The 40,402-nt window shown below is 45.3% G+C and carries 31 protein-coding genes and 1 tRNA gene; 5 read left to right on the top strand and 27 right to left on the bottom strand.

Features of this window, described 5'->3' with window-relative positions:
* Positions 1–1,682: B12-binding domain-containing radical SAM protein (locus QZV24_RS06925; RefSeq protein ID WP_294522036.1), on the bottom strand; the 1,682-nt coding region annotated here is incomplete at its 3' end.
* 174 nt (positions 1,683–1,856) lie between these two features.
* On the opposite strand from QZV24_RS06925, the gene QZV24_RS06930 reads away from it, so the two are divergent.
* On the top strand, positions 1,857–2,132 hold the full coding sequence (locus tag QZV24_RS06930) for a hypothetical protein (RefSeq protein ID WP_294522040.1): 276 nt from the start codon (positions 1,857–1,859) through the stop codon (positions 2,130–2,132).
* A gap of 149 nt (positions 2,133–2,281) precedes the next feature.
* On the opposite strand, the gene QZV24_RS06935 is transcribed toward QZV24_RS06930, so the two are convergent.
* Genes QZV24_RS06935 through QZV24_RS06945 form a run of 3 tightly spaced genes read right to left on the bottom strand, consistent with a single transcriptional unit; the run spans position 2,282 to position 6,237 of the window.
* The gene (locus QZV24_RS06935) at positions 2,282–3,706 is read right to left on the bottom strand and encodes an amidophosphoribosyltransferase (RefSeq protein ID WP_294522041.1); all 1,425 of its coding nucleotides are present in this window, start codon (positions 3,704–3,706) and stop codon (positions 2,282–2,284) included.
* A 34-nt stretch (positions 3,707–3,740) separates the two neighbouring features.
* Positions 3,741–4,610, bottom strand: coding sequence for a YegS/Rv2252/BmrU family lipid kinase (locus tag QZV24_RS06940; protein ID WP_294522043.1), 870 nt, complete (start codon positions 4,608–4,610; stop codon positions 3,741–3,743).
* A gap of 16 nt (positions 4,611–4,626) precedes the next feature.
* Positions 4,627–6,237, bottom strand: a complete 1,611-nt coding sequence (locus QZV24_RS06945; protein ID WP_294522046.1) for a polysaccharide biosynthesis protein — start codon at positions 6,235–6,237, stop codon at positions 4,627–4,629.
* Positions 6,238–6,553: 316 nt separating this feature from the next.
* Between QZV24_RS06945 and QZV24_RS06950 the strand changes: the two genes are divergently transcribed.
* Together QZV24_RS06950 and QZV24_RS06955 are read left to right on the top strand one after the other, a co-directional pair.
* Positions 6,554–7,384, top strand: a complete 831-nt coding sequence (locus tag QZV24_RS06950; RefSeq protein ID WP_294522050.1) for a DUF4931 domain-containing protein — start codon at positions 6,554–6,556, stop codon at positions 7,382–7,384.
* Between the two features lie 444 nt (positions 7,385–7,828).
* Complete coding sequence (locus tag QZV24_RS06955; protein WP_294522053.1) at positions 7,829–9,223, top strand: sodium-dependent transporter; 1,395 nt, start codon at positions 7,829–7,831, stop codon at positions 9,221–9,223.
* A gap of 100 nt (positions 9,224–9,323) precedes the next feature.
* On the opposite strand, the gene QZV24_RS06960 is transcribed toward QZV24_RS06955, so the two are convergent.
* The 13 genes from QZV24_RS06960 to QZV24_RS07020 form a co-directional block, all read right to left on the bottom strand.
* Complete coding sequence (locus tag QZV24_RS06960; RefSeq protein WP_294522057.1) at positions 9,324–9,947, bottom strand: hypothetical protein; 624 nt, start codon at positions 9,945–9,947, stop codon at positions 9,324–9,326.
* A gap of 155 nt (positions 9,948–10,102) precedes the next feature.
* Positions 10,103–11,059 (bottom strand): ABC transporter ATP-binding protein, encoded by a 957-nt coding sequence (locus tag QZV24_RS06965; RefSeq protein ID WP_294522060.1) that lies wholly within the window; start codon positions 11,057–11,059, stop codon positions 10,103–10,105.
* On the bottom strand, positions 11,059–12,045 hold the full coding sequence (locus QZV24_RS06970; protein WP_294522063.1) for an ABC transporter ATP-binding protein: 987 nt from the start codon (positions 12,043–12,045) through the stop codon (positions 11,059–11,061). The genes QZV24_RS06965 and QZV24_RS06970 overlap by 1 nt, the downstream gene beginning before the upstream one ends.
* 13 nt (positions 12,046–12,058) lie before the next feature.
* Positions 12,059–12,967, bottom strand: a complete 909-nt coding sequence (locus tag QZV24_RS06975; RefSeq protein ID WP_294522113.1) for an ABC transporter permease — start codon at positions 12,965–12,967, stop codon at positions 12,059–12,061.
* Positions 12,968–12,982: 15 nt separating this feature from the next.
* On the bottom strand, positions 12,983–13,912 hold the full coding sequence (locus QZV24_RS06980) for an ABC transporter permease (protein WP_294522066.1): 930 nt from the start codon (positions 13,910–13,912) through the stop codon (positions 12,983–12,985).
* 15 nt (positions 13,913–13,927) lie between these two features.
* Complete coding sequence (locus QZV24_RS06985; protein ID WP_294522069.1) at positions 13,928–15,226, bottom strand: serine hydrolase; 1,299 nt, start codon at positions 15,224–15,226, stop codon at positions 13,928–13,930.
* Positions 15,227–15,256: 30 nt separating this feature from the next.
* Positions 15,257–15,937 carry a L,D-transpeptidase family protein gene (locus tag QZV24_RS06990; RefSeq protein WP_294522071.1) on the bottom strand — a complete coding sequence of 227 codons (681 nt, stop codon included), beginning with the start codon at positions 15,935–15,937 and terminating at the stop codon, positions 15,257–15,259.
* An 82-nt stretch (positions 15,938–16,019) separates the two neighbouring features.
* Complete coding sequence (locus QZV24_RS06995; protein WP_290657194.1) at positions 16,020–17,261, bottom strand: adenosylhomocysteinase; 1,242 nt, start codon at positions 17,259–17,261, stop codon at positions 16,020–16,022.
* Positions 17,262–17,326: 65 nt separating this feature from the next.
* Positions 17,327–18,100, bottom strand: a complete 774-nt coding sequence (gene surE, locus QZV24_RS07000) for a 5'/3'-nucleotidase SurE (protein WP_294522073.1) — start codon at positions 18,098–18,100, stop codon at positions 17,327–17,329.
* Between the two features lie 70 nt (positions 18,101–18,170).
* Positions 18,171–18,246 (bottom strand) — tRNA-Lys (locus QZV24_RS07005).
* A gap of 79 nt (positions 18,247–18,325) precedes the next feature.
* Entirely contained in the window at positions 18,326–19,120 is a 795-nt protein-coding gene (locus tag QZV24_RS07010; RefSeq protein WP_294522076.1) for a molybdopterin-binding protein, read from the bottom strand.
* A 143-nt stretch (positions 19,121–19,263) separates the two neighbouring features.
* The gene (locus QZV24_RS07015) at positions 19,264–20,010 is read right to left on the bottom strand and encodes an NAD-dependent protein deacylase (protein WP_294522078.1); all 747 of its coding nucleotides are present in this window, start codon (positions 20,008–20,010) and stop codon (positions 19,264–19,266) included.
* A gap of 79 nt (positions 20,011–20,089) precedes the next feature.
* Positions 20,090–21,775, bottom strand: coding sequence for a methyl-accepting chemotaxis protein (locus QZV24_RS07020; RefSeq protein WP_294522080.1), 1,686 nt, complete (start codon positions 21,773–21,775; stop codon positions 20,090–20,092).
* Positions 21,776–22,210: 435 nt separating this feature from the next.
* On the opposite strand from QZV24_RS07020, the gene QZV24_RS07025 reads away from it, so the two are divergent.
* Positions 22,211–22,921, top strand: coding sequence for a FadR/GntR family transcriptional regulator (locus QZV24_RS07025; protein WP_290657203.1), 711 nt, complete (start codon positions 22,211–22,213; stop codon positions 22,919–22,921).
* Between the two features lie 60 nt (positions 22,922–22,981).
* Here QZV24_RS07025 and ilvB read toward each other — a convergent pair whose 3' ends face one another.
* From ilvB to murB, 10 genes are all read right to left on the bottom strand, one after another.
* On the bottom strand, positions 22,982–24,655 hold the full coding sequence (gene ilvB, locus QZV24_RS07030; RefSeq protein ID WP_290657205.1) for a biosynthetic-type acetolactate synthase large subunit: 1,674 nt from the start codon (positions 24,653–24,655) through the stop codon (positions 22,982–22,984).
* A gap of 14 nt (positions 24,656–24,669) precedes the next feature.
* Positions 24,670–25,737 carry a 3-isopropylmalate dehydrogenase gene (gene leuB, locus QZV24_RS07035; RefSeq protein WP_294522085.1) on the bottom strand — a complete coding sequence of 356 codons (1,068 nt, stop codon included), beginning with the start codon at positions 25,735–25,737 and terminating at the stop codon, positions 24,670–24,672.
* A gap of 1 nt (position 25,738) precedes the next feature.
* Positions 25,739–26,239 carry a 3-isopropylmalate dehydratase small subunit gene (locus tag QZV24_RS07040; RefSeq protein WP_290657207.1) on the bottom strand — a complete coding sequence of 167 codons (501 nt, stop codon included), beginning with the start codon at positions 26,237–26,239 and terminating at the stop codon, positions 25,739–25,741.
* Position 26,240: 1 nt separating this feature from the next.
* The gene (leuC, locus tag QZV24_RS07045; protein ID WP_294522091.1) at positions 26,241–27,500 is read right to left on the bottom strand and encodes a 3-isopropylmalate dehydratase large subunit; all 1,260 of its coding nucleotides are present in this window, start codon (positions 27,498–27,500) and stop codon (positions 26,241–26,243) included.
* Between the two features lie 113 nt (positions 27,501–27,613).
* Positions 27,614–28,630, bottom strand: a complete 1,017-nt coding sequence (ilvC, locus tag QZV24_RS07050) for a ketol-acid reductoisomerase (protein WP_027406089.1) — start codon at positions 28,628–28,630, stop codon at positions 27,614–27,616.
* Entirely contained in the window at positions 28,611–29,141 is a 531-nt protein-coding gene (gene ilvN, locus QZV24_RS07055) for an acetolactate synthase small subunit (protein WP_290657211.1), read from the bottom strand. Before ilvN ends, ilvC begins: the two co-directional genes overlap by 20 nt.
* 307 nt (positions 29,142–29,448) lie before the next feature.
* A complete protein-coding gene (locus tag QZV24_RS07060; RefSeq protein ID WP_294522098.1) occupies positions 29,449–34,965 on the bottom strand; it encodes a filamentous hemagglutinin N-terminal domain-containing protein in 5,517 nt (1,838 codons plus the stop codon).
* Positions 34,962–36,662, bottom strand: coding sequence for a ShlB/FhaC/HecB family hemolysin secretion/activation protein (locus tag QZV24_RS07065; RefSeq protein ID WP_294522102.1), 1,701 nt, complete (start codon positions 36,660–36,662; stop codon positions 34,962–34,964). Before QZV24_RS07065 ends, QZV24_RS07060 begins: the two co-directional genes overlap by 4 nt.
* Positions 36,663–36,923: 261 nt before the next feature.
* Positions 36,924–37,388, bottom strand: a complete 465-nt coding sequence (locus QZV24_RS07070; protein ID WP_294522105.1) for a CYTH domain-containing protein — start codon at positions 37,386–37,388, stop codon at positions 36,924–36,926.
* Positions 37,388–38,305, bottom strand: coding sequence for a UDP-N-acetylmuramate dehydrogenase (gene murB / locus QZV24_RS07075; RefSeq protein WP_290657218.1), 918 nt, complete (start codon positions 38,303–38,305; stop codon positions 37,388–37,390). The genes QZV24_RS07070 and murB overlap by 1 nt, the downstream gene beginning before the upstream one ends.
* 263 nt (positions 38,306–38,568) lie before the next feature.
* On the opposite strand from murB, the gene QZV24_RS07080 reads away from it, so the two are divergent.
* Entirely contained in the window at positions 38,569–40,197 is a 1,629-nt protein-coding gene (locus QZV24_RS07080; RefSeq protein WP_294522110.1) for a GDSL-type esterase/lipase family protein, read from the top strand.
* Positions 40,198–40,402: the final 205 nt, after the last annotated feature.

The following is a 40,402-nucleotide window of genomic DNA, read 5'->3' on the forward strand; positions in this document are numbered from 1 at the left end:
TCCCGCCAGTTAGTAAACTTATAACCATCAATTACGGCAGAGGCCCCCTTGCCCGCCGGCAGTTTATCCCGCCAAAAGGCCGCCGTCTGCTCCTGATAGGTTTCCCGATTCCACTTCAAAAACTCCGGCCTATTCTGGCCGCCATCTGCCATCAAGGCATCAAATCGCATCAAATTGTCCATAACCAGGCAGTGATTATTCCTTGTATCTGAATCTATATCAGGATCTGCCACCGTTTCAAAAAAAGCCCACAAGCAACCATAAAGACTCTTGGCGCTAATGGCCCGTTTATGATTCCCCAGCTTTTCCCAAAAATCAGTAAAATGGGAATAAAACGCAAAGGCATTACCGTCAAAGAAGCTTTCTATCATATATTCGATTGATTTCAGGCAGCGTCCCGCATTATGATACAGCTCAAATACCTGCTCAAAGATATGCAGCCACCGAATCTGTCCATAATCCATCACATCGTTGGACAGGACCTCATATGGACCAATATCCATATATTTGTAATTATAGGCCGCCACCAGTTCCATCATGGCAGCGCCCTTCAAAAACTTTAAAAATCCCAGCTGCAGCATATCCGTGTGCAAGGCATATAGGTCGTTAAAGGACCGGCCAAAGGATGCCAGATCCTCTCCCGGCAGTCCGATAATCAAATCTGTATGAATATGCATATTGCCATTTTTCTGCAGGGCCTTAATATTGCGGCAGATATCCCCCCAATGGTTCACTCGGGATATACGCTTTAAAACCGCTGGATTGGTACTCTGAATGCCGATTTCCAGCTGTACCCGCCCTTTGGGCAAAGCCTGTAACAGCCCGATGGTCTCATCATCCAAATAGTCCACTGCCACCTCAAAATGAAAATTGGTACGGCAGCTGGCCGGCAAGTCCTTTATATACTGGATAATGGGCAAAAAATGCTCTTTTCGGGCATTAAAGGTCCTATCAACAAATTTAATCTGCCGTACATTGCATTCAACGAACAAATCCAGCTCCTGCCGGACTTCATCAAATGGTCGGAACCGTACTCCCGCCGTAGCACAGGACAGGCAATAGGCACAGGAAAAGGGACACCCACGGGATGTTTCGTAATAAAGGATTTTTTCCTTTATGTCCGCCAGTTCTTCCTTGATATAAGGAAAAGGCACCCTTAGACAGCGAGGTTCATCTGCATCAACAACTGTAACAGCTTCCCCTTCTGCCACAGAGCCATCAATCTGACGGTAGGCCAATCCCCGTATATCAGGCTCATTCAGCAATATTCTGTCCCCATTGATATCTTGGCGAACAACAATATGTTCCAGCAAGGCTTTTATGGTGTCTTCGGCCTCGCCCCGCACCACAAAGTCCACTGCCGGGTTATCCTGCATAAAGCTTTTGGTTTCGTAGGATACCTCCGGTCCACCGCAGATAATAATACACTGGGGCAATACCTGTCGCACCAGGGGAATTACCTTTTTGACCAGCTCTATATTCCAGATATAACAACTTATTCCCAATATATCCGGCTTATGCTCATATATTTCACTGAGAATATCCGGAATATAATTGTTGATGGTCAACTCCAAAATCTCCGACGGAATCTTTATTTCGGCCGCCGCCTGACGCAGGTAGCGAGTCGCCAGTGAGGTGTGGGAAAACTTGGCATTAAATGCCAGCCAAAGAATGTTTTTCATATTTTTACTCCAAATTTGCTTGTAGAAAATTTTCTACAACTAGGTTATAATAATAAGAGATTTTACGCTATAACCACTCACTGAACCTCATCCACCGCAAGCGGTCCCCCTTCCCCAAAAGGGAAGGCAAGTTCAATGGTTATACAAAAAAACTAAGAAGGAATGTGATTTATAATGATACCAGAAAAGTTTATGCAGATTGGTGCAGCTATTATGCAGGATCCGGTAATGCTCCAGAAGCTCAGTGAAGCCAAGAGCCCTCAGGAAGCTTATGAGATTGTTAAGGGTTTACTCGGTGGCATGACTGAAGAAGAGTTTATGTCCACTGCCGCTACGCTGGCTCCTTTAATCCCACCCGGACTTACTGACGAGCAGCTGGCAGCTATGCCGGCTGGCAACATCATCAAGGCTTTTCAGGGCTGGGTAAAGGATTTATCTCCAGTTAAATAAACAACAAATTGTGTCTATAACAAAAGGGATGTAAAACGCTTTACATCCCTTTTTTAATTGATTGCAACAACGCCCCTAAAGGGACTATGCCTTGCGTTGTCCTTGCAGGACCAGCTTCGCGTCGCGCCCTTTGAAGAGCAGATAAATACTTATTCCTTGCCCGTCCAGCAATATGTACAAATTTTATCCTTGTCGATACCAATGGCTTCCAGCGTCCCCTCCAGAGACTGGTAACCAAGGGAATCAAATTTAAACATTTCACAAATACGCTTCAACATACACTTGCCCCGTTCCGTTCTGGCATCGGCGTATTCATCAATATGCTTTTCTCCTTCACTGCCCTCCAAATCCTGGATAACTCGCCGAGCCAGCAGTTCGTTTTCCGATTTGCTGCTGGAGAAATTGAGATATTTGCAGCCGTACATAATCGGCGGACAGGCACTGCGCATATGCACTTCCTTGGCCCCACTCTTATAGAGGAAATCCACCGTTTCCCGCAGCTGGGTCCCCCGGACAATGGAATCATCCACAAAAAGCAATTTCTTGTCCTTTATCAGCTCCGGTACCGGAATCTGTTTCATCTTGGCCACCTGATTGCGAACTTTCTGATTGGTGGGCATAAAGGACCGGGACCAGGTTGGTGTATATTTGATAAACGGCCTGGCAAACTCCACTCCGCTTTCACTGGCATAGCCAATGGCATGTGGGACACCGGAATCCGGCACTCCGGCCACATAATCCAAATCAGGCAGAGTCCCCCGTTCCTTTTCCTCCCGGGCCATAATTTTGCCATTTTTGCACCGCATCATTTCCACATTTACTCCCTCATAACAGGAAGTAGGATAACCATAGTAGGTCCACAGGAAGGCACAGATTTTCATATCCTCACCCGCTGGAGAAATGGTTCCGATACCATTGGCATTCATCCGAACAATTTCCCGTGGCCCCAGCTCGTAGAACATTTCATAGCCCATCTTCTGGAAGGCAAAGCTTTCAAATGACACGCAATATCCATTGTCGCTCTTGCCGATAATAACCGGCAAACGCCCCATTTTATCCCTGGCAGCTATGATCTCACCTTGGGCTGTAAGGAGCAATATTGTTACCGAACCATCAATAACATCCTGAGCGTGGAGTATCCCCGATACTATATCATCCTTTTCGTTAATAAGCGCCGCCACCATCTCCGTGGAATTCACCTTACCGGCACTGGTAGCCATAAATTGGCGAGACCTATCCGAAAAATAGTTTTCCAAAAGGGCATCGGCATTATTTATAATCCCCACAGTGGTAATGGCATAAATCCCCAAATGGGAGCGCACCATCAATGGCTGCGGATCCGTATCACTGATACAGCCTATACCACTGGTACCGTTAAATTCCTCCAGCTCCTTTTCAAACTTGGTCCGAAAAGGGGTCTTGTCTATGGAATGGATTTGCCGCTGAAAGCCATTGGCCTGGTCATGAATTACCATACCACCGTATCTGGTTCCCAAATGTGAATGATAATCCAACCCGAAGAACAAATCTACCACGCAATCCTTGTTGGATACCACGCCAAAAAATCCACCCATTTAGTTTTCTCCTTCCAAAGCCCAAAAACTTACATCAATAAAAAATCTCAAAGCACTGAGGTACCGTTTCAATCCGCAACGGCAGCTCCGGTCCAATCTCACCGTCTATGTCACTGGTGAGTGGCTCGCTGCACTCCACCTCAAAGGAAGCCGCCTGGCGGTATATAACCTCCTTGCGCTGGGAAATGTCCTTCCCGGCCAGCAATTCGGTAGTCACCACCATCAGGTCTTTCATATTGCACTGCTTCATAATCAGCAAATCCATGACCCCATCCTGAACACTGGCCTGAACCGCCGCATTTTTAAAGCTGGCTACTACACTGGAATTTACCACCAAAAACAGAAAGGCCTTTTCGTGAAACACTTCCTTCTCAGTACGGACCGTAATGTCCAGAGCCCGAAAGCTCGGCAGGGTTTTCAGGCCATGTACATAATAGGCCAGCTTGCCGAAAGCATTTTTCAATCTGGTATCCACCTCGTGGGCAATTGAGGTTACCATACCGGCACTTACCACATTGATAAAATACTTGTCCTGCACCTTGCCCAAATCGATTTTTTTCGTCTTTCCTGCCGCTATACGGTCAAAATATTCCTCTGTATCCAGCTTCAGAAAGGTGGCAAAGTCATTGGAAGTACCTGTGCCGATTATTCCCATTGGGATATTCAGCTGTTCCTTCATAATGAGATTGACAATCTCATGAACCGTGCCATCTCCTCCGGCAGCAATAATGCCATCCGGTGCCGCTATTTTGATGAAATCCAGTAAATTTGCGTTTTCCGGTGTAGTCCGATATGGAATAACCATACAGCCACGACTTTGCAGCTTGAAAATAATTTCATCCAGTCGCTTTTTAAATACCGCTTTGCCGGAAACCGGATTATATACCAAAACGAGTTTCTTCATATGAACTCCCTCAATGTCAATTTATAGGCTTATCCTTGTAGACACCCAGCTTGTGCATTGCCTTGATACCAAACCGGCCAATCATCGGGATGCGGGCCATATCCTCTTCCATCATACCACCGATAACCAGCAGTACAGCCAAATATACAATACAGCCAAATAGGCAAGCACCAAAGGTAGCCAGTATGTTGCTGTCCAAGTAAGCCATGGTATAGTCGTAGAAATACCACACCGCTCCGGCCATTACCACAGCCGCCACCACGGTTTTCAAAAACTGTGGGATTTCCATACGATAGCCAATGTACTTGTAGATAAAGAACATATTGATAATGGCCGCCACACCCATATCAGCTGCAGTAGCCCAAGCAGCTCCCATAATGCCCAGCCATGGCTGGGCTACCAAGGTCCAGTTCAATACTACCTTGGCCACGGCTGCTACAATCATATTTATCATCGGAATGGATGGATACCCCAGGCCTTGCAGTATCGCCGTCGATACCTGATGAAGCCCCAGCAAAACAATACTTACCGACGAAACCATAATGGCCGGTCCGGCGGCTGGCGCATTGTAGATCAATGACGCAATCGGAGTGGCCAAAATCAGCACGATAATAAAGGCCGGGAAGCATACCGCATTGGAAATACGAATACCGGACGCAGTCTGACTGAATACCATCTTTTCATCCTGCAGGGCTCTGGCCTTGGAAATAGCCGGCACAAGACTTACAGCTAAGGATGCTGTCAAAATAGTGGCCAGATTGACCAATGGCACGGCCATACCCGTCAAATAACCGAACAACTCGGTAGCTTCATTAACACTATAACCGGCTACCTCCAACCGCTGCGGTACAATAGCCAGATCCAGGTTTGACACTACCGGCAGCATAATGCTGGCCGCCGATACCGGCAAAGACAGGGCAAAAATGCGTTTGATGATACCCCAATGGGAGGTCTGCTCCGCATCTGGCAGTGGCTGAATATTTCGGCCAAATTCGTTGATGATATCCTTTTCCAGCTTCCAATGGAAATAAACCAGCACAATAAGACCAGTTACCGCACCGGCAAAGGCCCCCAGACTGGCGCCCGCTGCCGCATAATCCAAGCCGTATGGTAAAAACAGGCTGGCAAACATAATCATGGTAACAACCCGGAAAATCTGCTCCACTATCTGAGATACAGCTGTCGGAGTCATTCGCTGCCACCCCTGCAAATAACCGCGGGAGCTGGCCAAAAGCGTAACGAAGAATATAGCTGGTGCCAAGGCCACAACTGACCAATAGGCCCGGGGATCCCGGATAAAGTGGAAATCAATAAGCCATTGGGCTCCTAAATAGGTCAAAACGGAGAAAAAGATACCTGTCACAAACATCAGCGACATAGATACCTTAAATACCCGTTTCGCCCCCCAAATATCCTTCAAGGCCACCCGTTCAGCGGTGATGATGGAAATAGCCACCGGTACACCGGCCGTAGACACACTTAAAGCGAAGAAATATATAGGAAACGCCATCTGGTAAAGGCCAATACCCTCACCGCCCAAGATACGGGACACGAAAATCCAGTTCAAGGAACCAATCACCTTGACTACTACACCGGCCACAGTGAGTATCAGGGTACCCTTCAGCAAGGATTCTCCCTTATCAGATTTGTTATTTTCTTTGGAAACTTCCTGAGTACTAATATTATCACACCCTTTTCAGGCTTATTGAAAAATAGTTGTATCCCCCTTTTTATTGTGCTTTAATAAAGGGGAAACCATTGTAAAATGAGACTTATTCAGTTGGAGCTTCAGACTCAAACTAAATGCGGTCAAATAAATCCCGGGCTTTAGGGTAGCCTTGGCACCCATCAGCGCCGGTAAAATCGTTTATGGCACAGTAAGCCATGCTAAAAAATTATATCACTTACAGTCCTAGACTGCAAGCACACAAGGAGTTCTGTAAATGGATATAAACATCATAGACTTTGATACCACCATTGGCAAAAAAAAGCCCCGGACCATTGCCGGGATACAAAATACTAACGATTGTCCCTTCTGTAATGTGGCTGATTTGGTGGATATCATCGATACCGACGGCAATATCATATTATTGAAGAACAAATACAATGTGATGGATCCATCCACTCAACTGGTGCTGATTGAAACCGATGTGTGCAAATCGGATATTCCTGATTATCCCCGCGAACAAATCCGCCGGGTGATGAATTTCGGCATCAGACATTGGATAGAGATGTTAAACTCAGGTCAGTACCGTTCGGTGATTTTTTTCAAAAACTATGGTCCTCTGTCCGGCGGTACCATCCAGCATCCACATATGCAGCTGGTAGGTTACCCGGATCTGGCCCCTGAGCTGATGTATGACCCTTCCGAGTTTGAGGGCATTACAATATATACAGCCAAAGGCGTTGAACTGAACACCTCCACCTCGCCCCGCATCGGTTTTTCGGAATACAATATTGTGCTTTCGGAGGAGGCCTACTCCTCCACTGATCTAAATGGTAAATGTGCCCTGCTGCCCAAAGAGGACAGTATCAATGTGCTGGCGGATTTGCTGCAGGAAACCATCGCCTTTATGAAAGACTTTTTCCGGCGTCCTAATTTCAGCTACAATATTTTCTTTTATAATGTTGACGGACAGCTGCGGGCCAAAATAATGCCCCGTTTTGCCACTCCCCCCATGTTTGTAGGCTATAATATCCGTCTTCGTCCTACTTCCATTCCGACCTTTGCTGAAAATTTAAAAGCACATCTTATAAAAAAAGGATTTAAATAGATAATACTTAAATAATATTTGCCTTCTCCAGTTGTGGGAAGGTATTTTTTTGCTCTCTCGCCCCTATGTCCCCTCCAAAAAATTTAATGTCCACGATTAGCACTATATATTTTTTAAATACATATACATTTTTGTCCCCACAATTTTAAATATTTATTCATCAAGCGCCAAAAATCTGCATAATTACTGTATTTGTAAATTTGCTTATTGTTTTAAACAACTTTACAAGTTTACACATATTTTTATAAAACATCTCTTTCATTTATTTTTTTAATGTGTTATAATAACGCTCGTATACTTACACTACGCTAACGAGTGTTAAAGTTTCCTTCTTTGAGTTGGGAGGTGAGCACCCGTATAGCTCAGGATTTATTCGACTAGATTCAGTGACCGCTTAAAGCTCCCACTGAATAAGTCCCATTTTACAAAAAAGGAGTTGTGATTATGGAATCACGAAAATCATTTGGTGGATCCTTTGGATTTGTTCTGGCAGCTGCTGGTTCGGCAGTAGGCCTTGGTAATATCTGGAGATTCCCTTATCTGGCTGCCAAGGATGGTGGCGGGTTGTTCCTGCTGGTTTATTTTGTTTTATTGTTGACCTTCGGTTTTGCTTTACTTACCACCGAGATTGCCATCGGCCGTAAGACAAAGCAAGGTCCGTTGACCGCTTATTCCCGCATCTGCAAAAAATGGAGATGGCTGGGGCTCCTGGCTTGCTTAATTCCTGCAATTATTATGCCTTATTACAGTGCTATCGGCGGCTGGGTTATCAAGTATTTCCTGGCATTTACCACCGGAAGCTATGTGGAAGCAGCTCAGGATGGATATTTTGTCGGCTTTATTACCGCCCAGCATGAACCACTGGTGTATATGTTCCTGTTTTTGATGGCGTGCACCGCAATCATTCTTTTGGGTGTTAACAAGGGTATTGAGGCTTCTTCCAAGATTATTATGCCAGCCCTTATCATATTGATTATTGCCATTGCAATTTATTCCCTTACCATTACCCACACCGATGCCAATGGTGTTACCAGAACCGGTATGGATGGTTTGGCTATTTATCTAATTCCGAATTTTGAAGGGCTGACCTTCAGCACCTTTATGTCAGTGCTGGTAGACGCTATGGGCCAGCTGTTCTTCTCTTTGTCAGTAGCTATGGGTATTATGGTAGCCTATGGTTCCTATGTCAGCGACAAAGCTGATGCTGTTTCTTCCGTAAACCGCATCGAGTTCTTTGATACCCTGGTATCCTTCCTGGCTGGTCTGTTAATTATCCCAGCTGTATTCACCTTTATGGGCAACGAGGGTTTGTCCGCCTCCGGCCCGGGCCTGATGTTCATTTCCTTGCCAAAGGTATTTGAAAGCATGGGTACCGCCGGTATTATCGTTGGTATTATGTTCTTCCTGATGGTTCTCTTCGCTGCAGTAACCAGTGCCGTATCCATCATGGAAGCGGTCGTTTCCAGCTTTATGGACTACTTCCATATCACCCGTGTAAAGGCTGCTTTGGCTGAATTTGCCATCGCTTTGGTATTTGGTACTATCGTATGCCTTGGCTACAATGTACTCTACTTTGAACTGCCATTGCCAACCGGCAGCACCGGTCAGGTTCTGGATGTGATGGATTACATTTCCAACAGCATCTTTATGCCAATCATTTCCATCGGCACCTGCATTATGATTGGTTGGGTTGTTGGACCAGATGTTATTATTCAGGAAATGGAAAAGAATGGTGAGAATTTCAGCCGCAAGTACATTTACATTGCAATGATGAAGTTCATTGCTCCTGTATTGCTGATTATCCTCTTCCTGAAGTCCTCCGGAATGATTTCATTCTAAGCAAATATATACTAATGACCAAAAGAGCTGTCTGTAGCAGATGGCTCTTTTTTAATGCAACAAAATACCCTGCCTCTTGTATACAAGGCAGGGTAAACAATTATGCTGCTATATCCAAATGAGCTCCCCGAAGCTTTATAGCATCGGTTCGTTTCAGCCCCTTCTGATATGGATTATCTTCGTTATAATACTTAATCTGAGTATTAGTCACACCACCGGAAATGTACGACCGGCCACATTCCGGACAGATACCCACCTTCAGCTGAACAGTAGCCCTCTCCACATGGCCGTTACCGTTCTTGGCTTTATTATACGCATTGGCCACATGCTCATGCTCGTGGCTCAATACCACCGCCGCCGCATTTTCAGGGGCGATATGCCCTGGTGCTTTAAATGACACCATTTCATCAGACCCATCCTGATATTTGCGGGTTTTACAGGTTTTACACTCGGCCGGAGAAGACTTTCTTCCAGGCTTAATCTGATGGTCTGGCCCCAAGCCCTTGCCATCAGTCAGCTTCCGTCCGTTGACCATTGTGGCATTTTCATCTTCGTTACGGCTTTGATGACCTTGGTTGCCGGCTACCCCATAGCCCTGAGTGCCACTCATTGCATATCCTTGCGCAACACCCTGACCATATCCTTGCGAGCCACCCATTGCCCCTGGGGTACCGGTCATTCCATATCCGTAGCCCGTATTACCGCCTATACCGCCAATACTCACCACCAGCACCTCCTTGCCCGTTTTCGCCTACTTCCTTGTAAGCTATCAAAAATACAAAACCCCTCATAACATTATACCGTTATAAGGGATTTTTTGCAATATTCAAACAATTTGGCATATTATTTTTGCGTTGCCCATCAACTCTTCAATAAAGGCTAAACATACAAATGACAGGCGATAATATGGCCGTTTATCACTTTGGTCTTCGGCTTTTCAGCCCAACACCGGTCACTGGCCGATGGACATCGTCCGGCAAAAGGACACCCCGTCCCCACATTTTGTGACACTTCCCCTTTTATCAAAGCAATATCCGCCCGCACATCCGGATCCGGTACAGGAATAGCCGCCAACAAAGTTTTTGTGTACGGATGCATTGGATTGTTGTACAAATCCTCCGCCTTAGCCAGTTCCATTATGCTGCCCTTATACATCACTGCCACCCGATGGCTGATATATTTTACCATAGCCAAATCGTGGGCAATAAACAGATAGGTAAGCCCCAGCTCTTTTTGCAGCCGACTCATCAAATTTACAACCTGAGCCTGAATAGACACATCCAGTGCAGAAATCGGCTCATCACAAATAATCACATCCGGATTAACTGCCAAGGCCCGGGCAATGCCAATCCGCTGTCGCTGGCCACCGCTAAATTCATGGGGAAACCGGTTGGCCTGTTCCTTGCTTAGCCCCACCATATCCAGCAAGTCATACACCCGCTGTTTTTTCGCCCCGGCCTCCTTATATACCCCATTGATTTCCATCGGTTCAGCAATAATTTCGCCCACGGTCATCCGTGGATTGAGACAGGCATAGGGATCCTGAAAAATCATCTGTATCCGCTTGTCCGGCCCATTGGCCACATCCAGCTCCTTACCGTGCAAAAAAACCTGGCCGGCTGTTGGACGATAAAGCCCCATGATGGTCCGGCCAGCAGTGGTTTTTCCACAGCCGGACTCCCCCACCAGCCCCAGAGTTTCACCGGGAAATATGTCAAAAGACACGCCGTTTAAGGCATAATTATACTCCTTGGCTCTACCCCAAAAATCCTTTTTCACAGCAAAGCGCTTGGCTAGATTTCTTACCGACAGCAAAGGCTGCATTTCCTTATCCATCACACAGCCTCCTTTGATCTATTCTTTGCCAGCAGCCAGCATTCCGCCTTGTGGCTGTCGCTGACTGATTGTTCAACCGGTTTGGTATCAGTACATACCCTCATGGCACAACCACATCTTGAAACAAAGCTGCACCCCGTTATATCGTACAGCAGGTCCGGGGGCTGACCATCAATAACCGGCAACTCCTCATCCAGGCTCATATCCATCCGTGGCAAGGAATTTAACAGTCCCTTGGTATACGGATGCTGCGGATTATGGAAAATTTCGGCCACGGTGCCCTGCTCCACAATGCGCCCGGCGTACATCACATTTACCCGGTCACAAATCCGGGCGATGACCCCCAAATCATGGGACACCAAAACAATGGACATCTTCATATCATGCCGCAGCTCATTCAAAAGCGCCAAAATCTGCGCCTGAATAGTTACATCCAGGGCCGTGGTTGGCTCATCTGCAAACAAGAGTCTAGGATTGCCCATCAAGGCCATGGCAATCATCACCCGCTGGCGCATACCACCGCTGAATTGATGGGGATAATCCTTCATTCGCTCCTTTGGATTGGCAATTCCCACCCGTTCCAACAGAGCCACTGCCTTTTCATAGGCCTCCTGTCCGGTTAATCCCTTTACCCCTTCCGTCATCTGCTGGCCAATGGTCAACACCGGGTTCAATGATGTCATCGGATCCTGAAAAATCATGGATATGGCTGACCCACGGATATTTTCCATGGCTTCCTCCGACAGCGTCGTTATATCGTTGTTCATAAAGGAAATACTTCCACCACTGATAAAGGAATTCTCCTTGGGCAACAACCCCATAACCGCATGGGCAGTGACACTTTTCCCGCAACCGGACTCGCCCACTATGCCCACGATTTCCCCTTCATCAACGCCGAAGGTAACCCCCCGAACGGCTTTTATATCCCCCCGATAGGTATGAAAACCTACGGACAAATCTTTTACTGAAAGTATACTGGTACTCATAAGTCTCCATCTCCTATCGCCGCAGCTTTGGATCCAAAGCATCCCTCAGCCCATCACTGAAAAAATTAAAGGCCAGCATGGTCAAGCTGATGGCCATGGCCGGGAAAAACAGCTGCAGCGGAAACGCTCGTATAGAGTTGATGCCATCCGAACAAAGTACGCCCCAGCTGGCCATAGGCGCCGACACCCCCAGACCGATAAAGCTCAAAAAAGCTTCAGTAAAAATAGCATCCGGAATGGACAAACTCAAGGAAACGATGATTACTCCCATAGAATTAGGAATAAGATGCTTAAAGAGAATCCTTCCTGAACCTGCCCCCATGCTTTTAGCTGCCATAACGAATTCCTGCTCCTTGATTTTCAGCACCTCTCCCCGCACAATACGGGCCATCTGCAACCAGTAGCTGATACCAAGGGCGATAAATATATTCATTAACCCGGGCTTAAATACCACCATAAGAAGGATGACATACAGCAGGGTAGGCACACTATATAGGATATCCACAATATTCATCATTATCCGGTCAGTACGGCCTCCCACAAAACCGGAAATACCACCGTAAATCACTCCGATAAACAGATTTATCAGGCTGGCCACCACACCAATAGACAATGAAATTCTGGCACCATACAGCACCCGGATAAACATGTCCCGACCCAAATTGTCCGTACCAAAAAAATGCTCCATAGAGGGCCCCAGATTGGTCTGGCTAAAATCCTGATCTCCGTAAGAAATACCGGAAAACATCGGAACAAATATGGCCGCCAGCATTAGAAACGCTATAAACAGCATGCCCGCCATCGCAGTTTTATCCTTTTTCAGGCGCAACCAGGCATCCTGCCAATAGCCGGTAGCCGGTCCAGCGGTTTCCGATTGGTCAGCAGTGACAGTCCGGTTTAGTGGTGTAAAATCATATTTCATATCCATAATCCGTCATCACTCCTCCCGCTGCCCCAATTTAATCCGTGGATCAAGAATTGGATAAATTATATCAACCAAAATATTCATAAAAATAATAATGGCACTGTAAAAAATAGTAACACCCAAAATGACCGTATAATCCCGGTTATAGATACTGGTAACAAAGTAGCTCCCCAGCCCCGGAATGGCAAAAATCGTCTCAATGACAAAGCTGCCGGTCAAAATGCTGGCCACCATCGGACCAACATAGGTCACCACCGGAATAAGGGCATTGGGCAGGGCATGTCTGAACAAAATATATGCTGTACTCAGCCCCTTGGCTTTGGCGGTTTTAATATAATCTTGTCCCAAAACATCCAGCATACTGGACCTGGTCAATCGGGTGACAAAGGCCATAGGCATTGCGGCCAGTGCCAATGCCGGCAATATACGACTTTGCCAGCCCTCCCATAAGGCCGCCGGAAACCAACCCAGCTTCATGGCAAAAAAATCCACCATCAGAGCCGCCAGCACGAAGCCCGGCACTGCAATTCCCAGTGTAGTCAACAGATTTACGGTCTTATCCGGCCAATTGTTCCGCCGATACGCCGCCATTACCCCCGCTGGAATTCCCAACATTAGGGCAATTAAAATACTTTCCATGCCCAGCTCAAAAGAAACCGGAAAGCTTTCCCGGATAATATCATTCACTGACCGCCCCACATATTTAAAGGACGGCCCCAAATCACCTTTTATCACATTACTCACATAGTCCCCGTACTGGGTCAGCAACGGGTCATTCAGCTTGTACCGGGCCTCGATGTTGGCCTGAACCGCCGGTGGCAGGCTTTTCTCCTGGGTAAATGGACCACCGGGAATAGCGTGCATCAGAAAAAAGGTCACGGTCATAACAATCCAAAGTACAATTATCGAGTTGAGCACTCGCTTACATAAATAATTCAGCACCCGTTTCCCCACCTTCTATTTGTAATATAACCCTGCACACAGGGCATTCATTATCGTTTCTTCCCAAACAAAATTTCCACTGAAGCGCCCCGCGCTTCGGTTATCCTCTTCTGACATCCCAATACCGTTTATGATGTAGCCGAACCCATTCCGGGTCCCCGGCACAAAAAACAGTCCTGCATACAACCCAAAGGCCTGCCCTGTATGTCCCACAAGGTCAATGCATTTGTCCCGACAGACCCGGCTGCTGCTCTCTCCATCAATCTGGTACAAGCCCAATCCATAGGACAACAGCGTGCCATCACCTGTGTCACCGTTATTGTTGTGATACCACCACTGACGATTTGTTATTTCATTGAAGGATTTTTCCGACAGGAATACTTTATTGTTCAGTTTTCCCTTTCCCATCAGCATTAACAGAGTATTTTCCAATCCCTTCAATGACATTCTCAGCCCACCTTGAGGTGCAAAAAAGGTTGCGTTGCTGCCAATCCGATAATTCTCTATAGTATATTGGGCCGAATCATCCTTAAGCGCATACGGGTTCTGCATGGTTACCGTATCATGTGGCGGCTGCTGATTAGTGTAGCAGTCCATAACCCCGCGCCACGGCATATTATCATTCCAATTACCCTGCTCATCCTGTTTCTGATACAATGTCCCCAACCGGGAAAATTCTTTTGGGGGTAAATTAGCCGGCAAATATCCACCGTCAATCCCCAATGGTTTCAGGACATGCTCTGCCATATATTTATCAAATCGCTGATTGGTCACCGCTTCAATAACAGTGCCCAACAAGCCATAATTTAAGTTGCAATAACAGAAATACTGTCCTACCGGCTCATTGGCCGACGAGAAATGGCCCCCGTCTTCATAAAAACGCCCATCAGGCTGAAAAAATTCCTTTAGGGAGTACTCCGGTGGAATACAGTAAATTATCCCATCCCGCAACCCCGAAGTGTGGTCAGCCAGCATCCGTATGGTTATTTTGTCCCCGGGAAATTTAGGATGAATGAGTTCAAAGCCCAAATATTGACCAGCCTCATCATCCAGCTTCAGCTTGTTTTGCTCCACCAGCTGCATAATGGCATAAACGGTGTACTGTTTGGAGACAGACGCTATACGAAACAGACTGTTATCCGTAAAAGGCCGGTTATTGGACGGATTTTTACTGTCCAAATAAGCATTTCCACCACAAAAGGAAAAAACCTTCTGCCCGTTCTTTATGACAAATGCACCCAGCCCCGGCACCTGCCCGACAGCACTTCCCACCATATTAGCCAATATAGCTTCTGTTTTGCCAAAATCTTCCATAATCCATCCTCTTAATTAGAGTTAATACTTTTATAAAGGATAAATACAAATTTTTACGCTGTTATCCACATGCTGCAAAATAAATTTCATATTTTCCTCGCTGATAGCCACACAGCCCATAGTATATGGATTTGGCCCGGTGCAATGGAGATAAATCTGACTGCCCTTGCCCAGCTTCCGTTCCTTGTTATAGGCCATAAATAGGCCATAGTCAAACTGAGGGCTGCCATCACTCATCGGGTCCCCATCAAATTTCATTATCTCCTTCAGGGGAACATCCCGATCATCAACAAGCCGGTTATAATAAGGTCCTTCCGCACAGTAAATATGTTCATCCAGCTTGATATACTTAGCCTTTGTTCCTGGATTATCCTTGATTCCCACTGCACAGAAGATATCATATTCCCCCGTGGGAGTCTTTAAATCTCCTTCTTTTTCCTTGCCAATGCCATTTTTCCCCACAAACCCGTTACAGGACAGCAGCAAGCTCCAAGAGAGAGGATTTTCCTGCGACTTGACATAAAACTTGACCTTGGCATCACTGCCCCCGATATGCTGCACTAAAATCAGCTGCTTTACCCGGCTGTCAGCCCAATATTTAGCCATCAGATTATCCCAAAACGGACCATTTTGAGCATTGGCTATTTTTAGATTGGTCACCATCAACATCATAATGACGGTAAAACAAACACTACATAACATGATTTTCATAATATACCTCATTATTCATATAATATAGTAAAAAGGGACTATAAAAGTCCCTTTTTTATCTTATTGAATTTTGAACATCTACTTAGCACTGGTGTAAATATGCGTACTGCTCCGGCGTCAGCTCATCAATCTCAATCCCCATAGCTGCCAGCTTGATTTTCGCAATTTTCTGGTCAACTTCCTCCGGCAGCACATAAACCTTGTTTTCCAGCTTATCATGATTTTCAACAATATGCAGGGCCGAGAAGAACTGTACGCCCCAGGAAAGGTCCATTATCTCGGCCGGGTGACCATCACCGCAAGCCAGATTTACCAGCCGACCTTCTCCCAACAGATACAACTTTTTGCCATCAGCAAACTTAAACTCTTCGATGCCATCCTTCACCTGTACCCGGGACTCAGTCATAGCCTCCAGTTCCGGAATATTTATCTCTACATCAAAATGACCGGAATTAGCCATCACAGCACCATTTTTCATGGAGGCAAAGTGACGCTCCCGCAAAATATCCTTATCGCCGGTCAGGGTCAGGAAAATGTCACCTATCTTGGCAGCCTCATCCATCGGCATAACTCTGAAGCCATCAAATACCGCTTCAATAGCCTTGATTGGGTCCACCTCAGTAATGATAACATTGGCACCAAGTCCCTTGGCCCGCATAGCGCCGCCCTTGCCGCACCAGCCATAGCCAGCAATAACTACTGTCTTGCCGGAAATAACCAGATTGGTAGCCCGCATGATGCCTTCCCAGGTAGATTGACCCGTACCATACCGGTTGTCAAACAGATACTTGCAATATGCGTCATTGGCTGCCATCATTGGGAACTCCAGCTTTCCGGCCGCTTCCAGGGCCTTATCCCGAATAACACCGGTAGTGGTTTCCTCAGATCCGCCAATTATCTTTGGCAAGAGCTCCCGCCGATCATTGTGCAGACGATAAATCAAGTCACCACCATCATCCATAATAATGTCCGGCTCACAGTCCAGTGCCATATCAATGTATTTGTCATACTCTTCCATAGTACAGCCGTGATGAGCAAAAACCGTTACCCCGGACTCCACCAGAGCAGCACACACATCATCCTGAGTGGATAATGGGTTGGATGCGGTGGCAATAACCTCCGCCCCAGCATTTTTCAATACAATGGCCAGGTAAGCCGTCTTGGCTTCCAGATGCATGGTCATAACCATCCGCTTGCCGGCAAATGGCTTGGAAACAGAATACTCATCATTTATAGCCTTCATCACTGGCATAAAATTCTTTACCCAGTTGATTTTATCATGTCCAGAAGGTGCTAATTTAATATCTTTGATTTTTGACTCCATAATACGCCTCCTATTTTAAATCAATTATTTGCTCTAACAATTCATTTTAACATTATTTAACACAGTTATAAAGCTTTTCCTGCCTTATCAGACAAGAATTTGTGATCAGCTACCTTCAGTCGGATAGGGGTCACAGTAACATTGCCCTGGTTGCACAGAACCACATCTGAAACCGGGCTGTTACCATCATCGATAATGTCACCCTCCACAATATAATAAGTGCGACCATCCGGATCCGTCTTGGGAATGTAAGCATTTTCATAGTTTCTGATTCCCTGATAAGCCCACAGCCATTGATAGTTTTCCGCCAGCTTTACCGGAAAATTGATATTAAGCAGATATTCATTTTCTTCCCGTTCCATGCCCAAAATCACCGGCAGCTTCTTTGCCAGTTCAGCCGCGGCTTCATCAAAGGTCATAATAGGCCGGTAGCTAAGGGAGACGGCAATAGCCCGAATATTATGAATGAAGCCTTCCTTGGCAGCCCCCACCGTACCGGAATAAATCAAGTCAGTCCCCAAGTTAGAACCGTCATTTATCCCGGAAATAACCAGATCCGGGAACAATGTCTCATTATTATCCAAAACGCCTTCCAAATAGAGCTTAACACTGTCAGCCGGCGTACCTCCAATACTGTACGCCTTGATACCGTATCTATCCATCAAGGGCTTGTATTCATCAATATAAATCGGTTTACCAACGGTAATGGCATGTGCCTTGGCACTTTGCTGACTGGCCGGCGCTGCAACTATTACCTCATGTTCCCGGCAGAGAACCTTTACCAGAGCTTCAATTCCCGGAGACTGAACCCCGTCATCATTGCTGATAAGAATTTTCATAGTCTATTCCTTTCTACCTGCATATATACAAAAAACAGGCTGGAAAAAATCCAACCTGCCAACATTCAAATGGTGACCCACCGGGGACTCGAACCCCGAACCTGCTGATTAAGAGTCAGATGCTCTACCAGTTGAGCTAGTGAGTCATTTGCTCGGCACATCCTTGCCTCACAACGATGTATATTATATCTTTATCTTACCATCGTGTCAACAGTATTTTGAAATTTATTCCTCATATATTTCCTTTATATATTTTTCTCCCAAAACACTCTTACACTTATCCACCATAGGATTTAGCAGCCGCAACGCTTTGTCCCGATTCTCGGCTGCTGCCGTTACCCTGATAAGGCACCCATCAGTTTTGGCATAGGTTGCCACAGTTGGATTGGCATTATCCACCAGGTCACCCAACCGCTCTGCACAAGGCCCCTCACCCACAATAGTCACCGGTGCGTCCTCCTTGCTTATCATTTTTATATTTATGGAAACAAAGACCCGGTCACTGAACTGTTTTAAATAGGGCAAGGCATATTCCTCAAACATCGGCTCCATTTCCTTTGGTGGGCCGGGAAATAACAGGCAATATTTTCCATTATCTTCCACGATACAGCCCGGTGCCGTACCATTATGGTTGTACATTATAATAGCATCCTTTGGCACATAGGCCTGCTTTTTCTGACTGTCGGACAGCGGGCCAAAGCCCCGTGCCATCAATCGCTTTTCCATCATGGACAGAGCCTGCTCATCCAGAATAACTTCCTTATGGAAATAATCCATTATCATTTCCTTGGTAAGGTCATCCTTGGTCGGGCCCAATCCACCAGTAAGAATAACCATATCGCTCCTGGAAAAGGCTACATCCAATGCAGCCTTTATCCGTTCCGGATTATCCCCTACCACTGTCTGATAATAACAGGCCAGTCCCAGCTTGGCCAGCTGCCGGGCCAGATACCGGGCATTGGTGTTCACAATATCCCCCAGCAAAAGCTCCGTGCCAACACTAATCAACTCTACAACCATCTAAACATCTCCAATGAATATTTCTATATAACGAGCTTTAAGATGTCCCCCACCTCTTTAGGTGGGGGAAAACAAACTACAACAGCTGGCGAGCATATCTCCCAGCTCGTTGAAACGCTAATTGTCAAAGAATACCACTTTTCTCAGCCAAAGCAAAGCTCCACTGCCTGGGAGAGCACCTGGCCTATCGGTTCCCTAATTACCAGCTGAGCTCGATTATCCGCCTTGGTAGCCGTTTTATTTATCAGTACCAAATTTTTCCCTTGAAAATAATCAATCAACCCCGCCGCCGGATAGACAATCAGGGACGTACCACCTACTATCAGGGTATCCGCCCTGGCAATCGCCGCCACCGAGCGGGCAATCACCTGATTATCCAGCCCTTCCTCGTACAACACTACCCCTGGTCTTACAATTCCGCCGCAGTCCTCACAACGAGGAATTGGTTTATTGGCCTCTGCCAATACATAGTCCGCCGGATAGGCTTTATCGCAATCCATACAGTGCCACCGATAGCTTGAACCGTGTAGCTCATAAACCGTTTTGCTGCCCGCCATCTGGTGCAGTCCATCAATATTTTGAGTAACTACTGCCTGTAATTTCCCCTTTTCCTCCAGTTTGGCCAGTGCATAATGCCCGGGATTAGGCTTTACATCCATATACATCAGCCGGGTCCGATAAAAATCAAAGAACTCAGCGGGATGATTTATCATAAAACTGTGAGAAACCATCTCCTCCGGCGTAAATTCCCGATGAAGGCTTTGGCTATATATACCATCCGCACTGCGAAAATCCGGTATGCCAGACTCGGTGGACATTCCAGCCCCGCCAAAAAACACCACATTAGAGCTTTCTTTTAGCATTTGCGCCAATTCCTGTATCTTATCCATAGCTACTTCCTCACTGCAGAAACAAGAAACGGGACCGATGAACCAGTCCCGCTTCCACTAATACTAAACTATAACTATTTTATACTCTGAACTTGGCAACCTCAGTCTGGAGTCCCTGAGCCAATACAGCCAGGGAATGACTGGCCTTGGAGATTTCATCCATCATAGCCGCCTGCTCCTCAGTAGAAGCGCTGACACCCTGAGCTTCCTGGTTGGACCGGTCACCCAAGGCAACGACATCAGTCATTACTCCCTGAATCTCGTTACAGGTAGTACCGGTCTTCTCAATAGCTGCCAAGGATACATCAATCTGCTGATACATATTATCAATCAGAGTAGCAATCTGACGGAAAGCTTCACCGGCTTCAGCCACAATCTGGGTTCCATTTTGAACCCCCTCGTTGTTCTCCTGCATGGCCTTAACTGCCTTGGCGGTATCTTCCTGAATACTCATAATCATATTGGAAATACTCTGGGTTGCTACTTCGGACTGCTCAGCCAGTTTCCGGACTTCCTCAGCAACTACCGCAAAGCCACGACCGGCCTCACCGGCCCGAGCGGCCTCAATGGCGGCATTAAGAGCCAACAGATTGGTCTGGCTGGCAATATTGGAAATGGTCTCAATAACCTGAACAATGTTAGCAGAACGCTCACCCAAGGTCTCCACGATAACAGAAGACTCATTGATTTGCTTGGACATATTGTTCATGGTATCAATAGCCCGCTGAACAGTAACCTGACCGCCCTTGACCCCTTCCATACTCTCTTGGGCAGCCTGCTTCATCAAATTGGAGCATTCCGTAAGGTTATCCATATCATTGCTCATATCATTGGTTTTATCATTGGTAACATTCAGCATAGAAACCTGATGCTGATTGTTTTCCGCCATCTTTACCGCGCTCTCGGCTACCAGGCGGATACTTTCAGCTGTTTGATTGGCACTGGCCGTCAGCTCTTCACTGGCCGCCGCTACCTGCTCAGCCGAGTTGGTAATCTTCTTCATCATACCCCGTACGGCAGCTTTCATCCGATCTGTATCATGGGCCAGATGCGCAATTTCATCGTTACCATCAATATTGAGGCTCGGAGCACTCAAATCACCTTCTGCCACTACAGCCAACGCTTTCTGAACCCGAACCAGCGGCTGCAGCTGACGTCTTACCACGAAGGTTACAATTACCCCCATAATAATCAACAATACCAAAACGGCAATCGTCATATTAAATGCGAAATCATGGGCCAGATTTTCCATAACACCGGATGGAACACCAACAAAAACCATACCTATATTCTGACCGCTGGCATCCTTAATTGGCTGATAACATACAAAGTGAGGCTGGTTCAAAACCTTTGTTTCCATAACAACAGTCTCACCATGCTTCAGTACCCGATCGGCAATTTCCGGTGATGCCTTGGTACCAATTGCCCGCTCACCCTTTTCATTCTTTACGGTAGTTGACACACGGGTATCACCTAAAAATAAGGTAAATGAATTACCGGTATCCTCGTGAAGCTTATCCATAATGGTGGTCTTGCCCTCAACCATGACATCGCCTTTATAGAGCTGACCATTTCTTACATTCCAGTCACCTTTGTAATTATTCTCCACAAACTGGGAAAATAAGACTCCACAGTCAGTAACCTGATCATCCAGTGACTCTTCGAAGCCTTTTACAGCATCCCGATACCCCACAATTGCCACGATAATACAGACCAGAACTATGCAGGCCGACAGAAAAATAATGGCCTTTTTCTGCATATTCATATTTATCCCTCCTCAGATAATTTAAACTGTAAAAATTATTGCCTAATATATATATAGCAGATGACAGTATCACCCATTTCACGAGTTATGATTCGATAAATTTCCTCTATAATCCTTCTTTTCTCACAAAAATTTTTTAACTTTTTCTATGAAAATTGCACATATTTCCTTTTATTATTATTTTAATAACCTTTAGTTATTATTTTTATTTTTATTGTAGAAGAAATACTTATTCTTAAATTGACAGACAAATTTGTAATATGTTTTTTAGTATTTTTTTCTTCTTATTCCTTAAAATTCACTAATAATACAATTTTTTATCTCTTTTTCTTTGTTTCTCGGTAGTATTTTTTAACTAAATTGTTTATAATAGTCATATGAATTTTATTTTTTTAAATAATTGAAACAATTTTTTCAATGAGGAGCGGCGCTAGTATGAAAGAGGATAGTGGAAAGACACTGGTAGAACTCACCACCGACAAAATTATCAGATACATCACCTCTCGACAGCTTCAGCCTGGTGACAAGGTCCCAACCGAAGCTGAGTTTCTGGAGAAATTTGCGGTCAGCCGTGGAACCTTGCGGGAAGCCTTCAAGGTTCTCATCGCCCGTAACATTCTGGAAAGCCGTCAGGGAGCCGGCACTTTTATTTCTGAAAAGCAGGGCATACCAGACGATCCATTGGGGCTGACCTTTATTTATGACGACCAAATGCTGGCACTTGATATGATTGATTTACGGCTTATGATCGAGCCTAAGGCCGCCCAGCTGGCTGCCGCCAACGCTACTGAGGAACAGAAGCAGGCCCTGATTGATTTGATGAACCAACTGGAAGAACGCATCAGCAAAGGCGAGCCTTATGTAGAAATCGATGGCAAATTTCATCAGCTCATTTCCGAAGCCACCGGCAACCGGGTTATAGGCAACCTTACCTATATTCTCTTTACTTCAATCGAGAAAAACATTGAACTGACATTGAATAATTTAAGTGTCACCAATACATTGTATTATCACCGGAAAATTCTTGATGCCATACTCAACGGTCGAATCTTTGATGCCTGCAATTTTATGACCAGCCATCTCAGCCTGATTCGGGAATATATGTATGAAAATATGACCAAGAAGCTGGACAACGAAAAAAAATAAATCCCATAATAAAAATGCTCTCATAAATATCGAGAGCATTTTTTAGTGCCAATTCAGGCATTATTTAAAATCAACGAATTCATTTATTTTGGCGCCGCCTTTAATCATCGGCTCCACAAAGCTGCGATGCAGATTTATCACAATAACATGCGGTTTGTCAGCCTCATTCATGGATTTGGAAAATGCGTCAGCAAATTCATCAGAGGTAGAAACATTATAAGTATCGATACCAAAACTTTTGGCATAGCCGGCGTAATCCATATCATAGTCAAATTCACAGGCAATGTACCTTTCCTTATAATATACATTCTGCAGCTGGCGTATCATCCCCAGGCTTCGATTATTCACAATGATGGAAATAATCGGCAAATTCAATCTGGCAATGGTGTAATATTCATTGCCGGTCATTTTGATACCGCCATCACCTGCCACATGGATTACCCGCCGCTTGCTGCCACTCCCCATATAGGCCAGTTGGGCCCCCATGGCAGCCGGCAGGCCAAACCCCATGGTGCCTAATCCGCCCGAGGTAAACCAAGTCCGTGGCTCCTCCACCCGTAAATGCAGAGCACACCACATCTGGTGCTGCCCCACATCCGTGGCATAGGCAAATTCTTTTCCGGTCGTAGCCCTGGCAATATGATTCAACGCCCATGGCAAGGTAAGCCGGTTTACAGCATAATCATAGGCATACTCCGACTTCCAGGACCGAATGGTTTCCCACCATTCCTCCAGCTTTTGGGTCGGTTCCCGCCGCATCAGCATACTGAGAATAACCTTCATATTTCCCGCCAAACCAATACTGCTGGCAATATTCTTATCTATTTCCGCCGGATCAATATCCACATGAATAAATTTGGTTTCAGCAGTGTATTTATCCAGATTACCAGTTTGCCGGTCCGCAAACCGGCTGCCCAGAGAAATAACCAAATCAGCATTAGCAATCGCATTATTGGCCGCTTTTTTTCCGTGCATACCGGCAAAGCCCAGCACATTTTTGTGGGATTTAGGTATGCCACCAATTCCCATCAAGGTATATACCACCGGCAGATTAAAATGCTCGGCAAAAGCCGTTACCTCCTTGGATGCATTGGCTGAGACCACGCCACCACCAACAATAACCACCGGTCGCTGTGCCTTGCAGATAACATCAGCCGCCTCAGCTGCACAAATTTTAAAGTCCACATCCGGCTCAGAATTCCTTGGCTCCTCACAAACAGCCTCATAATATGGAGCTTCATTTAAAAGAATATCCCGTGGCACATCCACCAGCACCGGTCCAGGGCGACCACTTTTGGCTATTTTAAAGGCTTCCCGTAGTATTTCTGCCAATTTGGCCGGATTTTTCACCTTGTAATTATGCTTAGTAATGGGCATGGTTACATCCAATATGTCCGTTTCCTGAAATGAATCCCGCCCCAACAGGCCGGTATCCACCTGACCGGTTATGGCCACCACCGGAATAGAGTCCATAAAAGCCGTGGCAATACCCGTGACCAGATTGGTGGCTCCCGGTCCGGAGGTGGCAATGCACACTCCCACCTTGCCGGTCGCCCGGGCGTATCCATCCGCTGCATGGGCGGCGTTTTGCTCATGGGTTACCAAAATCTGTTTTATGTTCTTTTCATCATAAAGGGCATCATATAATGGCAAAATCATACCACCGGGATAACCAAATAATGTATCGATTTCCTGTTCCTGCAAAATTTTTACAATAACCTGTGCGCCATTCATTTGCCTTACCCCCATCAGATACAGTCAATAACTGCCTGAGTCATAGTTTCAGTATCGGCCTTCTTTAAGCCGTCATGCCAAAGGTCAGCTGTTCGCCAGCCGGCTTCCAATGCCTTATCTACCGCCTGTTCAATGGCCACTGCTGCCCCTTCCTCCTTCAGGGAATATCTGAGCAACATCGCAGCTGACAAAATAGTCCCCACCGGATTGGCAATTCCCTTGCCGGCAATATCCGGTGCCGAACCGTGAATTGGCTCATACAAGCTGGTAAGCTCTCCAATGGAGGCCGATGGCATCATCCCTATGGAACCGCCGATAACTGCCGCTTCATCACTTAATATATCTCCAAACAGATTGCCGGTGAGAATCACATCAAATTGGGTTGGCCGCACAGCCAGCTGCATGGCGGTATTATCTACATAGAGATTGTTCATTTCTACATCAGGATAATCCTTGGCGATTTCCGCTACCGTCCGGCGCCACAGCCGGGAAGTAGCCAAAACATTGGCCTTGTCTACCGAAGTCACCTTATTGCGGCGCAGCTTAGCTGTCTCAAAGGCCAGTTTGGCAATACGCCGAACCTCCGGCACAGAATAATTTTCTAAATCCCAAGCCCGTTCTGCCCCATTGTGCTGCTCAGACTCGCACTTATCGCCAAAATAAATTCCACCCACCAGCTCCCGGACAATTACCAGATCAACTCCCTTGACCAGCTCCGGTTTCAACGGAGAATACTCTACCAGTGAGTCCGCTACCTTCACCGGACGGAGATTGGCATATAACCCCAGGCCTTTCCTCAGTCCCAGAATGGCCTTTTCCGGCCGCAGGGATGGTTCCACATTGTCCCATTTGTCGCCGCCTACAGCACCAAACAAAATACCATCGGCCGCCTTACAGGCTGACAGCGTATCCTCCGGCAATGGTACACCGAATTTATCATAAGCGGTGCCCCCGGCATCCTTATACTCATAGCTAAGATCCAAAGAGAATTTATCCGCAACCTTTTTTATTACTTCCACGGCTGAATCGGTAATTTCCTTGCCAATTCCATCCCCAGGGATGACAACAATTTTTTTCGCCATATTACTTTTTCTCCTTAATATAGTTTATGAGTCCACCAGCCTTGGCAATTTCCTGTACAAAGCCCGGCAGTGGCTGAGCCTGAAAAGTATCCCCGGTGGTGAGATTTTCAATTTTACCAGTGGATACATCCACCTTCAATTTATCACCGTGATTGATTTTCTTTACATCATCGCCAATTTCCAACAGTGGTAAACCAATATTTATCCCATTACGATAGAAAATACGGGCAAAATCCGCGGCGATTACCACGGGGACGCCAGCTGCCTTGATAGCAATCGGGGCATGTTCCCGGGATGAACCACAGCCAAAATTCTTACCTCCCACCATAATGTCCCCCTCAGCCACATTAGTGGCAAAAGGAGCCTCCTGATGTTCATCGCTGTCTTCCATACAATGAGCCGCCAAATCCTTTGGATCAAATGAATTCAGATACCTGGCCGGAATGATAACATCTGTATCTATATTGTCGCCATAGCGCCAAACCTTACCTTCGTGGGCCATATCACTCAACCTCCTCTGGTACGCCAATTCGACCTAAAATTGCACTGGCAGCCGCCACATACGGGCCAGCCAAATATACTTCCGAGTCGACATGACCCATCCGCCCCCGGAAATTTCGATTGGTAGTGGACACAGCCCGCTCTCCGGCGGTCATTATTCCCATATGCGCCCCCAGACATGGACCGCAGGTCGGTGTACTAACCGCACAGCCTGCCTCCACAAAAATGTCTACCAGCCCTTCATGAATGGCATCCATATATACCTGCTGGGACCCTGGGATAATAATACACCGTACATCCGGATGAACCTTATGCCCCTTAAACACCTCTGCCGCCTGCCGCAAGTCTTCCAAACGGCCGTTGGTACAGGAACCGATAACCACCTGGTCAATTTTAATTTCATCAATTTCAGACACTGGATGGGTATTTTCCGGCAAGTGTGGGAATGCCACTACCGGCGTCAGCTTGGCCAAATCTATTTCAATGACCTGTTCGTAGCCGGCATCCTCATCCGGCGCCACCGGCTCATACTCATAATCCACCCTATCCTTGAGATATTCTTCCGTGATTTTGTCATACGGGAAAATACCGTTCTTGCCACCGGCTTCAATCGCCATATTGGCAATGGTTAACCGGTCGGTCATGGTCAGTTCGGCAACGCCTTCTCCAGCAAATTCCAGAGATTTGTACAAGGCTCCATCCACCCCAATCATACCAATCAGGGTCAAAATTACATCCTTGCCACAGATATTTTTGGGTTTCTTTCCCGTAAGTACCACCTTTATGGCCTTTGGTACCTTGAACCAGGCTTCTCCGGTAGCCATAGCTACCCCCAAATCAGTAGAACCAACCCCTGTAGAAAATGCATTAACTGCACCATAAGTACAAGTATGGGAATCCGCTCCAATAATACACATACCCGGTGCCACAATGCCCTTTTCCGGCAGGATAACATGCTCGATGCCGACCCGGCCCACTTCAAAATAATTCTTTATTTTATGCTCCTTGGCAAAATCCCGGACAGTTTTGGCCAGTCCAGCCGCCTTTATATCCTTGTTTGGGGTAAAATGGTCCGGCACCAAGGCAATTTTTGTATTATCAAACACCGGCCTTTCGATTTTGACAAATTCCTTAATAGCAGGCGGTGCCGTAACATCATTGGCCAGCACCATATCCAGCTTGCAGGTAATCAGCTGTCCCGGTTCCACCGAGGTCAGGCCGGCATGCTTCGCCAAAATCTTTTCGGTCATATTCATTCCCATAATATGTCCCCTCCTAAAATACACTTCTAAAAACGGCTTACACCAGAAATTGGCGTAAGCCGTTCTACACATAGACTATTCTATCTTAGAGGCCCAAAACCTCTTTTTATTTATTAGTCTTTGGAAAGGTCTGCTCCATCCTTCAGCCAGGACATCATACCACGGAGCTTGGCACCAACTTCTTCAATCTGATGCTCAGCATTCAAACGACGCATAGCATAGAAGTTAGCCCAGCCAGCTGCCCGATTGTCTGTGAGGAACTTGTTGGCAAAGGTACCATCCTGAATTTCCTTCAGAACCTGTTCCATAGCCTTGCGGCTTGGCTCACCAACTACCCGAGGACCGGATACATAGTCGCCAAACTCAGCCGTATTGGAAATGGACTTGCGCATCTTGGCCATACCACCCTCATACATCAGGTCAACGATGAGCTTCATTTCGTGGAAGCACTCAAAATAAGCGATTTCTGGCTGATATCCGGCAGCCACCAGAGTTTCAAAGCCATTCTTGATAAGGGAGCATACACCACCGCACAAAACAGCCTGCTCACCAAAGAGGTCAGTTTCCGTTTCTTCTCTAAAAGTAGTCTGGATACAACCGGAACGGGTACCACCAATACCACGGGCATAAGCCAGAGCCAGCTCAAAAGCATGCCCAGTGGCATCCTGCTCAACAGCAAATACATCCGGAACACCGCCACCCTCAGTAAAGGTCCGGCGTACCAGGTGACCAGGTCCCTTTGGCGCAACCATAAATACATCCACATCTTTTGGCGGAATAATCTGCTGGAAATGAATATTAAAGCCATGAGCAAAAGCCAATGCTGCACCGGACTTCAAGTTTGGTGCAATCTCATTCTTATATACCTCAGCCTGCTTTTCATCAGGAATCAAAATCATTACGATATCTGCAGCCGCAGTAGCCTCACCAACCGGCAGAACCTTCAGCCCCTTGCTTTCGGCAACTGCCTTGGACTTGGAGCCTTCGTACAGACCAACAACCACATTCAGGCCGCTTTCCTTCAGATTCAATGCATGGGCATGACCCTGCGAACCATAGCCGATAATGGCAACGGTTTTATCCTTGATTACTTCCCAATTTACATCCTGATCATAAAAGATTTTTGCCATAATACTCTCTCTCCTCACAATATTCCTTTATAGTATGTTCACCCCGCTCAAGACCTGTAACCCCGGTCTGAATGACCTCCAAAACATTGTAGGAGGACAGGACACGGTTAAAGGCCTTGACCTTGTCCTCACTGCCAGTGATTTCAAAAATCAATGTTGTGGGCTGAACATCAATAACACGAGCCCCAAAGAGCTCGGCCATCTTTAAAACATCCAAGCGGTTGGTATCATCTGCCTGAACTTTTATCAGGGTCATCACCCGATAAACTGATGCATTGTCATCAAGGCGCTTGACGACCTCCACATCCGGTAGCTTGCCCAACTGCTTTAACACCTGGTCGATAATGTATTCATCACCGCTGACCATAACGGTAATACGGGAAAAATCACTTGACTCAGTTTCCCCTACCGTCAGGCTTTCTATGTTAAATTCCCGCCGGGAAAACATACTGGCCACCCGTACCAGTACCCCTGGCTGGTTTTTAACCAGCACAGACAGAATATGTTTCATAAAAACCTCCATCAATACGGCTTTTAAAACGAATTACACTATCTACTATTTGTAAACTGAGACTTACTCCGTTGAAGCCTTAAACTCCAACTGAATGTAGTCGAATAAATCCTTGGCACCCGTTAGCGCAGGATAAACATGTGTATATTATTGCGCTATTAAAGTGTTTTGTCAACAGTTTTTGCCTATTATATCCACTTCTTATTACATTATAGAAATTTTTGTGCATTTCAAATGAACATATGTGTTTGCGATTTATAATAAAATTTCCCTGTGCAACGAACTATACACAGGGAATTTTTAATGCTTATTTGTCGCCGGAGATAATTACTTCATTCATTCCATCCACCAAACTATCAGCTGACACTTTTATAACATTGTTTTCCATCTTGGCATTTTCAATGTTTATACCAGTATCCTCAATGGTAATATAACGAATACTTTCCTTACCTTCTCTAGCAATATGCCCTCCATGGGCAATTTCTTCACTTTGTTCCTCCGGAACATGTTCATTACTGGCTTTATTCACCTCAAATTCGACTATTTCAGGAATATTTTCACTGCTACTCAATGAAGTAACCGTTTCGGGGTCCACTACCGGCTCTGGTTCAACCACTGGCTCCACTACAGGCTCCGGTTCAACCACTGGCTCCACTACAGGCTCCGGTTCAACCACCGGCTCCACTACAGGCTCCGGTTCAACCACCGGCTCCACTACAGGCTCCGGTTCAACCACCGGCTCTACTACAGGCTCCGGTTCAACCACCGGCTCTACTACAGGCTCCGGTGCAACCACCGGCTCTACTACAGGCTCCGGTGCTGGTTTCACAGTAAGCTTATCCACAAATTTTACTGTGTAGTTATGATTATTATCCTTGCCTGTAATTTTCGGATTTACAAATTCGCTGATATCATCATATGTACCAACATCCAACTTATCAGAATCATTTTTGTACTTAGTATCAGTTTTATCAATGTTCAATACTGCCTCGGCCGTATCACCATTAACAAACCCTTTCACTGAAACTGTGTAATCATCTCCACCGACTGCATCCTCACCATAGTTTTTGATCGCCGTAACAGTAGCGGTAAGTTCACGGGGAGTTATCGTAAGCTCCCCCTGGCTGCCCTTACTGTGATCAAAAATTATATTATAATTTTTGGATACAGCTGCGGTATTGAATGTACCTGGTTTCACATCAACCTCAGCTAAACCATATTGTCCAGCTTCGAAGCTGGTGCCGCTTCCTGTACCAATCACATTGGATTTTGCACCGATTTTATTATCAGGCTGCTTAACTGTATTGGCATATACATCTTCTGTCGCCGTCATCGAATTTATATTTTTACCATCAAGCTTGACAGCAGCTTCCCGACTTACAGGAAAACTGTCCCAACTCTTCAGGCTTCCGTTATTTAGCCGATCCAAATCAGATATTGATCCAGCGGTTGCATCGTTTTTATTGGTTGCATAATAAGAATATGTGCCGGCCTGAACATTGTCACCATATTTCTTTTGTCCAACAATATTGATATAAAGGTCAGCCTTCTTGACATTCAGCTCATTAGTAACCTTGGCATTATAGTTATGGTTTACCTGGTCACTGTCTGCAAAATTCTTATTGGTAACCAGCGGATTAACAAAATGCGCATTAGCATCCGTATATTTCCCGGCTCCAAGCTGATTTGAGTCCTCCTCGCAGGAAACGCCACTCATATCCACATCAAATACCAAATCCGAAGTATCCCCCGATGTAAGACCGGTTACAGCTACTGAATACTTACCATTTGCACCGGCAACAACAGGTGTAACCCCCAGTTCTCCACCAACAAGCTTATCCGCACCATAAACCTTTTCTCCTACAACCTTTACAACTGCATTCCGAGGAGTTACAGTCAGCTTTCCAGTGCTTCCCTTGGAAGCATCATAAATTACATTGTAGTTTTTCTCTAAAGAAGCCGAAGATTTTATCTGGGCATCAGCCAAATTATACGCATCTCTGACGAAATTTCCTTCAGCATCGTAATGGCCAATAACATCCGATTTGGCATCTATTTCCTTGGAACCTGTTGATTGGTTATTATGCATAACATCCATATCAGCAGTTAACGAGGTTACCGTGCCAGCAAATTTCTTGGCAGCGGCTTCTGTAGTAGGTATATTATCCCAACTTTTAAGCTTGCCGTCATTTTGCACATCGTTTTCTGAAATCTGTCCTTCTTCAGCCGTGTTTTTCTCAACAGCATAGTATTTGTATGTTCCTTTATTTATTGCATTACCATATACCTTTTCTCCCACCAGATTTACATACAGATTTGCTTTATCAACTGTCAGCTTGTTCTTAAATCTGACATTGTAATTATAGTTGTTATCCTTGCGATTAAATAACGGATTTATAAAGCCAGCTGTATTTTCGTAGGTACCGGCGGCCAACTGATTGCTGTCAGGAGAATATTTGGTAACAGACAGATCTACATCAAACACGCTATCCGAAGTATCGTCATTGATGTAACCAGTTGCTTCAACAGCATACTTGCCACTGTCCTTAACGGCCTCAGAGGCATATTCGGCGCCACTTACCACATTATTACCATAAGTCTTGGCTCCGATAACAGTAACATCAACCGTTTTTGGCGTAATGATCATACGGGCATCATCGCTGGTATAATAACCGTGCTGCGGTGACCACATAGTGGATTTATCATAACGATATACCGAGGAATGACTTGTATCCGCACTGCTGCTACCGGATTTAATGACCCAATCAGCGGCGTTATAGCTTTCCAGCACATCATAATTAACGGAATAAACATTCTTTCCGTCCCCGTTGCCAAAAAAAGCACCACCATAATAATTATTGACATCCGTAGTCATTAGATTATGGACTGTACCATCGTATTCATATTGACGATTGATGTTAATCCACCGCATAAAATGATTTAACAATGGTGTGGAAGAATAATTATAAATTGTCCAGCCATTGCCAGTGTTTTTCATACCGGTCCAGTTGGTATCACTGGTATTCTGGGCTTCATAAAGGGTCTTGGCAAATATTCCTGCCGGGCTAATACCATTACCTGCTACCTGGTCCTGAGCCGTTACTCGGGTCCCATTGTTTTGGGTAGTAACAAAAAAGCTGTCCGTCACCGTACCATCGGTAAACTTACCCACAAAAGCCCCAATATTGTCTGCCCCGGTTAATGCCTTGACCTGTCCGGCATTATAGGCCTGATTGATGGAGCCACTGCTCATACTACCAACCACGCCACCTACATTTTTTTGCCCCTGTACCACTGCATCCCGGTAAGCCAAGCGATTATAGTATGTCCGTTGATTTTCTTCCGGTAAATCAGCAAGAGCAATTACTGAGCTGATTTCATCCGTATCAGTCTTCAACCATCTCTGATCAGCCTGATTGTATGTGTATGAATTACCGGCATTGTCCGTAAAACCGTAATATGCCTTTTCATTGATACTGGTATACAAAACAGTATTATTATCAGCATTGTAGGCTTTTTCAATGGAACCACCATTCATATTGCCTACTATACCACCTACAGAATTGTCACCAGTAATATTCCCGGCATTATAGGATTGTTCAATGCTACCATCCATCATTTTTCCAACAATACCGCCAACATTAGTTACACCACTTACCTTACCATATATGGAATTCCCATCTCCCACACCGGCAGTGTTAACCACGGAGCTGTCGCCCAATATGGTATCTTCATTGGTATTATAAGAGTAAAGTAGCTTTCCCCCAGCAAGCTGACCTGCCAATCCGCCCACATTATCCTGGCCATGCACCTGACCATTGGATGAGGATTCCGTAACAGATATTTCTGCAGTGGAATTTAGACTTCCCACCAATCCACCAGCATTTATACCGGTACCTTCTACTACGCCATATCCCTGCCCAGCAGTTTCATCGGCACTGTAGTACCCCTTGTTATGGCTGGAATAAATATTGGCATAATAACCTGTACCGTATTGTGTCCCGATGGCCTCACCGATAATTTCACCAGCTAAGCCACCTACATTATTGTTACCGGCAACAGTAGCGCCTGAAACAGAATAACGGATTGAGCTATCGACCATTTTGCCGGCGATACCGCCTACATTTTCCTGACCAGCTATATTATTTTCAGATGCAGTTATGGTAGTCTGGCCATCAGACGCCTTCACCCGCTTCCGTACAGTGTCGCTGCCGAAATGAGCGTGATTTACAGTCTGCCCGACAATACCGCCCACATTATTACGGCCGACAATTCTGGAATCAATAACATTTACTGCACCAAATCCCGCACCGCTGGCATAGCCAAATAAGCCCACATTATCTTCATCAGGGCGATTGATATTTAAATCAAAAATCTTATAAGTAGCCGATCCACCATTGCCACTAAAATAACCGGTAAATGGTTTCAACTCGCTGCCAACAGGTATAAATCCGGCCCCATCGTTCCAATTGGCTGTATCAAAAGCAGCAAAGCTTGTCCCCTGGGCATAGGATCCTCCCATATGGCCAAAGGTTGCATCCTGAATAGCTTCCAACTGATATATATCATTTACCAGCATGGAATAATTCTGATTTTTTATGCTGCCGCCGTCAAAGTTCTGGGCCACCTTGCTCTTTAAAGCAGTAGTCTCTGCACTATATTTTGAATAGTCCTTTTGCGTAAATACACTTTTAGCAGTATTGGAAAGCCCCAGTGAATTAACCTCAGTTCCATCAATCCCTGCTTCTGTAACATCTGCATCATAATAAACGCTGACATTCTGGGAAGCTATCTGGGCCCTGTCCACATTATTGAGATACACCTTAGCAGTTTTGAAAGTTCCCTCCACTCCTCGGCTGGATTTATCATAAACCGTTATATCAGCATTATCTATACCGGCAACAGACAAAACATTTGCATCAACAGTTGCTACATCATCGGCATTCTGGTCAGCCCGCAAAACAATGGCGCCATCCCGGGTAGAACTGTCACTTTCTACACTGAATTGTTCCGCACCAACCGTTTTGTCACCAGCAATAATAGTCGTAGCAGTAGCCTGCAGTACACCATTCTGCCCTACTGCAATATCGCCATCAGCCACCAGGCGAATAGTGTTGTTGGCAAAGGAAAAGCCCGTGGCTAACTGTACATCCGTGGTATTCAGAACTGATTCATCTACATTTTTTATCACCTTGGCCAGCATACCGTCTGCCCCGGTGAGGTATGCACCATTAGTGGCCGCATTTATTGTTCCGTTAACAATAATGTTATTGTTGTTATCCTTGTTTTGGGCAAAAACCAGCTTATTGTTCTTGAAAGCATTTTCATCAATTTCAGCAGTTGAAACTACCACCCCGGCCGCATTGACATTAGAACCATCATAAAACACCGTTCCATTAGGATTTACCAAAATGAATGATCCTATGGAGTTTATATTACCAGCTATTTCTGACATTCCACCAGCCGCATCCACCCGATTAAGAGTCATAGCTGCTGTATTCGGTTTACCGGCTAGGGTCTGAACAAAATTTACCGTAGCATCCCTGCCTACATTAAAAGACTGCCAGTTTATAATTGCCTTATCACTGGTCTGGGCTATATTTATTGTGGGTGTATCAGCCTCCTGATTTATTTCTGCAATACCGTATGCCACAGCTCCACCTGCCGGCAATGCAGCATCAGCAACATTTGCATAAGCTATATTTGTACCATATGAGCTGCATAACACCGAGACTGTTGTTAAACCAACAATTATCCTACGGCGCAGCATTTCCTTCTTGCTCACAAGACGACCTACCTTTCCAAACATGTTTATCCGCATCATATTTTTGCCACAACCTGGAACCACCAAATTCCGTGCATATCATGGCCATAGCTTTCCGAATATTTATTCCCTAACGGCAACGCATAATCCAATCTTGCGTACACGCCGCCCGTCTTTTGCCATATAATGCCCACACCGGCACCATTGATATAGCGGGAATTCGGACCATCATGATTGTCGTGCATATATTTCACCCAGCCGGCATCATAAAATGCTGCCAGCTGCCAATTGGAATCACCAAAAGTATATCTGAATTCAACATTGCCCAATATACCATTGTCACCACTGGCTTCACCCTGAGGAAAAGCCCTCACACCATTGTAGCCACCAATATAGAATTTCTCTGAAGAATCCAGATTAGTCCATGATTTCTGCCCTGATAAGGAACAATGCAAATTCAAATTATCACTTAGTTTATGAATATAAAATCCATCGAAAACAGTTTTTTGATACACACCATCAATATGAAGCAAATCATTTTTTAGCGCATCAGCAGAATCCAATACCATATGCCCAACCGTATGCATCAGCTTATAGGACGAAGCATAGGCCTTGTTTCGGTAATCTCCATCCAAACCAAAGCGCATAAAATATCCATGCTTACGATTATCGGTTCCCCACAATCTGATCCGATCGGTCAATTTGGTATAACCTAAATTGAATATAAAATAAAGATTATTATCTATTGAGCGTTTCCAAGGTGTTTTGGTAAATAATCGGATAGTATCTGCCATACCATAGGCATTCATAAAACGATATTTTCCCCCCAGCTCATAATCCGTCCGATAATATTCCAATCCACCAAAGGTGCCAAAATTGAACATCGGCAATTCATATTTTAGAGAGAAATTCTGAAGATCATCTCCCTGGATACTGCGCAGATATCCGGCCTGCAGCTGATCTCCCACATGAGAAATATTATTCCAATGATAAATAGCTCCCAAGCGGTTGCGCCCAGTAAAGTGATTTCCAAAATTATCAGCATAGATAAATCCACCGGATTTCTCTATATCGGTAAGTTGCAGTACGGTCTTAGCCTTCCCCGGTTCCTGGCCCGGCGAGAGAATGGCATGGGCTTTTATTCCAGGTATATCATTCAATATCAAAAGGGCACGATCCAGTTCCTGACGACTAATAATCCGATCTTTTTTGACACTATGCGCAATGCCAGCTGCCCGACTAGTCAGCAGGCTGGAGGCGTTATCAAAGGAAGCCGCATCATAGGCCCCTTCCATAATGTCGATTATTACCGTCCCATGAACAATATCCTGGGTCGGAATATACGCTATCGTGGTCATATATCCCTTACTGCGGTAAAAATCAGTTATACACTGGGCTACAACCAATAAATCATTAAAGGACATTTCCGGCTGTATACTATCGCCGGCCTGAGCCAATAGCTTTTCTGCGGGATATATCGTGTTACCCCGTAGCTGTATTTCTTTTACTTTAATTTTTACATTCGCATTACCATTTTGAATCTTACCCAAATTGATATTTACATCAACTTCATCTTTATCTTCTTTCGGCTTCCAGCTTCTGTCATCATAAATAGACGCTGATATGGAGCCGGAATCCGGCATATCTAACATATCAGCGGCAGCATGGGAACAAGGCAGCAACGCTAAGGATAAACCTAAGCTGTACGAGCATATTTTTTTAGAATACGACAAAAAGATAACTCCTTTCCAGACCATATTAAAACCTCCCTGAGGTTAAAAACTTCAAGGAGGCAAATAATTCACATAATCTCGTTATGAAATCTTCGTACATCGGATCTGAAATACAAAAATGACCCTAGATTTCGTGTAAGTGCTGATGAAACCCGTATGTTTTCATCCTGCATATTCAGATATGTAAATTCACCGTGTATTATAATAACACAAATAGTCCAAAATACACAATAGTTTAAGGTAAAAAGCTCAAAAAGATAAAATATTTTAACTTATAATATGAAATCACCAATTTTTAAATGGGTTCTTTGACAAGCAGGCATTGTAATAGCGTTTATCATCAGATACTTCTCGGGTTATCCATTCCGGCAGTTCCACCGGCTCATCTACACTGGCCAGCTCCACCTCGGCCACAACAAGCCCATCATTGTCCCCATAAAAAACATCAATTTCCCAGGTATGTCCCAAATGGGGTTCAACATACCGGATTTTTTCAATCAAGGGCTTTTGGCACATTGTATCAAGAAGCTTGGCCGCATCCGCCAATGGAATTTCATACTCCATTTCCAGACGAGAAATCCCTTTCGTAGCTCCCTTGATAGTTAAATAACCTTTATTGCCCTTTATCCGAACCCGTATCGTTCGGTCTTCATCAGCCACAATGTACCCCTGACGAATATTTACTCCGGCCACAGCTGGCTGCCATTTTTGCTTATCAATGAGATATTTACGCTCGATTTCAATTCCCATTATTGTTCCCCAATAATCCGTACCTCAGGATAGAGCTTTACCCCCTTCTCCTTATATACCCGGTCCTGTACCTCTTTGATAAGGTTCAACACATCCTGGGCTGTAGCATTACCGGAATTAACCACAAAGCCGGCGTGCTTGGTGGAAATCTGGGCCCCACCTACCTGCAGCCCCTTGAGACCGGTGTTATCAATCAAAGTACCGGCATAATATCCCTCCGGCCGTTTAAAGGTACTGCCGGCGCTTGGCATTTCCAAAGGCTGCTTGCTTTCCCGCCGCTGGGTATAATCATCCATCTTGGCCTGAATTTCGTCCTTATTCCCTGGCTGAAGCTCCAATGTAACTTCCGAAATAGCCTGTCCATTGGCCTGAAATACACTGTGACGATAGCCAAAGTTAAACTCATCCGGACCATATGTCAATATTTTACCGGTAGTAGTAACTGTTTTTACTTCCTTGACAACATTTTTCATTTCCCCGTCATAGGCCCCGGCATTCATAAACACCGCTCCCCCCAAGGATCCGGGAATACCACAGGCAAATTCCATACCTGAAAGGCCATTATCTGCAGCAAATTGGGATATATGCTTCAAATAGGCTCCGGCACCGGCAACAATCCGATTGCCCTCACAGCGCTTGTAGGACATAGGTGCATGAAATTTAATCACTGCCCCCCGAATGCCTTTGTCCAATACCAGCACATTGGAGCCATTCCCCAAAATAGTCGAAGGAATATCGTGCTTGTTCAAAAGCTTAAAAATCTGGGCCAGCTGCATCATGTCCGCCGGAAAAATAAGATAATCCGCCGGCCCACCAATATTGAAGGTGGTATGCTTGCACATTGGCTCATTTATATAAAATTGTTCCTTTGGCAAAATTTCGCCCAGCTCATCCACAAATGCCTGATTTATTTCCATTTTATCATTTCCTCATATTTATTTTAATGTAGCACACACATTAACCACTTAATTATACTAGCTAAGTGCTGATTTGAAAAGAGTTTATCTTACTATATTATTTATAACGCCATTGTTCAAATTTTTCTTCTTTAGAAGAAAAATCTTCCAATTAGCGTTTCAACGAGCTGGGAGATATGCTCGCCAGCTGTTGTAGTTTTGTTAATTTCAATTTATTGTATAATAAAATTTGTTAGCCAATGATTTTAAAAGGTGATTTTTTAATGCGAAAAGTTATTTTGTTTTTTATATCTTTCCTAATATTGATTTTAGGTTTTACAACCCTATGTATTTTTCTTACGGAAAAATTTGATATATTTCATTTGCAGGACTATACCATCGAAGCCAGCTTTAGCGAGACTGACGGCAAAATGACCATGACCTGGACCCGCTATCCCTATCCGTGCTTCTACAAAGTGGATACATATTCCAAGACCACCGGCAAGCTCTCCGGCAGTGATGAATATCATCTTGTAAACTCTGAATATACATTTTCAGATACCTATGAAGTATCAACTACAGCCATCCCCACCTATTACAAGGTCACCGCCTATGGTATCTTTGGCAAGCTGTCCTCCGATGAGATTATGCTGGCCAATCCAAACTATTCCAATCCAATAAAACCGGTTCCCATATATCAATACACCAAGGATAACCCCGCCAGTGTTATTCCATATCTGGTATGGCACAGTGTACCTGATGGGGTGCTTTATGAGCTGGAAATTCTGTCCGGGCCACCGGACAAAGAGAATACTGTCACATTGTCAACGGTGAACCATTTGACATCTACCCAATTGGTATTTACCAACGGGGTTCAGTTTGATTTACGACCGTATGCCAATCAAACCAGACTTTACTGGCGGGTACGGGCCCTCAATCTCCGCAAGGAGCCCATCGGAGTTTTTTCCACGGCTGAGCCAATCGTTATTGATCAAAAGAAGGCCATTCCCAACAAACCATTGCTGAACAACTTTGATAGAATGCCTGGCTTCAGGCAGCCAGTTTATCCGGTATATCATTGGATTCCAATGTTTGGTGCTGAAAAATATGAAGTAGAGCTGATGTCCCATCCACCAGCTGCTGAAAATAACACAAAGCCTACATCCGATCGGGCCTGGGCCAAAATAGTCAATGGGGCCTTCAGTTGTTACGATGAATATCCGCGGTATTACGCCGGAACATATTATTGGCGGGTACGGGCCATAAATGATAAAGGAGAAACCATAGGTGTCTATTCCGATACAGATACCTTTGAAGTACCTTCCTACACCAATCGGCCACGGGTAGCTACATTTGGTGACAGCATTACCCATGGTGGCGGAGCAGTATCCTTCGCTCCATCCTGCATTGAATATAGCTACACTACTTATCTGGATTTTCCGGCCATAAATATCGGACGCAGTGGAGATACCTCAACCACTTCGCTGGAACGGTTTGATCGGGATGTATTGCCAATAAATCCACGCAATCTCATCATTATGACCGGGTCCAATTCCCTGAGAGCTCAGGATATTTCTGCTGATACAGTGATAAATGACCTGGAAGGTATTTATCTTAAGTGCATAAAAAATGATATACGGCCAATTCTGCTTACATTGCCGCCTATCAACCCATCCAACATAATGCTGGCCTTCCACACGCCAACTGACCCGATGTGGTACCAAAAAATGCAAAAAATCAACAAATACATAAAATCCAAGCCTTATTATATTGATTTGGAGCCATATTTCTATGACCAGAACCACTCCATTATGGATCCGGTCCTTGCCAACGATGGTCTCCATCCGGATATAACAGGGAAAAAGCTTATGGCAGAAATAATCAATCGCCACAAGGATGTTTTTCAGGAATAGCAAAAACCAGTCAGCAAATGTTCGCTGACTGGTTTTTTTCTGACAACATCATAGCAATACAGGATCAGCCGGGTTGCCAAAATGGATATCCCATTCACGACTGAACCAGCGGCCACCAATTACCCGTTTTGCAATGATTGTTTTGCTTTCTTTTGAAACTGATGAATCGGCATCATACTGGGCGAATACATCCTCATAGTTGAAT

It is taken from the genome of uncultured Anaerovibrio sp., from assembly GCA_902786545.1.
Lineage (GTDB): Bacteria > Bacillota > Negativicutes > Selenomonadales > Selenomonadaceae > Anaerovibrio.

Excerpts from the sequence above, each read along its gene's own strand:
- QZV24_RS06930 (WP_294522040.1), top strand. The coding sequence starts at position 1,857 with ATGATACCAGAAAAGTTTATGCAGATTGGTGCAGCTATTATGCAGGAT.
- QZV24_RS06935 (WP_294522041.1), bottom strand. The coding sequence starts at position 3,706 with ATGGGTGGATTTTTTGGCGTGGTATCCAACAAGGATTGCGTGGTAGAT.
- QZV24_RS06940 (WP_294522043.1), bottom strand. The coding sequence starts at position 4,610 with ATGAAGAAACTCGTTTTGGTATATAATCCGGTTTCCGGCAAAGCGGTA.
- QZV24_RS06950 (WP_294522050.1), top strand. The coding sequence starts at position 6,554 with ATGGATATAAACATCATAGACTTTGATACCACCATTGGCAAAAAAAAG.
- QZV24_RS06955 (WP_294522053.1), top strand. The coding sequence starts at position 7,829 with ATGGAATCACGAAAATCATTTGGTGGATCCTTTGGATTTGTTCTGGCA.
- QZV24_RS06965 (WP_294522060.1), bottom strand. The coding sequence starts at position 11,059 with ATGGATAAGGAAATGCAGCCTTTGCTGTCGGTAAGAAATCTAGCCAAG.
- QZV24_RS06970 (WP_294522063.1), bottom strand. The coding sequence starts at position 12,045 with ATGAGTACCAGTATACTTTCAGTAAAAGATTTGTCCGTAGGTTTTCAT.
- QZV24_RS06975 (WP_294522113.1), bottom strand. The coding sequence starts at position 12,967 with ATGAAATATGATTTTACACCACTAAACCGGACTGTCACTGCTGACCAA.
- QZV24_RS06985 (WP_294522069.1), bottom strand. The coding sequence starts at position 15,226 with ATGGAAGATTTTGGCAAAACAGAAGCTATATTGGCTAATATGGTGGGA.
- QZV24_RS06990 (WP_294522071.1), bottom strand. The coding sequence starts at position 15,937 with ATGAAAATCATGTTATGTAGTGTTTGTTTTACCGTCATTATGATGTTG.
- QZV24_RS06995 (WP_290657194.1), bottom strand. The coding sequence starts at position 17,261 with ATGGAGTCAAAAATCAAAGATATTAAATTAGCACCTTCTGGACATGAT.
- surE (WP_294522073.1), bottom strand. The coding sequence starts at position 18,100 with ATGAAAATTCTTATCAGCAATGATGACGGGGTTCAGTCTCCGGGAATT.
- QZV24_RS07010 (WP_294522076.1), bottom strand. The coding sequence starts at position 19,120 with ATGGTTGTAGAGTTGATTAGTGTTGGCACGGAGCTTTTGCTGGGGGAT.
- QZV24_RS07015 (WP_294522078.1), bottom strand. The coding sequence starts at position 20,010 with ATGGATAAGATACAGGAATTGGCGCAAATGCTAAAAGAAAGCTCTAAT.
- QZV24_RS07020 (WP_294522080.1), bottom strand. The coding sequence starts at position 21,775 with ATGAATATGCAGAAAAAGGCCATTATTTTTCTGTCGGCCTGCATAGTT.
- QZV24_RS07025 (WP_290657203.1), top strand. The coding sequence starts at position 22,211 with ATGAAAGAGGATAGTGGAAAGACACTGGTAGAACTCACCACCGACAAA.
- ilvB (WP_290657205.1), bottom strand. The coding sequence starts at position 24,655 with ATGAATGGCGCACAGGTTATTGTAAAAATTTTGCAGGAACAGGAAATC.
- leuB (WP_294522085.1), bottom strand. The coding sequence starts at position 25,737 with ATGGCGAAAAAAATTGTTGTCATCCCTGGGGATGGAATTGGCAAGGAA.
- QZV24_RS07040 (WP_290657207.1), bottom strand. The coding sequence starts at position 26,239 with ATGGCCCACGAAGGTAAGGTTTGGCGCTATGGCGACAATATAGATACA.
- leuC (WP_294522091.1), bottom strand. The coding sequence starts at position 27,500 with ATGGGAATGAATATGACCGAAAAGATTTTGGCGAAGCATGCCGGCCTG.
- ilvC (WP_027406089.1), bottom strand. The coding sequence starts at position 28,630 with ATGGCAAAAATCTTTTATGATCAGGATGTAAATTGGGAAGTAATCAAG.
- ilvN (WP_290657211.1), bottom strand. The coding sequence starts at position 29,141 with ATGAAACATATTCTGTCTGTGCTGGTTAAAAACCAGCCAGGGGTACTG.
- QZV24_RS07060 (WP_294522098.1), bottom strand. The coding sequence starts at position 34,965 with ATGATGCGGATAAACATGTTTGGAAAGGTAGGTCGTCTTGTGAGCAAG.
- QZV24_RS07065 (WP_294522102.1), bottom strand. The coding sequence starts at position 36,662 with ATGGTCTGGAAAGGAGTTATCTTTTTGTCGTATTCTAAAAAAATATGC.
- QZV24_RS07070 (WP_294522105.1), bottom strand. The coding sequence starts at position 37,388 with ATGGGAATTGAAATCGAGCGTAAATATCTCATTGATAAGCAAAAATGG.
- murB (WP_290657218.1), bottom strand. The coding sequence starts at position 38,305 with ATGGAAATAAATCAGGCATTTGTGGATGAGCTGGGCGAAATTTTGCCA.
- QZV24_RS07080 (WP_294522110.1), top strand. The coding sequence starts at position 38,569 with ATGCGAAAAGTTATTTTGTTTTTTATATCTTTCCTAATATTGATTTTA.